Below are 57,671 nucleotides of genomic sequence, written 5' to 3'. Positions count from 1 at the left end.
GGTAGCTAACATCGGTCAGAAATTACAAGGGAAATTTGCTGGCGTTCAAATCGCAAACAACTCTGGAGCTCCTGGTGCAAATATGTCATTTAGAATCAGAGGAGCTGCTTCGATCAATGCAGGAAATAATCCACTAATTGTAATCGACGGATTTCCATCTACCAGTGGACTTGAAACAATAAGTCCGGACGAAATAGCAAGTATTACAGTATTAAAGGACGCTTCTGCCTCTTCTTTATATGGATCAAGAGCTTCAAATGGGGTAATTCTTGTCACAACAAAACAAGCCAAAAGTGGACAAAAAAGTATCGAACTTAGTTCATATGCAGGGTTGGTAAGGGTATCGGACAGAGGGAAACCTGATTTGATGAATGCACCTGAGTTTGCTCAATTTAAAAAAGAATATTATGAAGATGCAGCTCGTTATGAGGGCTATACCGGCGGAGTACCAGAGGGGTATCAGAACCCGCAACAATATGGGGCAAATTCAGGTACCAATTGGTACGATGTTTTACTGAGAGATGCAATAACTCAWGATTATAACTTATCCTTATCATCAGGTGGAACAGATCTGAAATCAACCATTAATCTTAACTACAATAAGCAGGAAGGGGTAATCTTAAATACTTTTGCAAATAGAATAAGTGGCAGAACTAATAACATTTACACTGCTACAGATAAACTAACGATTGGATTTAATCTATCAGGTACTTACCGACGTAATCAGGTTACTCCTGGTCTTGATAACGGACGTGCCATTATTCAGCAGGCGTTTTTAATGGATCCAACGTTAAACTATAAAAATCCGGATGGTAGTTATCCTATTAGCTTTTCACAACCTGGTATGTTTGCGAATCCCAATTTTTACCTGGTTTTAACTCAAAGGGTTAATCCTTCGGAGCAAACAACGGTTTTAGCCAATACATTTGCCTCTTATAAGATTATTCCCGGATTAGAATATAAAATTAGTTTGAATGGAAATACCGAGAGTGCAATTAACAGATCGTTTACGCCGTCCACAGCTCAGGGTGGTTTGGGTGGGGCACCACCTCAGCCACCTACAGGAAGTTACGGTACCAATAGATTCTTAAATTTACTGGCCGAAAACACCCTTACTTATCAGAAAACCTTCAGTGAAAAGCATAATCTGGACGCATTTGTAGGCTATACCTTTCAAAAATTCAGATCAGAGAACAGCAATATCCAGGCTTCTGAATTTCCAGACGATAATGTTCAATGGATAAATGCCGCAACTACCAGGATAGGGACGGCAGGTACCACAGAATCTTCGTTATTATCATATATAGGTCGTTTAAACTATAATTACGACAATAAATATTTGATTTCACTGGCTTTTAGAAGAGATGGTTCTTCAAGGTTTGGATCGGATAATAAATATGGAAATTTTCCTTCGGTATCAGTAGGTTGGGTGGCCTCGGATGAAAAGTTTATGAAACAACAGGATAAAATAAGTTTCTTAAAATTCAGAGCGAGTTATGGAAAAGTGGGGAATAACAATATTGGAGATTATACTTACCTGGCTGCTGTAAATTCTGATAATTATGTGTTCGGAAACCAGGTTACCCCAGGTAAGTCTCTTAACGGGATTGGCAATTCGTTTCTTACGTGGGAAACTACCTCTAGTTTTGATGCCGGTCTTGACCTTGGACTTTTTAATGACCGGTTAAGAATAACCTATGATTACTATTGGAAAAAAACAGATGGACTGCTTTATAATGTAGACATCCCAGTTCAATCTGGATTTAACAGCATTACATCAAATATTGGTCGTTTTGATTTCTGGGGACATGAGCTAAGTTTGGAGTCGAGAAATCTGGATGGTGAATTAAAATGGACCACAGGTTTTAACGTTTCCTTTGATCGAAATAAGGTAATTAAATTAGGTACAAACAACGCACCTATAGGAGGATATAGCCTTTATTGGGATGACAACAGAACCGCTGTAGGTAACCCAATCGGAATGTTTTATGGATATATCAATACCGGTGTATATATGACCCAGGAAGAATTTGATACCCAGCCTCATGGCGCAACTTCTATGGTGGGAACAGCAAGATTTAAAGACATTAGCGGGCCGGATGGCGTTCCTGATGGAATTATAGATGAAAATGACAGAACTTACATCGGTAACCCAAATCCAGATTTTACTTACGGATTAACGAATAGATTTAGTTATAAAAACCTAGATCTAAGTATTGTTATTGCAGGTTCTGTAGGAAATGAAATAGCTGATGATGCTTTTCAATCTACCGAAAATCTGGATGGTGTGTTTAATGTAAGAAAAGGCGTAGCTAATAGATGGCGCTCTATAGAAAATCCAGGAGATGGGATTTATCCGAGAACAAGAACCGGTACTACTGCCGATTTCCGTAATTTCACTTCGAGACAGGTATTTAGTGCTACCTATTTAGCTGTAAAAAACATAACATTGGGATATAAGCTGCCTTTTAAACCTAATGAGTATATCAAAAACGCCAGAGTATATTTCAGTACTCAAAACCCTTTAATTTTTACTAAATATCCAGGGATGAATCCTGAAGCAGGTATGTCCGGACTTAACGGCTTAAGTCAGGGCCGTGATTTTACTTCTTATCCAATTTCTCAGATTTTTACGCTGGGACTTAACGTAGGCTTTTAATCTAGAAAAATAATCATGAAAAATAAAATATTATACATCGTGGCAGTTTCTATTGGATTTCTTTCCTGTAAAAAGAGCGAGCTTGATCTTGTACCTAAGACAAGTATAAGTGCCCCAACTTTTTTTAAAAATGAAACTGAATTTCAGCAGGCCGTAGTGTCTGCGTACAGCAACCTTCGGGGAGTCGCTTTTACAGGTATTTATATGGACGAAATGCGTTCTGATAATACCTTCTTTAATTATTATTCGTCAGACAGGGGATCCGAAACCAGTATAGAAGCAATGGCGATTTTCCTCGACAATAGCTTATCAAGTGCTGAACCCAATAATGCGGGTAACAGATATGGAAATGATTACTCTGGAATTGCCAAGGCAAATACGGTACTCACCAGGCTTAAAGCAAACACGATTGGTCTTTCTCAGTCCTCTATGGACGATCTTTCGGGGCAGGCCTTATTTCTTCGTGCATACTACTACTTTGATCTTGTGACACATTATGGAGGCGTACCTTTGCAATTGGAGGAGATCATCTCAGAAACTGGTGCATTCTTGCCTAGAAACACCGTTGATGAGGTGTATGCACAAATTATTACAGATCTGAATGACGCTATAGCAAAGCTTCCTGTAGCAACTGCTTTCCCTCAAACCGGAAGAGTGAGTAAAGGTGCTGCTAAAATGTTGTTGGCTTATGCCTACATGTCTAAGCCTACGCGCGACTACGCTAAAGCGGAAACAGAGTTGTTAGATATTACCAAGATGAATTATACGCTGTTGCCAAATTATGCTGATGTGTTTTCGCCAACAAATAAAAACAATAGTGAATCAATTTTTGAAGTGCAGTATAAAGCAGGTAATGATGGTCAGCAAAGTGATTTTATATGGAGGTTTATTCCAAAAACTACCAATACAGAGGCCATTCTTGGATTGCATGGAACCAACCAGAGAGGTGGTATTACTAGTGGAGGATGGAATGTGCCTACTCAGGAAATGGTGAGTTCATATGAAAGTGGCGACAAAAGATTACCAGCTTCGATTGGTGTAGCAATTGGTACTCAAACTGGAGATTCCTTTACAATAAGCTCAGTTGTTAGTTCCGTTAATTTTACCCCACCCACCGGAAAAACATTTTACTATTTTATAAATAAATATGTGTATCCACCATATACTGTGGAGTGGAATACCGATCAGAACTGGCCGGTCTACCGTTATTCAGGCGCTTTGCTATTGCTCGCAGAATGTTTCGTAAAGCAGGGTAAAAATGCTGAAGCATTGCCTTACCTGAATCAGGTAAGAAAAAGAGCCGGCTTGCCAAACCTGGCTTCTGCTAATGAGGATAACGTAGCGAACGAAATGCGACATGAACTAGCTTTTGAAAATCATCGCTGGACTGATCTTGTTCGCAATGGAAAGGCAGTTGAAACTTTAAATGCAAAAGGGAAGCAGCTTAAAAGCCTTTATGGTTGGCTGTTACCAGCCTCATTTAATGTAACTAATAATAGATTGATCTATGCAATACCATCTAGAGAGGTGCAGATAAATAGTAACCTGGTTCAAAATCCAGGATATTAGGCTAACGCATCATGATAGATACGCAGTCATCTCGACGATAGGAGAGATGACTGCATTTTTTAACAAATAATTGAGAAATATGAATTATCTAAGATCTTTTTGCTTTATTATTGTCTTATTCATAAGTATTTCCTGTTTCTCTCAAACACAGCACTGGCAAGCAGAATGGATTGGAATTCCTCATGCAGAAAAAGACACTAACGTATGGACATCCTTCCGAAAGCAGATTTCTATTGATAAAATTCCAAATAAGATACTTACTAAAATTAGCACTGATTCTAAGTATTGGCTGTGGTTGAATGGGAAAATGATCGTATTTGAAGGTCAATTAAAAAGAGGGCCTAATCCACGTGACACCTATTATGATGAAATTGATCTGGCACCCTATCTTACCAAGGGAAAAAATACGATCTCTATATTAACCTGGTATTGGGGAAGAGATGGCTACGACCATAAAAATAGTGGTAAATCTGCTCTTTTGTACGAAATGACGATAGGAAACAAAGAAATAATATCAAATTCAACATGGAAAGTGATAAGGCATCCAGCTTTTGGCAATACCGGAGCGCCCTTTCCAAATTATCGTTTGCCCGAGTTTAATATTTATTTTGATGCTCAGAAAGATATGCCGCTTTGGATCCAGTCCGATTTTGATGATCATGCCTGGATAAATGCTACTTCCTATGGGAAGCCATCAGTTTCTCCATGGAATAATCTGGTGAAAAGACCCATCCCTTTTTGGAAAGATTCGGGACTTTTACATTATACTAATAACGCCAATCTGTCAAAGGTGAATGATGGCAATCCGATTGTTGCCAAATTGCCTAAAAATATATCTATTACACCATATTTAAAGATTGATGCTCCAGCTGGTTTGAAAATAGATATCCGGACAGACAATTATAAAGGGGGCAGTGAGTATAACGTTCGTACAGAATATATTACAAAAGAAGGGATACAGGAGTTTGAAACATTTGGATATTTAAATGGACATGAGGTTCACTATTCCATTCCTAAGGGTGTGAAAATTATTGACTTGAAATACAGAGAAACCAGGTATGATACGGAACTGGTAGGTAAGTTTAAATCTGATGACCATTTTTATAACCGCCTTTGGGAAAAATCATACAATACCCTAAATGTTAATTTGAGGGATGCAATTCAAGATCCGGATAGGGAAAGGGCGCAATGGTGGGGTGATGCGGTAATATTAATGGGTGAAATTTTGTATGCCTGCGACAGAAATGGAGAATTAGTTATTAATAAGGCAATTCATAACCTTGTTGACTGGCGAAAACCTGATGGGGTATTGTATTCGCCTGTTCCTTCGGGTAGTTGGCATGGCGAACTTCCTGCTCAAATGCTTGCCAGTGTGGGCAAATATGGTTTTTGGAATTACTATCGTTACACTGGAGACACTGCTTTGATTCGGCATGTTTATCCTACAGTGAAAAAATATTTACAATTGTGGCGTTTAGGGGACGATGGTTTGGTAATACATCGTCCCGGAGGATGGGACTGGATGGATTGGGGGGATGATATTGATACCCCATTACTCGAGAATGCATGGTACTATATGGCCGTTGAAACCGCAGTAAAAATGGCAGAGCTAACAGGAAATCAATCTGATATAAAAGACTACCAGGAGTTATTGAAATCTATAAAGTTAAATTTCAATAGAAAATTTTGGAATGGCAGTGCGTATAAAAGCCCAACAAATAAGGGAGTTGTTGACGATAGGGGAAATGGATTAGCTGTAGTAGTGGGCCTTGCTGATGATGGAAAATACGAAGCCATTAAAAATGTATTAAAGATTGAATTCCATGCCAGTCCTTATATGGAAAAGTATATAATGGAGTCTTTCTTTATTATGCATGACGCTAAAGGCGGGTTGGAAAGAATGAAAAAGAGATATGCTAATATGGTTGAAAGCCACCTCACCACACTGTGGGAAGGCTGGGGGATAGGATCCGAAGGCTATGGCGGAGGATCGTATAATCATGGTTGGTCTGGTGGCCCATTAACACTTTTAAGTCAGTATGTTGCCGGAATTGCTCCGGAAGAGACCGCTTATAAAACGATTAGTATAATGCCTCAACCTGGAAACTTACGTGAAATCTACTGTGTTGCACCTACCGTAAAAGGAAACATTACAGTGGATCTGAAAAGGAGAGATAACAAACTCACCTTGTTTGTTGATATACCACCCAATACCCTGGCTAAAATAGGTTTGCCCAAAATGGAATCTGGTTTGTCCAATATATCATTAAATGGGAAAGTGTTAGTAAGGCATGCTAAAAGTGTTAAAAACCATCCCTGGGCTACATTTAAAGGAGAGGATGGGAATTATTTCCTGTTTGATGTTAAACCCGGTAAGTGGTCATTTGTATTGTATTAGAAACTCGGGAGTATATGATTAATTCATTATCCCCGAGTTTGTTTCTGCTAGGGTAAAGCCGGGTTTTTAGAATAGATTAATGGATTTTGTTCGTCATCTTGTAACAGGTCACCTACTTTCAGCTTAGCTACCTGCTCATCAGACAGGATGTTCTGTATTCCATTGAATACAGCACCATCAGGCATAAAAGCACAGGTCATAGCCCTGCGGAAACCTTTGGTCATGTTAGCACCTGCCCCATGTATTGTTAAGCCATTGTGAAAAGAACAGCTTCCCGCTTTCATAGGAACAGCTTTGGAGTCAGAAGAAGATAGTTGAGGATAAAACTTAAATACCTCATCCATATTCTTACCGATACCCGGGTTTTCAAAAGAAGTAGCATGGTAAGATCCGGGAAGAAAATATAAACATCCATTCTCTAATGTGGCATCATCAAGAGCAACCCATATGGATAAAGCACGACGATCGGAAAAGGACCAAAAAGGAGTGTCTAAGTGCCACGAAGTAGGGTTGGCCCATGGACGTTTTATTAAGGCCTGATCATGCCATACCCGTATTCCATCACAGCCAGATAAATTAGCAACCATTTTACCTAGATTTTCATCGAGTATTAACTGTTTTACTTTTTCATTGGTTTGCCATAGGTTGAGCATTTGATCGAATACCTTTCCAAAATAGTCGGCATTTTTATTAATTCCATCCTCTTCACCGGTTTTAGTGTCTTTTCCGGGAAGTTTTCTGCCATCGCGTTGAACGAGTGCCTCGGTAACCGCTTCGCGCCAGATTTCTAATTCATCCTTATCTAAAAAATCTTCAATAAGCAAAAAACCATTCTTTCTGTAATCCTCAATTTGTTGTTGTGTGATTTGTGTCTTCATGTGTTTTTACAAAAGGTTATTGATACGAATTTACCGTGTTGGTTTGAAAAATATACTGCCATTAATCTGTTATTATTTGCACTTTCTGATATTGTAAAGCCCCTTCATATTATCTTGAATTCAATTTAAAATCGTTAAATTCAATATACTTTTGCAGTTAGCTTTACTAAATTTATATTAGGATGAAAAAAATCACAATAATGGCCTTTTTAATCTGTACTGTACTTATTTATTACAATGCAGGAGCGCAGGAAGTAAATAAAAATTACGATGAAAAATTAGCTAAAGAACTTAAAGCTGATGAGTACGGAATGAAGAAATACGTTTTGGTGATTTTAAAAACAGGTTCTGCTAAAGATTTGCCTAAAACTACATTAGATAGTATTTTTAAAGGACATATGGGTAATATAGGCAGACTAGTTAACGAAGGAAAACTGATTGTTGCCGGGCCACTTGGTAAAAATGACAATGCTTATCGCGGCATTTTCATTTTCGATGTAGAAAGTACTGATGAAGCACAAAAGTTGGTAGAAACAGATCCCGTTATTATAAGTAAAGTAATGACCGCAGAATATTATCCATGGTATGGGTCAGCGGCATTAAAGGAAACGGTAAAAATCCACAGCAAAATAGAAAAGAAAAGTCACTAGGTTAAATTGCTATTTTCTTTTGAGGGAACTGCTCCGTATGAGACAATATCATGTGAAGTATATAATCATTAGAAGGATAAGGCTGTAGGGCTGATTTTAGCTCCTCAGGTGCGTTAATATCTGCATGGTGTGAAATGTACCCCATGCCATAGAATTTTCCTTCCTCTACAAGCAAACAGCTTTGTTCGTCCTCAGTTCTTCCTTTATCAATAACAGCAAAAGTCGGTAACATCTTTTTCAAATCTTCGATTGCATATTTAACCCTTACGTTATAGGCGGCAGCAGATTCTTTACCTACGCAAGCACCGGTACATCTACCTTCTTCATGAGCTGTACAAGCTTGTCTGTTTCTCTGAATAAAGCAAAGCTTTTCGCAAAGCAAATGTTCTTTAATTAATACCTTTAAAAGGTTATGTCCCTCTAATATCGTATTAAAACTATACAGGGCCGGTGTATTTTTTTTGAATTTATCTATGCCCAATCTTATATAGCCTTTTTGATCTTCGAAAGCATATAAGCTATATTTCTGCTCAAAACGCTTTAAAGCCCGGTTGTTTGCCGGCCATAGTTTTTTGATCTCTGTAGCTTCTAAAATAAAAGCCATAAGTTCTGTACCGCATATTTCAAAATCCACACTATAGATGTTCTTAAGGAAATCCTGTCGCTGTTTAGCTGTACTATTCCCTGTAAAATGAGAACAAACCCGCTTTTTCAGGCTTTTGGCTTTGCCAATGTAAATCACCTTACCTTTTTGGTCTTTGAAATAATATACACCAGGGTTTAAAGGTAATTTTTCTATCTCTGATTTTGGCAAATTAGGGGGTAAAGCCTGCTCTTTTGAAGTTTTTCTTAAGGATTGATTGATAATTCCTTCAGTATCTGCCTGTAAAAGCATACCTAATAGAATTGCCGTAGCGGCAGAATCTCCTCCCGCACGGTGTCTGTTGTTTATCTCTATCCCTAAAGTATTACAAAGCTTGCCCAGGCTGTAGGAACGATGTCCAGGTAGTATTTTACGACTAAGCCTTACGGTACAAAGTTTATTGCATTGAAGCTGATAACCCGCTAAAGATAACTGATGTTTAACAAATGAAAAATCGAAATTTACATTGTGTGCAACAAAAGTTTTATCCTGTAACAGTTCATATACTTTTGGGGCTATATCATTAAATAACGGGGCATTTATAACCATTTCATTACTTATGCCAGTTAATGCCTGTATGTATTCAGGTATCTCCTGAGCAGGATTAATTAGCGTTTCAAAAGTATCTATTACAGAAGCACCATCATGAATGAGAATTGAAATCTCTGTGATTCCATTTCCTGAAGCAAAGCCACCTGTTGTTTCTATATCTACTACCGCGTAAAGCATGTTTTTTTAAAAGCCTTTATGAATTGTAAATATGCTAATAATTTTAGTAATAAATCAAATTATTGGGATTTAGTAAATTTTTTGTTCCTACAAATAATCTTTAACAAAAATTGTCCCATATCACTTTTATAGTATTTAATTAAGAATAATGAAAAGTGTGGCATATAAATAGCTTATAATTAACTCAAAAGAGTTAGTGAAATGTCCAGAAAAATATTAGCAGTTGACGACGATAGTGATATAGTTGATATTATTAAAATTGTATTGGAGGGTGAGGGTTTCGAGGTGTCTACTTTAACCAGTGGAAGAAATGTATTAAATGTTATATCATCGTTAAGGCCAGATTTGGTATTGTTAGATGTAATGCTTGGTGGAATTGACGGCAGAGACATTTGCAAAGCAATAAAAGCACACTCTTTGTTTAAGAATATTCCCGTTGTTATGATCTCTGCGAGTCATAATTTACAAAGCCTTTTAAAATTACCAGGCTCCCCTAATGACTTCCTTTCAAAGCCATTTGATATTGATAGTCTTGTTAAAACAGTAAAAGCCCAATTTGCTACCTAATTAGTTACCAACTGTACTAATTAATGTATAGATAGTACTAAATTGTAGATAGTAAAATGCGGTTATCATTTGGTCTCAATTCTTATCGGATTACATAATATTCTATGAATTGGACATTTGTCTGCTATTTGCATTAAGCGCGCACGTTCCTCTTCTGTTAATGTGCCAATCAGTTCAATTTTTCGTGTGATGGTGGTTTCCTTACTCATTTCCTTTTCATCACAAATTGCCAACTCTATTTTAATTGCATCCAGGTTATACTGTTTACGATCTGCATACATCCTGACAGTAATTGCTGTACAACTTCCCAAACTAGCAAGCAGCAATGCTCCAGGTGTCATACCTTCGTCTGTTCCTCCAATGCTTTCCGGTTCATCAGAATAAATAAAATGGCCTCCTGCGTAAACTTTTGTTTTATAATGAGACCTGTCTAGTTCTGTAATTGCTGTAATTTGATTATCTGCCATGTTTTAATGTTATGCAGATAAAGCTACAATTAAATTTAAGCATTCGCATTCATAAAATCATCATCCAGATTTAACAATAATATAGCAAGCATTTAAAATAGGCTAAACATATTATAGCTTAATTTGTTATAGAAATAACTAACCAGATATCAGTATGTTAAGTAGCTATTTAAATTTCAGATTTGATGTTCAGGGCAAGCCCATAAACGGATTCTGTATGCGCATACAGGATGATTTTCACGAAACCTATGCGGTAATAGTGGATGGCTACCATTCTTTTTGTGTGTGGTTGGATTCGACCTCAACATGGAGGTCTTCTAAGCATACCAGTTTAGAACCCACTGCGCTGGAACAGATTATCAGCAGAATAATATCAACAGAATCTAAATAATTCTGTAACTCAGATTTCCTATCCTCGCTATCCAAAAAATAAATAAGCGAGACCTATTGCTGTACAAACCCCAACAAGATCGGCGAGTAGCATTGCGCCAATTGCATAACGGGTATTTTTAATACTTACAGAGCCAAAGTAAACTGCAACTACGTAAAAAGTAGTATCAGAGGCACCCTGGAAAATTCCAGAAAGCCGGCTTGCAAATGAATCTGGGCCATAGGTTTCCATAGTACTCACCATCATTCCTCTTGCAGCACCACCACTCAATGGTCTTATTAAAGCCGTAGGTAAGCCTTCTACGAATCTGGTATCAGCTCCTAAAAATGAGAAGAAATCTTTTATTCCTCCAATTATTACATCAAAGGTTCCACTGGTGCGAAGCATACTTATTGCTACCAGCATCCCAACAAGATAAGGGATAATTTTAACAGCCGTTTCAAATCCATTTTTTGCACCTTCAACAAATGCATCAAAAACATCAATCTTTTTATATAATGCCCCGAGTATAATCAGTAGAAAAACCAATAGTATAAGTCCGTTGCTTAAAATTCCTGAAAATGATTTTATTCCATCGGCATTAAGCGAAGTGATGTATAAAACCAATAATGCAATGATGAAAGAAAGGCTCAATATCCAGACAATTACTACAGGTTGCAGCAGTTTAATCTTCTGTTTGAAAGAAACAATAAGCATTGCTGCCATGGTGCCCACAAAAGTAACGATCAGACAAGGAATGAAAATATCAGTTGGATTAGAAGCATTTTGAGAAGCCCTGATTGCAATAACACTAACGGGAATTAAGTTTAAACCAGCTGCGTGAAGGCAAAGGAACATGATTTGGGCATTTGATGCGGTATCTTTACTTGGGTTTAACTCTTGCAAACTTTCCATAGCCTTTAAGCCAAAAGGAGTGGCTGCGTTATCTAAACCCAATAGATTAGCAGAAAAGTTCATTATCATGTGCCCCATAGATGGGTGGCCTTTTGGTATATCCGGAAATAATTTAGAAAAGAAGGGGCCAACTATACGAGACAATAAACGAATGCCTCCGGCTTTTTCGGCAATGCTCATCAACCCAATAAATAGTGCCAAAATACCGATTAGTTTAAGGCATAACTCTACCGAGACCCAGCAGGTCTCAATAATACCATCTAGTTTTAATGGATTTGCAGGGTCACTGGCTTTGCCAATGACCATCCAGTTAAATATATCAGATTGTCCAAAAAAGAAACACTTTATAGTGGCTACAACAATTGCAACAATGATAAAGGCCGACCAGATTCTACTTAATGCCATTTGGGATAGTTAGTTTTACGATGTTAATGTAGGGATTTAAAACAATATATCCCTAAGGCTTCTCATCAGTAAGCTCAAAACCCCATGTTTTACCTTTTTCTATTGCCGGTATACCCTGCGTCATCCATAAAGGGGCTTTAGCTCCTTTTAAATAGTAGTCAAAGAATTGTTGTTCACGTATTTGGATGTCTTTTCTGTTCTGACGTTTTATCAGGTTATGTGCCTCATTATTGTAATTTAGCATCCATACGGGTTTGCCCAATCTTCTTAAACCTGTAAACATTTCAATTCCCTGATACCATGGCACTGCTCCATCGGCATCGTTGGCCATAATTACTACCGGTGTACTTACTTTAGGTAAGGCAAATAATGGAGAGTTTTCAATGTATAATTCTGGCTTTTCCCATAAAGTAGCACCAATTCTGCTCTGTGTTTTTTCATATTGAAACTGTCTGTTCATTCCACTTTCCCAACGCATACCACCATAAGCAGAAGTCATGTTTACTACCGGAGCACCTGCCCATGCAGCAGCATACATATTTGTTCTTGTAATTAAATGAGCTACCTGATAACCACCCCAGCTTTGTCCCTGGATGCCGATTTTACTACCATCAACCCATGAGTTTTTCTTTAAAAATTCTACTCCGGAATTAATGAATTCCTCAGCAGATTTGCCAGGGTAGCCACTTTCATAGCTAATGTCCGGTGCAAAAACTAAATACCCATTGCTTACAAAATAAGAGATGTTTAATCTAGAAGGAGTGGGAGCTGGTGGCTGATAGGTATATAATCCATTTGATAACTTCTCGTAGAAATACACAATCATAGGATATTTCTTAGCCGGGTCAAAATCTTCAGGCTTGTAAAGAATGCCATCCGCTTTAAAGCCTTTAGGTGTACTCCAGTTGACCAGTTCAGCTGTTCCCCAATTGTAATTTTGTTGCTGAGGGTTGGTATTACTTAATTTAACCTCGGTTTTCATATCTGTTGATGCGAATACATTAGGTGAATTGCTATAGTTTGCTTTGTCGTAGATATAACGATCGGCATCTCTGGCTTTACCTAAATTTGAATACTTAAACTTAGCCATAATAACAAGCTCCGGGCTTTTGTTGTCGCCGATATTCTTTCTATAATATCCGTTTTCTTTAGTTGTATTGTTAAAAGCGTCAAGCAGTACCGTCTCTTTTTTACCCAAAAAGCGAACGGTGGTGTCTAGTGGTTGATAGCGGAAAGTAATGTTGTTCTGTCTGCCAAAACCATTGGTGATGTTTTGCGGAGCATTTTTTCCGTCTGGAGAGAATTCCCAGATGTCGTACCTGTCATATAATAGAACAGTTTTATCATCCTCAGTCCATGCCGCTAGCCCGTAAGCATCTGGCTGATCAGGTACATCATTTTCTTCGTCTACAAGCTTAACATTTAATCCGTTATTTAGGTGTGTAATCTTACCTGTTGCAATAGTATAAGTGTACCAGTTAGCTGTTTTTTTGTCGAAGTAAAGTACAAATTTTCCAGATGGTGATGGCATTGCAGTTCCCACAAGCCCTTCAATGATCTTTTTTCTCGATCCGGTCTTTGTATCAACCAAATAATAATCTTTAATGGAATTTGCAGACCACTGTGATTGGATTCTGTTGCCGAAATCTGATGATGCAAGTACATAGTTCGAGTTACCTTCATCAATTAGTTTAGCTTCAGGCAGTTTAACATCTGTTAAAGGCACTACTTTTACATCACTATTAAATATTTCGATAGAAGTTAAAAAAGTTCTTTTCGATTCCCTTTCAGCATTCTTTAGCTGCATTGGCTGCAGGTAGTCGTCTTTATAACTCCATACATCCAGCTGTGCATGCTCAAAATCGATAAGGGTAGTATCTTTTGGTTTTTTAATTGGAGCGATACCAAAAAATAGCCTTGTGGCTTCTTTGTTGAAGTTTAATTTTCCGTCGCCACTAACTGCCCATTTAGCAGGGAAGCCGGGGATATCATTGTCTACCAAAACTTGGGCAGTATCTAACGAAGGTGAGTTATAGTATACAAAGTAATCTTTAATTTCGGCTTTTTCCGGGCTTCTTTCTCCTAGAAATGCAAGTGATTCACTTTCATCGTCAAACACAAAGTTTTTGAAACTTCCTTTTCCGTTAACCAATGTTTTAAGCGTGCCTTTTTCCGTGTTTAAAAGAAAAACCCCTGTTTGAGCTGTCTTATCTTTTTTGGAACCTGTACAAGCAAGCGCCAGCTGCTTACCGTCTTTACTAAAAACATATTCGTTTACGTATTTAAAATTACGTTCAATACCTGTTGTAAGGTTTCTGAAAATCAAATCAGAACCTTCCTTGTCATCTTTTTTTGCGGTGTCTCCCTGGACTTTTTTTGATGTATCTATAGGTTTTTCTAATTGATAGGCAAGTAATGCCAAACCATTCGCTGGCAGTTTAAAAGATTTTACACGTGCAACCTTTGCTATGGCAAGATTGGTTAAGTTGGCTATGCCCAAAGAGTCCTTTGGCATCTCGTCTATCTTTTTCTTTTTAATTTTCGCTTGTCGTATAGCCGAATAAAAAGGTTTAATGGCAAACACGGCAAATTTAGAATCGGCACTAAACTGAGCACTTTCGGCTCGGTTTATTTTAGTTTTTGCGTTGGTAAGCAGATTAGTTAAATACAAATTTGCATCTCCTTCTTGCGCAGCGATACCATATGCCGCCCAATTTCCATTATTGGATAAGTTTCTGGAAGCAACAGATTCCCATGCATCATACACCGTGTGATCAAGCGGTTTCTTTTGCGCAAATCCGATAGTTGTAAAAAATAGGAGAGAGAGAAGTAGATATTTCTGCATAATTAAAATGGTTGTTTTTATCCCGGTTTAGTTCTAGAAGTCTAAAAATTAGAAAATTTTAAGACATATCCGTATTGTATATCAAATTTTACAATAAAAGGGCATACTAGAACTTGTTTCTTCACTTATCGTTTACATTGGGGATACACTAAATCCACCGGAAAGTATCTTTTTGTGGGCAAAAAGTGAAAGTAGGGTGAACCATGTGAAGCGTTGCTATAAGAACTAGATTGGTTAAAGTAAGTTGATAAAAAAGGGGCGTATGAGAGTGCACTGAAAAAGTCCCTTACAAAAATGGGGTAGTTCATAAATCATGAATTACCCCATTTTCTTTAAGTTGTAAGAAGTTTTTCTAGCTGAAATCCCTATGGCTAATTCTAAGGACGGCAAATAAAGTTAATAAATAACTTTATTTATCTCATATATTTTCGAGCAACCTTTTCAGTACCCACTATCATGATACACCCCTTTTTAGTGACCGTTTGCACAGCCTCTTAAGGAAATAGACTTATTTATTCTTTTTTTGTTGAATCTGTGCTTGTTGCTGTTGACGCATATAGTCTTCTAGCTTAGCACTGAATCTTGATTTCTTTTTCTCTACAACAGGTTTGGTTTTGTTATCCTGAAGTGTTTTGTGGATTTTTTCGTCATCTACCATAGATTTGATTAAAAACTGCTGAGCAAATGTTAACATGTTCGCCAAGAAGTAGTAATAGTTCAAACCTGAAGGATAACTATTTAACACACCTAAAAATACAATTGGCATAATGTAACCAATGTATTTCATTTGACCGGTTGCACCAGAGATCTGATTATTAAAGTAAGTGTAGATCAATGTTGAAATCGTCATCAGTATACACATTAAACTTAAGTGATTACCTAGAATAGGAATATTTACACCAAACTTGATAAAATCATCATAGGTAGAAAGATCCTTCATCCATAAAAAGCTTTCGCCTCTTAGCTCAAATAAGTTAGGGAAGAAGAAGAAGAAAGCCATTACAAATGGTAATTGCAGCAACATTGGTAAACAGCCCCCCAATGGATTTACGCCCACTTGCTTGTATAGCTTTAAATATTCTTGTTGTAACAATGTTGGGTTGTCATCTCCTACCTTGGCTTTAATTTCATCCATTTCAGGTTTCAAGATTCTCATCTTAGCCATTGAAAGATATGATTTGTAGGTTAATGGCGACATGGCCAGCTTTAGCATAATGGTAAGGACCAGGATAATTAATCCATATCCCCATCCAAAACCTTCAAGGAAGTTAAATACAGGCAATACAATAAATCTGTTGATGTATTTTAATGGCCAGTATCCCATGTCTACTTGTTTCTCCAATTCATGTCCCTGAGCTTTTAAAGTAGAGAATTTGTTGGTTCCAAAGTAAAACTCCATAGCGTAGTTTTGAGCAGCCAATTGGTTAAATGTAAGTTGCATATTTGCACCATACCATTTAATCTGCCCTGGCTCAGTAGTTACTTTAACTTCAAGTTCACCTTTATCAAAAGGCACTGTTGGTATTAGTACCGCCGAGAAGAAGTGTTGTTTGAATGAGAACCATTCGATCTTTCCTTCCTTTAGTTCTTCTTTCTCGTCTTTAGCAACACTTAGATGGTTGGGGTTTTCGCCTGCATATTTGTAATATGGAGCTGAATGTTCCTGCTCTTTTTTACCCGATTTTTCTTGTTCAAGTAAAGTAGCTTCCCAGTTTAAGGTGATTGTATTGTTCTGAATAACCTGGTTTAAACCATTCAGGTTAATGTTAAAACCAACCTTACTGCTATTTGGTTTTACATCGTAAACAAATTCAATGTATTTATCTCCGGAATAATTGGCACGCATGCTTACGCTGTTTGGACCAATTTTAGAAGCAGTAAAATACAAATCGTTAGTACTTACAATTTTGCCGCCTATATTTAAGTTTAACCCAAATTTGTTCTGGTTACCATCAAACAATATTACCGGTTTACCATCATAAGTAGTTTGTCCTTTAACCTGCGCAGAAAGGATTTTACCACCTTTGTTCGTGAAAGTTAATTTTAAATTTTCGTTTTCTAAAACGCTTGTTTGCTCTGTACCAGAAATATTGCCACCAAAAGGACCTTTTAATGCAGTCGAATCAACAGCTGGCAATGTAGCTACTGCTGCTGTAGCCGGAGTTGCAGTACTATTTGCTGTTGCTTTCTTTATAGAATCAGCAGCAATTCTTTCATTTTCTTTTTTAATTTCAGCCTCACTTGGCTTGAAAAAGTAAAAAGAACCTGCCAGAACAATCATGATCAGGAATAATCCTGTAAACGTATTTCTATCCATTATTGTTAATTAAACGCGTATTATTTTATTTTCTTCTTCGCAAACTCCATCGCTGCGGCGACAAATTTAACAAAAAGTGGGTGAGGATTAGCAACTGTTGATTTTAATTCAGGGTGAAACTGTCCGCCAACAAAGAAAGGGTGGTTTTTAAGCTCCACAATTTCTACCAGATTACTCTCGGGGTTGATACCTGAGGCAATCATTCCTGCTTCTTCAAATTGACTTAAGTAAGCGTTATTGAATTCATAACGATGTCTGTGACGCTCTGTAATATGTTGTTTTCCGTAAGCAGTAAAAGCCTTGGTACCTTTTTTAAGGTCGCATGGATAAGAACCTAAACGCATGGTGCCGCCTTTATTGGTAATTGTTTTCTGATCTTCCATCATATTAATTACCGGATGCTCAGTGTTTTCGTCAATCTCGGTAGTATTTGCATTTTGTAGTCCAAGTACATTTCTTCCATACTCGATAACTGAACATTGCATACCTAAACAAATTCCAAAGAACGGAACGTTGTTTTCTCTTACATATTTAATTGCATCAATTTTTCCTTCAATACCTCTGCTACCAAAACCAGGAGCAACAAGTAAACCATCTAAATGACCAAGTTTTTCTTTCGCATTATCAGGATAAACTCCTTCTGAATGAATGTATTGAACACGTACTTTGCATTCGTTCTTTGCGCCGGCATGAACAAATGACTCAGTTATAGATTTATAAGCATCAGGCAATTCCACATATTTACCTACAACACCTATAGTTACTTCTGATGTAGGATTTTTTAAACGACCAAGGAAATCTTTCCAGCTTTCCATATCAGGTTCGTTTTTATGAGCCAGTTTTAATTTGGTTAAGACCGTTTTATCCAACTGCTCTTTCATCATTAACAATGGAACTGAATAAATTGATGATGCATCAATCGATTCGATTACCGCATTAACGTTCACATTACAGAACAAGGCAATCTTTTTACGGATGTCCTGGGAGATATGATGCTCGGTACGGCAAACCAAAATATCCGGTTGTATACCATACTCCAATAAAGCTTTAACAGAGTGTTGCGTAGGTTTGGTTTTTAGTTCGCCGGCTGCTGCAAGGAAAGGGATTAGTGTCAAGTGAATAACTATGGCATTATTAGCGCCTTCTTCCCATTTAAACTGACGTACTGCCTCTATAAATGGAAGTGATTCGATATCACCAACAGTACCGCCCAGTTCCGTAATAACGATATCATATTTGCCGCTATCGCCTAAAATGCGCATGTTTCTTTTGATTTCATCGGTAATATGAGGTACAACCTGCACCGTTTTACCAAGGTATTCGCCTTGTCTTTCTTTGTTGATTACATTCTGATAAATACGACCAGTAGTAATGTTGTTAGCCTGTGTGGTTGGAACATTTAAGAAACGCTCATAGTGTCCAAGATCAAGGTCTGTTTCTGCACCATCTTCAGTAACATAGCATTCGCCATGTTCGTAAGGATTTAGCGTTCCCGGATCGATGTTGATATACGGGTCAAACTTTTGAATGGTTACACTGTAGCCGCGTGCTTGTAATAGTTTGGCTAATGAAGCGGAGATGATGCCCTTACCCAAAGAGGAAGTAACACCGCCCGTAACAAAAATATACTTAGTCATGTTTGTGAATTTCTGATATAAAGGCAGTTTTTAATGCTGTCCTTATTGTTTTTGTACGGGATACAAAGTTAGCAAATAAACCGAAGCTTTAAGGCTCTTTTTTTAAATATTCGTAAAGGAAAAAATGTTTTAATGAAATTCTTTATATGATTTGCTTTCTAGCGGCTGACTAGCAATTATATAAAGAAGCTCTTTTAGAGTACGAATCCATATATAGCTTTGCGTATTTCTTCTGGTTTCTCATTTTTATTTCCGTTGTAACGTGTAAATAATTCAATTAATTTTTTCAATTCTCTGTCAGTTTCTGTTTTTTTGCCCTTGTTAGGTGGTTGAATTTCGTTATTAAAATTAGTAAAAGCCTCAACTTTGGTGGCAAACCAGGTCGTGTTTAATCTGGGGATGGCAAGCCCTAATATCATACCAGGTAAACCGCTGAACCCTTCAGGACCTCCGCGCAGTAAAATTTCATCTGTATAAAAAGCAACCACATAAACCGTGTCGTTAATGCGTCCTATTGCTTTCCTGCATTCATAGCCTGAAATTATACGGATGTCGTGCATAATTTTCCAGTTTACACGTGGTATAGTGTCTTTTAGCAGGTAATCGTCGCCCATAATGTTTTTCCTTAATACGCGGTTTCTGTTTGCGTAATCGGCATAAAGTTCGTTGGTCGATTCACCAGGTGTAATAAAGTACGTTAAATCCTCATCATTGTCGTCTTTTTTTTGAGCTTTATAAATAGACCTTGTACGGTCAAAATAAAGGTCCCAATTACTGATTTTGTACTTTTTCATGGCCCCTTTAATTTCATCAGAAAGTCCAAAATCCGCCATTGTACGCACCATATTTATCCTTTTTTCGAACGTAATTTTCCCATTCGGAATAAAAAGCTGCTGGGCTAGCAATTTAAACGGCATTGCACAGAAAAGAAGAAAAAATACCGACCTGCTCATTTATTAGCTATTTAACGCTGGAATTTTTAATAAAATTACCACTTAAATTCCAGTTTATCCCAAATAATACATATCTGGGAATATAGCTAAACGTACTTTCACTTTTAATATTTCCACCAACATATCTGTTGTACCCAATTTTTTGATTAAGGATATCCGTTATGGAAAGTTTAATTTCAAGCGCTTCGTTTTTTAATACCTTGGTTGACAGGTAACCATTCCATATGATCACGTCCAGATCTTTATCAAAAGATGAGTTTGCAGGACGGAATGAAAGGGACATGGTTGAATTAAATTCGAATTTGTAAGGTAGTTGTACTGTTGCAGATAACTCATGGTCGTGAATTAAGCTTCTGCCGTCATTAATGCTACCAATAGATGATTTACCATACATAAAGCTGGCCGATGGGGTGTAGCTTAAATCAAGTTTATGCGTATAGTAATTAAAAGATGTTCTTAAATTAAATTGAGTATTTCTTGTTCTGTTTCTCGTAAAATTTAATATCGTTTGATTGTTAGAGGTATTAAATCCGAGGTCTATACCAAAGCGGAAGTTTAACTTCGGAAAACCTTTAGAGTAATATACGTTTCCTGCTATTGAATTGTTTCCATTCAGGTTGGTATAGCTGGAGATTCTTTTGTTAAATTCATCAACTATTTCTGTGTCGACAATTGCGTTATTCGTAAAACCGTAGCTAAAATAACCAGAGATATACTGGTCGGTTGAGAACTGAAAACTATTGTAAGAAAGACCGAAGTTATTTGTAAACGAAGGCCTTAAAGATGGGTTTCCAATAACCTGAAATAGGGGGTTGTTTAACTGCCTTACCGGTTGTATCTGATTAATGCTTGGCTGTTGCATGTAACCATTGTAGTTCACAGATAAGTTGCTGTTGTTGTTTATTTTATAGAAAAGATTGGTGCTTGGAGATAGGTTTAAATAGTTGCGGTCAAAGTCGCTTTGCTGATCTAGATCTTTAAGCACAAAATTTGTTTGTGTGGCTTCCAATCCGGTAGAGATAGAGAAGTTCTTAACCTTATATTGCGTAATTATTTTTCCAACATTTGAGAAGTTGATGAATTTAAAATTATTACTTAAAGAGTCTATTTTATTGGTGCTATTATCTGAAACTAATCTGTAGCTGCTTGATGCTATTGTTTTGAAGCTATATCCTGCTTCTATAGCCCACCGTTTTGATAAGGGTTCTGTATAACTGATCCTGGTGCCTATTGATTTTTGATCGTTTACGTTGTCTTTATTCAGGTTCGTGTTTTCTACCCGGTTTTCATGGCCATTGTCATCATAGTACTTTGTCTGATTTATACTTTTTTCAATGTTTTTACTGGAAAGATTCTCGGGCTGGATGTCTATTGATAGTGTTCTTCCTTTTTTATTAAATCTTTTTGACCAGTTGATATTTCCGTTAAATGCTTCACTATGACCAGAGCCGGTATTGGTTTGGGTATTGTTACTGATAAATAAGCCTCGCTGATCTCTTGTAAAGTCGTCACTCGTAGAGTTTAGCTGATTTCTGTTTTGCTTTGCTCCAAAGGCTATTTTTAATGTAGTAAGTGAATCTATATTGTAACTGTAGCCACCTCTTAGGCTTTCACCAGTGTTTTTTGACCTGTCTTCTTTCCTTCCGGAGCTTGAAAATAACGATCCATTGGGTAGAAGTTCCTCGGATTTAGAAGTTCTTATATTCTTGTTTTTGTAGTCGAAACCTTTAAAATTAAGCTTTACCCCCATAGTATTGTTTTCGAACCTGTCGGCAAAGYRAMMSMSNAWATYARMNTWAWYKSKNCRAGYSRCKRSTWKRSRAGMKRTMAKCRWSRNTYATYAKCYMMNAYCRGAAGARNNCRTCRYSKAGSTGCCATCATCACCCACCTCAATCACATCATACTCTTCCCCTTTAAGCTTGCGCATAGATCGGTTGATTTTAGAATCATTGGTGAGGGTGGAGTAAGTTCCATAAACTGCAGCTTTGAGCTTGCTCTTAAAAACCCCAACCATTGCACCGTAATCTCGGAACTTGTCGTTTCCTTGGTTTGCATCTAAAGATGCGAGGTATCCATTTTTGGCATTTTCCTTTAATTTAATATTAATGGTCTTGTTCTTTACACCATCATCTATTCCGGTAAGCTCGGCTGTTTTACTTTTTTTATCGAAAACCTGAACTTCTTCTACAGCATTTGCCTTTAAATATTTTGTCGCCAAAAGCGGGTCATCGCCAAAAAACTCGTCTCCATCAACTAAAACGGTCTTAACATCTTTGCCTTGTGCTTTTATATTTCCGTTTTTATCAACAGCAACACCTGGTAGTCTCTTTAGTAATTCTTGTACATTGGCATTGGTACGCACAGCAAAGCTATCGGCCTGAAATACTAAAGTATCGCCTTTCATCCGGACCGCGCTTTTTGCCTGTATAACTACTTCGCTTAAGAGTTTCGATTTAAGCTCCATTTTAATGTCGCCAAGCCTAATGTTAGCGGTATCCGAAATCCTTAAGTTTGTGATATAGTCGGCCATTTTAGGAAATGTTACCAACAGCTTGTAATCGCCTTTGGTAACGTTTCTAAATTCAAACTTTCCTTCTGCATTTGCTCGGGTAGTTTTTACCATTATAGAGTCAACGGATCTTAGCAATAAAACTGAACTGTGTTCCAGATTCCTTCTTCCCAATGTATCGACAACCCTACCTGTAACACTTGCTTTTTGCGCAGTTACGGTAAGAAAGGATAGTGTAAGGAAAATGAAAATGGATAACCTCTTCAGCATAAATTACCGTATAACATTTATTAAGAAAGCTAAAATAATGTTTTTTGACAACTTAAGGTTTTTATGCGGGGGGACAAAAAAAAGGCCCGAAATATTTCGGGCACTTTCTTTAAAGTATATTTGGTTAGAATATTCTAGGTTGTTTATTTATAAGTTATTACGTAGTTGTTTTTGTTTCGTTATATAAACATAGTGTTAAATTTGAAATTATCATAATATTTTTTTTAATTATTTTAAACAATTTTAATGGAATGCTCAAAAACGCATCAAATAAGCATTTATTGTGTTGATATGGTTTTTATTAAAATGTAAGATTTTACTTGGTACAGCAAGTATAGTAAGTTTTAACCTTACCTTCTTTATCAGACCAGGCTACATAATTTTTACTCTCTTTTCCCAGTCGATATATGAATCCATTCAATTTGGTTTTTTTGAGCTCGTCGAAAAATGCTCTATCGGGTACGTTTGCATCAGGCACGTCTGCTTCATCAACAGCAGGCTCCATGAAGTTCTCGTCGTCAAAGAAACGGTTAACTTCTTCCTGTAGAAATTTGATCTGGTTTTTCTTCTTGGAAAGATCTATGGTAGCAATATAGTTCTTAAACAAATCGGTAGCTTTAATGTCTACATCGTAAATCTGTTTACCATCAAAAGAGCTGATAGAGAATGCAAGATGCATGTTGTCGGGTTTGTCGCCCAGTATTTGTACTTTAAAGGTATCAGCCTTTAAAGAATCAGTAAATGGCTTTGTTACAATCTTTACAAAATCTTTTCCAGCGGCATCGTCCTTGTCAACACTGTTACATGCAACTAAAAAAATGCTGCAGAGAAAAAAACAGGTTATTAATTGTTTCATACGCCATCGTTTATTTTAATCAGATCCTCAGGGGTATCAATTGCAATAGTTTCAATCTCGGTTACCTTGGTTTTGATCTTATACCCATTTTCTATCCATCTTAATTGTTCTAAACTTTCTGCAATTTCTAAAGAAGATAAAGAGAGCTTCGTAATTTCTAACAGAACAGGGTAGATATAGCCATAAATCCCGATATGTTTATAAAAATGATGCGTTTTTAACCAATTCTCCTTTTCCTGATTTCTGATATATGGAATTGTTTGTCGGCTAAAATAGATGGCTTCTCCCTTTGCATTGACAACAACTTTAGGGATATTAATATTGAAAAGCTCGGTTTCTGTATGTATTTCCTTGATTAAAGTGGCTAACTGAACATCCTTTTCGTTAAAGCACGAGGCTAAAAGATCAATCTGCTCAGGGTCTATATAAGGTTCATCACCTTGTATGTTTATGATTGCATCGTAACCAGAAATAGATGTTGCTACTTCCGCACAGCGATCTGTGCCGCTTAAATGATTGCTTCCGGTAATGATGAACTTACCTCCAAACCTTTTAACCTCAGCGGCAATACGTTCATCGTCAGTTGCCACAATTACATCGGATAAGCTTTTGGCTTTACTGGCTTGCTCATAAACCCTTTGAATCATACTCTTACCTTTAATTTGAACTAAAGGTTTACCCGGAAAGCGGGTTGAGGCATATCTTGCAGGTATGATTCCGAGAATCTTCATTTAAAATAATCCGTTTATTTCGGCTTCTATGGCTTGTATTATTGTTCCCAAATCTTCAGGGTTATTCGTAAAGTCTAATTTATCCTTATCCAGGATAAGCAGATTACCCAGTTTATAATCTTTAATCCAGGCCTCATACTTTTCATTTAATTTCGATAAGTAATCTATGCGGATGCTGGCTTCATATTCTCTGCCTCTGCGCTGGATATTGTTTACAAGAGTGGGTACAGAAGCACGAAGGTAAACAAGCAAGTCAGGAGGTTTAATAAATGAAGTAACGTTAGCAAAAATTGCTTTATAGTTTTGATGATCTCTAGTAGTCATCAAGCCCATATCATGTAAGTTATCCGCAAATATATGAGCATCCTCATATATGGTCCTATCCTGTATTACGTTTCTGTTGAAGTTTTGTATATCTACGATTTGTTGGAAACGGCTGTTAAGAAAGTAAATTTGAAGATTGAAGCTCCATCTCTTCATGTCGCTGTAAAAATCTTCGAGATATGGGTTATTGTCAACAGCTTCGTATAAAGCTTCCCATCCATAATTCTTAGCAAGTAAACCCGTTAGCGTGGTTTTTCCTGCTCCTATATTTCCTACTATCGCTATGTGCATAAACTTTTATTGAAGATCAGTAAGGTAGTTATTTTAGCCAATAAGTTAAAATGATTTGAAACCAATTAATTGTCTAACTTCTCTTATTGTTTTTTGTGCGCTTTCTCTGGCTTTTAAAGCACCATGAATAGCTACCTGACGTAAATATGAGCTGTCTTTAGAAAGATCTTCAATGCGCTCACGAATTGGCGTGTTGAAAACGATCATGTCTTCGGCCAGTTGTTTTTTGAAGTCGCCATACCGAATCTCCATTTTATTATACAAGTCATCGAAATGTTTCAGTGTATCAGCAGGTGAAACAATTTTCATTAAATCAAATAGATTCTGGATTGCTTCAGGTTTTTTTTGGTTCTCCTCTGAGGGACCACTATCTGTTACTGCGCGCGATACTTTTTTGCGGATGATTTCGGGGCTGTCTGATAAATAGATGCAGCTACCTTCTCCGTTTGATTTGCTCATTTTTCCATTTCCATCTAAACCAGGTACCTTAACCAGGTTTTTTGAATAATTAAAAGCAAATGCTTCCGGGAAATATTCTGAATTATATAGTCTGTTAAATCGGTTACCAAAAGTACGTGTAAATTCCAGGTGTTGTTCCTGATCTTTTCCAACTGGAACCTTAGTAGCCTTGTGGATCAAAATATCGGCAGCCATTAAGGTAGGGTAGGTTAGCAGACCTGCATTTACGTTATCTGGCTGAGACCTTACTTTGTCTTTAAACGACGTGCTTCTTTCCAGTTCACCCATATATGCATTCATATTTAGATATAAATACAGTTCGGCAACCTCGGGAACATCAGACTGAATATAGATTGTTGTTTCTTCGGGGTCTATTCCGCATGCAAGATATTCTACCAGTACATGTCTAACGTAACCATGTAAATCCTGAGGAGTAGGATGAGTTGTTAAAGAATGAAGATCAGCGATGAAAAAAAAGCAGTTATAATCGTACTGCATTTTTACAAAGTTGGTGACCGCACCAAAATAATTTCCTAAGTGTAATTTTCCTGTCGGACGTATGCCACTAACTACCGTTTCTTTCATAGGGCCGAAATTAATAAAAAACCACAACTCGATTCGCTTATAATTTCTTTTTTTATTCTTATTTGTTCAATTGGTTAATTTATTTCTCAACTCTAATACTTTAATGGTTTGAATTCTAAAAATTTGTATGTTTGAATTCAATGGTTAAACTTCTAAGGCATCTGCACCGCATTTATTCTTTATTTGTTCTTTTGGTTTTCTCGGCCTTATTTTACCCGTTTTATTATCTGGCTTCAAGAAACCCAAGGTATTACGATCTGATGAACAAACTGCGCAAATGGAATAGCTTCATTTGTAGTTTCTTTATAGGGTTGGCTTATCGTATTAAATTTGAACAAGAGCTGACAACTGATCAGACGTATATCTATTGTGCTAATCATACCTCTAATTTTGATATCATGATACTTTGCGTAATTGCAAAGGGCCGCTTTCATTTTATGGGTAAAGAAGAACTGTTGGCTAATCCTGTTTTAAAATTGTTTTTTAATACTATTGATGTTCCGGTAAAACGTGAGAGTAAGATTTCGGCTTTCAGAGCGTTTAAAAAGGCAGGTGATAATCTGGAAAAGGGGATGAGCCTGATTATTTTTCCAGAAGGAAGGATAGAAGATCAATATCCACCTAAAACGATACCTTTTAAAAATGGGCCTTTCAGGCTGGCAATTGAAAAAAATATACCCATTGTTCCTGTCAGTATGATTAATATTTGGAAAAGAATGTGGGATGATGGTTCAAAATATGGAACAAGTCCGGGAATTTGCGATATTTACATCCACAAACCAGTTGGGACTCAGGATTTGGGTGTTGATGACGCAGATCTATTGAAGGACCGCGTTTTTGATTTAATAAACAGTAAACTTGCTCATAAATGATTATAGATAAGCAAACCATAAATAAAGTTGCTGATTTAGCCAGAATAGCTATTGAAGATAAAGAAGTTGATACATTGATTGCCGACATGAATAAGATACTTACTTTTATGGAGAAGTTGAATGAGTTGGATACTACCGGTGTAAAGCCACTGGTTTACATGAACCAGGAAGAAAACATCTGGAGAGAAGATGTAGTGAAGCAGGAAATTACAGTACAAGATGGGTTAAAGAATGCAGCTAAGCACAACGAAAGCTTCTTCTTTGTTCCTAAGATCATAGAAAAATAAGCTGAAGTGTAACATTGGAGTATTAAAGATCGTCTAAAAAGAAAAAAGTGATGGAAAAAGCATTAATACAAATTACAGAGATAGGCCGTAAATACGTTATAGGTTCAGAAGTTATTCATGCTTTAAAATCCGTTACTCTTGATATCCATAAAGGCGAGTTCGTTGCTTTAATGGGACCTTCAGGTTCTGGTAAATCAACCTTAATGAACATTCTTGGCTGTTTAGATACCCCTAGTAAGGGCACATATATTCTTAATGGAATTAATGTGAGTCATATGACTGATAACGAACTTGCTGAGGTAAGAAATAAAGAGATAGGGTTTGTTTTTCAAACTTTTAATCTTTTACCACGTTCAACCTCTTTAGATAATGTTGCTTTACCGTTAATTTATGCCGGTGCTTCTAAAAAAGAGCGCGATGAGCGTGCTCAAAAGGCTTTAGAAAACGTTGGCCTTGGTAACAGGGTTACACACAAGCCTAACGAGCTTTCAGGTGGGCAGCGTCAGCGTGTAGCTGTTGCCAGAGCTTTAATAAATAATCCTTCAATTATATTGGCCGATGAGCCAACAGGTAACCTTGATACTAAAACCTCAATAGAAATTATGGGTTTGCTCGAAGAAATTCATAGTAAGGGAAATACCATTATCCTGGTTACACATGAGGAAGATATTGCGCAGCATGCTCATCGTATTGTGCGTATGCGCGATGGTTTAGTTGAGAAGGATTATAAGAATGAGGATATTAAAACTGTATCGCCACGCCTTAGCAATCTGGAGAAAATAGGCAGTGATTTTGAGAAAATAGTATAACATTTCTTAATGAAGATATATACCAAAACCGGTGATAAGGGATTAACCTCATTAATTGGAGGTACCCGAGTTCCGAAATTTCATTTGCGTATTGAATGTTATGGAACTGTTGATGAGCTTAATTCCTACATAGGATTAATCATGTGCCAGGAAATCGATAGCCATCATCAAAAAATACTTAAAGAGATTCAGGATAGATTATTCACAGTAGGAGCATCGTTAGCTGCTGATCCTGAAAAGTCAAAAATGAAGATACCCGACCTTCATGAAAGCGACATTGCATTGTTAGAACTGGAAATGGATAGCATGAACGAAATACTGCCGGAGTTAAAACATTTTGTATTGCCAGGTGGAAATACGGTGGTTTCTTACTGCCATGTTGCAAGATGCATTTGCCGCCGTGCAGAGCGTTTAGCGGTACATTTGGCTGCTGAAAGCTTTGTTGACGAAAAAATGACCATTTATTTGAACCGTTTAAGCGATTATTTATTTGTTTTGGCACGAAAACTGAATTTAGATGCTGGAACGGAAGAAAATATCTGGCTTCCGAGGCTTTAAAAAAAGTGGAAAAAAAAGTTTGTTTTGCTCAGGTTTTTTAATATACTTTTGCGAATAAATTTAGAATAACTTAATAGTAAAGAAATATGTATTGGACTTTAGAACTCGCATCGCATTTGGAAGACGCTCCATGGCCTGCAACAAAAGATGAATTGATAGATTATGGTATACGATCTGGAGCACCTGTAGAGGTGATAGAAAATTTACAAGCTTTGGAAGATGATGGGGAACCATATGAAACCATCGAAGAAATTTGGCCAGATTACCCTACTAAGGATGATTTCTTCTTTAACGAAGACGAATATTAACCATAACTAATAAAAAAGAAAGGCTCCGATTGTCGGGGCCTTTCTTTTTTTGGAACGATGATTGTTTATGTATTGTCATGGAAGTGTTTAACACAACCTGAAATCTGTCTAAAACATACACCTAAAATTAAACGTTATGGGAAATCTACTTTATCTAGTTGCCGTAGTATTAGTAATACTGTGGATCATTGGCTTCTTCTTTAATGGCTTTGGCCCAAATGTTGGTGGCTTAATCCACATTTTATTAGTTATTGCGGTTATAGCAATTATTCTAAAAGTTATCAATAGGGCAGCATAATAGCACTCCTGTTAATCGGTCGTTATGCCGGTAAAAATCGGCATAACGATCTTACAAAGCCTTTTTTCTTTTGTTAAGAAAGATCGATGCAATTTCAAGGTCCTCAGGGTACGTAATTTTAATATTCTCTCTTTCTCCTTCAATCATATTGATCTCAAATCCCGAATATTCGGCAACTGAGGCATCGTCTGTAAACTCATTTCTGAATGGTTTTTCATAAGACTTTTTTAATACATCCAAATTGAAAGTTTGAGGGGTTTGTATCAAAACGACCTCGTTTCTATTCAGCGATTCACTTTTCTGGCTGCCAATCATTCTTCGGATGGAATCTGTTGGGGTAATGCCTACGATGCAGTTGCCTTTTTCTTCTGCTACCTGAAATGACTTAGAGATAAGGCCTGCAGAAATCAGCGGCCTTACTGCATCATGTACCGCTACAATCCCTTTGCCCTTAATGGCTTTTAGACCGTTTTTTACGGAATGAAATCTTTGTACGCCACCTTTTACTACCTGATGTGGAATTGAGCAGCTGTAGGTGTCGCATAGCTCTTCCCAGTATTCATGCTGATGGATATTTAGTACTAAAAGTATTTCAGGATTTAGAGGGCATTGATGAAAAGCCTCGAGGGTGTGCATTAATACCGGTTTACCATCTAATAATAGAAACTGTTTGGCTATAGCATTTTGCATTCTGCTGCCAGAACCACCTGCAACTAAAATGGCGTAGTATTTCATTGTATTTTGGCTTTTAAACAAAAATAGGAGATTTAAATCAGTTCTGATTCAAGCCTCCTATTACAACTCTAATATTTTGATTAGATGATCAACATAGCATCACCATAGCTATAGAAACGGTATTTTTCTTTTAAAGCCACTTCATAAGCATGTCTAACGTAATCGTAACCACCAAATGCACTTACCATCATTAATAACGTTGATTCGGGAGTGTGGAAGTTAGTGATCATTGAGTTAGCAATGCTGAAATCATAAGGAGGGAAGATGAACTTACTTGTCCAGTCGTTAGCTGCCTTAAGTGTTCTGTTTGAAGAAACAGCTGATTCTATTGCACGCATAGAAGTAGTTCCAACAGCACAGATCTTCCTTTTTTCTTCAATCGCTTTATTTACAATGTCTGCATCTTTTTGCTCAATAATGTACTGTTCTGAGTCCATTTTGTGTTTAGTTAAATCTTCAACCTCTACAGATCTGAAAGTACCTAAACCAACATGTAAAGTAACTTCTGCAAAATTAATACCTTTTAATTCCAGGCGTTTCATTAACTCTCTGCTAAAGTGTAAACCAGCGGTAGGGGCAGCAACTGCACCTTCATGTTTTGCGAAAATAGTTTGATAACGTTCTTTATCCTGAGCAGTAGCTTTACGCTTGATGTATTTTGGAAGTGGAGTTTCACCAAGAATTTCGATGTTTTTTCTGAATTCTTCGTCAGTTCCATCAAATAAGAAACGAATGGTTCGTCCACGTGAAGTAGTGTTATCGACAACTTCGGCAACTAACAGATCGTCATCACCAAAGTATAATTTGTTTCCAACACGGATTTTACGGGCCGGATCAACCAAAACATCCCATAAACGTAATTCTTTGTTCAGTTCACGCAATAAGAAGACTTCAATTGTTGCACCTGTTTTTTCCTTATTTCCGTATAAACGTGCTGGGAAAACTTTAGTGTTGTTCAATATCATTACATCCTTATCATCAAAATAACCTAAAATATCCTTAAATATTTTATGTTCAATTTTGCCACTATCCTTGTGTAGAACCATTAAACGGGCTTCGTCCCTTTGTTCTGAAGGATTATTGGCAACTAATGATTCAGGTAGATTAAACTTAAATTGAGATAACTTCATATTTTTCGATGTGATAATTAAGGGCGCAAATTTACAAAATATAATCTTCTTTTTTGCAATTAACTTACGTCCTGATAAACAAGATATGTTTTATTCATAAACATAAATGTATTTTTTATATTATATAATGTTTTTCTGTAACCTTTTTGGTTAGTTTTGGTCTAAACATTAATTATGATCATTCTCAAACTAATAGGCGAAAGTTTTCGATTTGCATTTGATGCTCTCCGCCAAAATAAGCTTCGCACCATGCTTTCCTTATTAGGGATCACCATTGGTATTTTTGCAATCATATTCGTGTTTTCCGCTGCTGATACTTTTAGAAGTAAACTGCAGGCAAGTATAGATAAACTAGGCTCTAAAACAATATTTGTTCAGAAATGGCCATGGGGTGGTTTCGGAGATTACCCGTGGTGGAAATACATGAACAGGCCAGTGCCGTCACTAAGAGATTATGAGTTGCTGAGAGATCGTCTGGAACATGCAGAAGGGTTGTCTTACGAAATCTGGGCAAATGAGAGAACTATTAAATATAGAAGTAATTCGGTAGAAGGTGTGGGGGTAAGAGCTGCTTCTCAGGATTTTAATAAAACATGGACCCTGGATTTTCAAGAAGGAAGATATTTTACTGAGAATGAAGGAAGGGCGGGTTCTCCTGTTGTTCTTATTGGTGCTCTTGTGGCCGAAGGCTTATTTAATGGAGAACCTGCAATTGGCAAATCTATAATAGTGATGGGCCGTAAATTAAATGTAGTTGGTGTTTTTAAGAAAGAAGGAGAAGATATTCTGGGTATGTCGCAGGATAAGAATATTATAATGCCTTTAAATTTTGCTAAAGGTATTATGGATATTGAAAGTGACAGGTATGACCCATCAATTACGGTAAGGGGCTTTGAACACATTGCACTTGACGAGATTGAAAGTGAAATACAAGGAACCATGCGTTCCATCAGAAGGTTAAGGCCAGGTGTTGAGGATGATTTCTCTTTAAATAAGAGTACTATTGCATCTAATCAGTTAGATACCATGTTCGGAATGGTTGATATAGCCGGTTGGGTAATAGGTGGCTTTTCTATTCTAGTTGGGGGGTTTGGTATTGCCAATATTATGTTTGTTTCGGTAAAAGAACGTACCAATATTATAGGTATCCAAAAATCGCTGGGTGCTAAAAATTATTTTATCATGCTTCAGTTTCTATTTGAAGCGATAGCATTGTGCTTGCTGGGAGGGCTGTTAGGCTTGCTTCTTGTTTATCTGGCAACGTTAGCTGCCAGTGCTGTCGGTTTTGAGATGATCTTATTCATGAAAAATATTATGCTTGGGATAGGTGTGTCTGTTATTATTGGTACAATTTCGGGATTTTGGCCGGCTTATGCAGCATCTAGGTTGGATCCTGTTGAAGCGATTCGCTCGTAATATGGCTTAGCTCTTTGCTTAAGAACTGAGCATTAATACTCAAAGGCTGGAATCTTTTGCCCTGAAAAAGGACAAAATTTTCTATGTCTTTTCCCATAACACTCAGTTTCTAAATATGGCACCTCAGCGTAAAGTCGCTAGTCCAACATGCATGGAGTAATGGGGAGAAACATAAAGAAATAAAAAGGCCTGTTTCATTTGGAACAGGCCCTTTGTTATGTTTTGAGCTCTATCGTTATGTTTTGAGCTCAATGTCTAAGTACTAATATCTAAATACTAAACTTACCTCAATTTAGCTAAAGCAGCTTTTATCCTTGAAACTGCATCTCTAAGTTTATCTTCAGCAGCAGCGTAAGAAATTCTGATACAATCACTGTTTCCGAATGCTTCGCCTGTAACAGTAGATACGTGAGCTTCGTTTAATAAAAATAAGCTTAGGTCTTCTGCGCTGTTGATGGTTTGAGTACCATCGGTTTTACCAAAGTAAGATTTTATTTCAGGGAAGAAATAAAAAGCCCCGTCCGGAAGATTTACCTTAACACCCGGGATTTCTGTTAATAGGGCATGAACGATGTCTCTACGTTTTTTAAATTCAGCGACCATTTGGTTTACAGTATCTAAACCTCCCTGATAAGCGGCTAAAGCTGCGCGCTGAGCGATAGAAGATGTTCCTGAGGTGATTTGACCTTGTAGTTTATCGCAAGCATTTGCAATTTCTTTATTCGCTGCCATGTAACCAACTCTCCAGCCAGTCATAGCGTAAGATTTAGAGAAACCATTGATCAGGATTACCCTGTCTTTAATTGAATCAAATTCTGCAATCGAAGCATGTTTACCAACAAAGTTGATGTGTTCATAAATCTCATCAGAGATGATATAGATGTTCGGGTGTTTTTCAAAAACAGCTACTAAATCAGCTAATTCTTCTTTGCTGTAAACAGATCCGGTTGGATTGCAGGGCGAAGAGAACATGAATAATTTGGTTTTAGGAGTAATTGCTGCTTCTAATTGTGCTCCCGTAATTTTAAAGTTGTTTTCAACTGTTGCGTTGATGAATACCGTTTCACCTTCACCAAGTTTAATCATTTCTGAATAAGATACCCAGTATGGAGTTGGAACGATAACCTCGTCTCCTGGATCAACTAAACACATTACTGCGTTTGCAAGTGATTGTTTAGCTCCTGTGGAAACTACAATCTGATCGAAACCATAGGTTAATCCATTTTCTCTCAATAACTTTTCTGCAACTGCCTTACGTAGTTCAGGGTAACCAGAAACCGGAGTATAGTAAGAGTAATTCTCATCTACAGCGGTCTTTGCAGCCTCCTTAACAAACTCAGGTGTAAAGAAGTCTGGCTCACCAAAGCTTAGGTTAATAACGTCTATTCCTTTTGCGGATAGCTCTCTGCCTAACTTAGCCATTTTAATTGTCTGTGACTCAGATAGGTTATTGATTCTTTTGGATAAAAATGTCATAATAATTTGTGCGTGGGCAAATTTAATTTTGTGCAGTGACAAATATATGAACCTCACTGAATTATAAACTAAAAAAAATACTTTTTAATGTAATTCGATAGTGAAACTGTATTTTTGGTGGCTAATCTCTATAAAGTGCAACCTAAAAAAAAGGCGATACTTCTTTCTTTATGCGTCGGGATAGTGCTTATGCTGGCAAAATTTGTTGCCTATTTCATCACTCAGTCCAATGCAATTTTAACTGATGCTTTAGAGAGTATTGTGAATGTACTAGCCAGCAGCTTTGCATTTTATAGCATCTATCTGGCCACCATCCCTAAAGATAAAAATCATCCTTATGGTCATGGTAAAGTGGAGTTTTTCTCAGCTTTTCTGGAAGGCACTCTTATAACCATTGCCGGATTGATCATTATCTTTAAATCTACCTATGATTTAATCTATCCTAAGCCAATTTATCAGCTTTTTGAAGGAGCTATTATTATTGGGGCGACCGGAATTGTAAACTTAATTATAGGTTTTTATCTGATAAATACCGGAAAAAAACACAATTCAATTACGTTGGAGGCTGATGGGAAACACTTGCTTACCGATGCCATAACCAGTGCAGGACTGGTGGTTGGTGTAATTTTAATACAGCTTACGAAGATCTATTGGCTGGATAGTGTGATCTCGATTTTATTAGGATTATACATCATTTACAACGGATATAAGCTTACGCGAAGATCTATAGGTGGATTGATGGACGAAAGTAATATTGATCTTGTAAAAGACATTATTGAAATTTTGCAGAAAAACCGTAAGGAACCCTGGATAGATGTACACAACCTGCGGGCGCAACAGTATGGCGCCGATCTGCACATAGATTGCCACTTCACGCTTCCTTATTACTTCGATCTCAATCGTGTTCATCAGGAAATATCTAGTATTGATGAACTTATAAATGGCAATGCACATCGGAAAACGGAACTGTTTATTCATGCAGATCCTTGCCTACCTGCTTGCTGCAACTATTGTAAAATGAATGATTGTCCGGTAAGGCAAGAAGCCTTTAGAAGTGAAATTAAATGGACAATCGAGAATGCAACTAAAAATCAAAAACACTTCGATCAATGAGTTATTTTAATGTAAGAGTATACGGCTTACTAATTAATGCTGAAAACCAGGTACTGATTAGCGACGAACAATCTGGGGGCCGGACATTCAGTAAATTCCCCGGTGGCGGATTAGAATTGGGCGAAGGTCTGATAGATGCCCTTAAACGTGAGTTTATGGAAGAATGCAATGCTGAAATTGAAGTGCTCAATCATCTTTATACTACCGACTTCTATGAGCAGTCTTCTTTTAACGATAGTCAGATTTTAAGTATTTATTATACCGTAAAAGCGTTACATCCCTTAGCGTTGAATTTTAAGACTGATGTATTTGATTTTGATGAAAATACCTTACAGTCGTTTAGATGGGTTAGCTTAAATGACCTTAAAACTGACGACGTGACTTTTAAAACCGACAAAACTGTAATAGAACTATTAATTAAAGAAAGAAACCAATGAGTTTAGCCGAAAGGGATAAAAAAGTAATATGGCATCCTTACACACAAATGAAAAATGCCGCACCTCATGTTCCAATTGTAAGAGGAGAGGGTGTTTACTTATTTGATGAAGATGGCAAGAAATATATTGATGCTGTTTCCAGCTGGTGGGTAACCATTCATGGGCATGCTCATCCTCATATTGCGGCTAAAGTTGCTGAGCAATTAAAGACTTTGGAACACGTAATATTTGCAGGATTTACCCATGAACCGGCTGTACAGCTGGCAGAACGTTTGCTTCCATTATTACCTGGCAGACAGGAAAAGGTATTTTATAGTGATAATGGATCTACAGCAGTAGAGGTAGCCATTAAAATGTGCTTACAGTATTGGGTTAATACTACCAAGCAGCCCCGGACTAAAATTATTGCATTTAGGGAGGCTTATCATGGCGATACTTTTGGTGCCATGTCGGTGAGTGGGCGGAGTATTTTTACTGATCCCTTTGCTTCTCTTTTGTTTGATGTTGAATTTATTGATCTTCCCAATGAGCGGAATATTGAGCAGCTTAAATCTAAGATCAATTATCTTTCTAATGAGGTTGCCTGCTTTATATTTGAACCGATGGTTTTAGGTGCAGGCGGAATGTTGATGTATGAACCTCAGTATCTAGATCAGTTACTTGAAACTTGTCAGAAACACGGAATACTGACAATAGCAGATGAAGTGATGACTGGTTTTGGGCGCACTGGTAAGTATTTCTCTTGCGAGGCACTAAATACTAGTCCTGATATTTTTTGTTTGTCTAAGGGGCTTACAGGTGGCACTATGCCAATGGGGATTACTACATGTAACCAAAAAATATTTGATGCCTTTTTAAGTGATGATAAACTTAAAACTTTATACCATGGACATTCATTTACGGCTAATCCGGTAACTTGCGCAGCCTCATTGGCTAGTCTGGATATTTTGCTAAAGCCGGAGACACTTGCAAACATTCATAGAGTAGTGGCAAAACATGAAGCTTTTGCTTCACAGATAAAAGGTCATCCGAAGCTTAAAGATGTAAGGCAGGCAGGAACAATATTGGTAATGGAGTGGGAAACTGGTACCGATACCTCTTATTTAAACGGATTGAGAAATCAACTTTATAACTACTTTCTGGATAAGGGGATTATACTCAGGCCGCTGGGGAATATCATTTATATTTTAGCACCTTATATAATCAGTAACGAAGACCTTGATTATATTTACCAAACTATTAATGAAGCACTAAACGATATATAAATTCAGGATGACCAGGTGTGTATAGCATGACGAATTTACAAGGATGAATAATAAAGCAATATTATAATAAAAACAGTAATGAACATTAAACCGATTTTAGAGAACATAGTAAGCGATAATGTTTTACATGCCAAATGGTTAAATACCTTGTCGTATATGGAAAATGCAGGTGCAAAGAAAATCTCTGCATCGGAGCATAAAGAAAAGGTGAACCTTATAATTCTTAAACATGCAGCAGAGGAACACCGTCATGCTTATTATCTAAAGAAGCAGCTCGACAAACTTGATGGAGATCTATGCAAAACTTATACTAGTGATGAGCTATTGGCTCCTAACGATACCAAATTTTATTTAAACGCTTTGGATGTGGCTGTATGCCGTTATTTGAAACAGCATTTTAATTTAAGCGGATATGAACTAAAGTTTGCAGCTTATCTTTTTGTCACCTATGCAATTGAAGTACGTGCAGATGAGCTATACCCTGTTTATCAGGATGTTTTAACTGCTGCAAGCAGCAAAGTAACCGTTAAATCGATCATTCTTGAAGAAGAAGGACACTTGGAAGAAATGTTAAACCAACTTAGAAGCTTTGATGCGGATTGGGAAAAACATGCTGAACTGGTAATAAAGATTGAGCAGGATATGTTTAATTCCTGGATGCAAAATTTGAATAAACAAATTGCTTAAACCCTTACAACCTTAGCAGGTGTGATGGCATAAAAGCAATCGCCCTGCTCTGCATCTAATATTTTTTGCCCGGTAAAAACACTAAAAGCGGGTAATATGGCGTAATGTTTTCCAAAGTAAAAGCAAGGGAACTTCAATTGCTGCTTAGCCTTTCCATAAATAATTACACCGGGGTGTATGTGGCCCGAGATGCTATAATAATCATCAACTTCACCAGGTTTATCATGTATAAATCTAAAAGGTGCCAGCAACAATTCCTTTTGATGTACTTCTATGCCTAAAGCCTCATAATCTTCATTCTTTAAATTGTCGTGATTTCCTTTTATCAATATAACTTTAAGGTTGGCATAGCTATTTCGCCAGTGCATAAAAGCATTGGCATCGCTGTTAATGTTATTGTGGAACATATCTCCGGTAACCAGCAGAGTTTCAGGACTAAATTCCGACATCAGAGTGCTTAATCTTTGCAGATCTGTATGGTTTATTGCATCAGGCACCTGTATGCCTGATTTTCTGAAATAAGCAGACTTTCCGATATGCAGGTCACTAATGATAAGCATTTTTCTAGCTGGCCAGCATATTGCTCTTTCATTACTTAATATGAGCTGCTCACCTTTACAATCAATGGTCATTTTTTTGCTTTTTTCTTTTTACTGGTACTCTTTTTTCCGATTCTGAAGTCATTCTTTCAATCCGCTGACTCAATTCCTCGCTACTCATGTTATCCCTTAAACTATCTACTTTGATCGGGAAACACAGTGGGGTATAGCTGTCAGCCTTTATAACGATAACCTTGCTGGTTTGTATGCGATGCAGGGCTGCGGCTAATCGGGGTTCTTCAATCTGCTGATAAAATGCTTCGTCATATGACTGACGCAATAATAAGTTATGTTTATCATAATCGCTAAAAACATTAAAAAATAGGGAAGAGGATGACTGTAAGTGCTTGTTAGCAACATATTTCCCTGGGTATCCCTGAAAAACAAGTCCCGAAATGCAGGCAATGTCTCTGAACTTACGTCGGGCCATTTCTGTTGCATTAATACTGGCTACAATATCGTCGGTCAGGTTAACGGGGCTAAATAGCTCTTTTATCGTATTTTCCTCCAGAGGAATGGGCTGTTCACTGAGCAACTCAAATCCATAGTCGTTCATAGCAATAGAGAAGCTTATAGGTTGTACGCGACCAAGTCTAAAGGCTATTAATGCCGCCATGATCTCATGTACCTGTCTGCCTTCAAAAGGATAGGCAAAGAAATGATATCCATCTTTGGTATTGATCAGTTCAATTAAAAACTCGTCACTTTTAGGAACATGAGAAACCTTGGCCTGACGTTCAAATAGTGGCAGTATAAAATCGAGCTCTTCATCTCCATGCTGTTTATCGAGTGTCTCATTGTATTTCTTCCTCAGTATACTTCCAAGGTTTGCGGTTAACGACATACGGCCACCCATCCAACTTGGACTGATGGCTTGTTTAAGTTTACTTTTCCTAACCAATACCATCATCTCCTTGACCATTATAAATTCAAGTACTCTGCCGGCAAGGGTAAAGCTACTTCCTGGTTTCATCCGTGATATGAATGATTCTTCAATCATACCAATATAGCCACCTGTCAGGTATTTTACTTTAAGCATGGCATCACTAACTATCGTTCCAATGTGTAACCGGTGGCGCATGGCAATTTGTCGGCTTTCCACTTTCCAAAGTCCATCGGTACTTTTTGTTACTTTACTAAATTCATTATAAGCTGTTAAGCTATCTCCACCTGTAGTAATGAATTGCATAATCCAGCTCCATTCCTGAGGTAGGAGTTCCCTGAATGCATGAGTTTGCTTAATCTCGAAAAAAATCTTTTCATCATCAAACCCATCGCCAACGGCCAAGGTAACCAGGTATTGGATCAACGTATCAAATGACATTACAATAGGCTCCCTGCTTTCGATATCTTGTGTTTTTGCCGCTTCTTTTATTGCCGCAGCCTCTACAAGTTCTAATGCATGAGTAGGCAGAAAATAAATCTTAGAGGTTTCATTTGGAGAGTGGCCACTGCGCCCGGCACGCTGTAAGAACCTGGCAACACCTTTTGGAGAGCCAATCTGAACTACAGTATCAACAGGTTTAAAATCCACACCTAAATCCAAAGACGACGTGCATACAACAGCCTTAAGCACTCCTGAATGTAATGCGTCTTCAATCCAGTTCCTCAATTCATAATCTATGGAGCCATGATGGATAGCAAGTAAGCCGGCAAGGTTTTCGTCCTGGGCAAGCAAGGTCTGGTACCAGAGTTCGGCCTGCCCTCGGGTATTGGTAAATATTAAGGTGGTTTTACTTTTATTAATGATAGGGATGAGTTTATTAGCCAATTTATGACCTAAATGACCAGCCCAGGGCAGCATATCTATATGGTCCGGCAATATTGATTTGATAACGATCTTCTTCTTAATGTCGGATTTTATTATGGTTTTGAGCAAATCGGTGTAAGGAACAAGTACGTCCATCGCCTGCTCCATATTGCCAATAGTTGCCGAGATTCCCCATATCCTTAGGAGTCTTTCGGGGTGCTGCGCTGTAAGCAACCCTTTTATTCTTGAAATCGCCAATTCCGCCATCACACCACGTTTGCTACCCAGCAGTTCATGCCATTCATCAGCAACTATACATTGTAATTGATCAAAGTAATTAAAAGTGCTTTTTTGGGCAAGCAGCAAGTGCATACTTTCAGGTGTGATGATGAGCACCTCTGGCATTTGTTTTTTCTGTTTTAACTTTTCACTTTGGGGAGTATCTCCATTTCTTACGCCTATCATCCAATCCAGTTTGAGTTCATCACAAACCTCGCGCATGGCACGTGCCAAATCCTTAGCAAGGGACCGAAGTGGTGTTATCCAAATCAATTTTAATCCGGTCTTAGTTTTACTTTTAAGTGCTGTGGTTTTCAGCTCAGCTCTTTTATTCAGCTCATCAATTACCACAGCTAAAAATATAGAATAGGTTTTACCAAATCCGGTAGGAGCGTTCACCAGACCACTATAGCCTTCGGCATAATATTGCCATGCATCAGTTTGAAACTTAAAAGGTCTTTTTTTACTAAGTTTTAGCCAACTTATTACCTGCTTGTATCCCTTGCTATTTTCCAGTTTCATAAGGTAGATTGTAATAATTGCCTAAGGTCATCAAGCGTATTGATCTCATCGGCCTTTTTATCTTTTCTCCACCTGGCAATTCGTGGAAACCTTAATGCCAGCCCGGCTTTGTGTCTTTTACTTTCGGCTATTCCTTCAAAAGCTATTTCGAATACCAGTTCAGGCTTTACCGTGCGTACGGGGCCAAATTTCTCTACAGCATTTTTCTTTACAAAACGATCTACCTCCTTAATTTCAGCATCCGTTAAACCGGAATAAGCCTTTGCTATAGTGATTAACTGATCTCCATCACGAACAGCAAAAGTATAATCCGTATAGAAGTTAGCCCTGCGACCGCTTCCTTTTTGTGCATAAATCATTACTGTGTCAACAGTATAAGGGTTTATCTTCCATTTCCACCAATCTCCGCGCTTTCTGCCTGAATGGTACAATGAATCTATTTTTTTGAGCATAATACCCTCACTGTTCAGTTCTCTTGCACCTTCTTTAAGTTTTGCTAGTGATATCCAGTCGCTAAAAATAACTATTGGGGAGAGTGCAACAATATCTTGCGTTTGGAGTTGCTGAATCGTTTGCTCAAGTAGTTTTCTACGGGTAGCTAATGGATCTTCTCTTAAATCCCTTCCTTTATGCTCAAGAAGGTCGTAGGTGTAAAAACCTATTGGAGCATCATTAAGCTGTGCTTTATTGATGGTTTTTCTATTTAATCTTTGTTGCAGTATGCTAAAAGCCTGAACCTTGCCGTCCTTTATGGATAGTATTTCTCCATCCAGTACGGTGCCATCTGGTAACTCGTTTGCCAGGAAATGGAGCTCAGGAAATTGATCTGTTACTAGTTCTTCGCCGCGCGACCAAATGAACAATTCTCCATTACGCTTAATGATTTGTCCACGAATGCCATCCCATTTCCATTCAGCTTGCCATTCTTTTGGCTCACCCAAGCTTGCTGGTTCAGATTCAAGAGCATAAGCCAGGCAAAAAGGATATGGCCAGGAATTGTCGGTATTTACATGAACACCTGCAATAAGGTCATTATAGGTGATATCTGAAGGTTCCCATTTGCCCATAATGCTGTGCATGATTTTGCTGCTTTCGGTTGTACTTTGTTTTGCCAGTGCATTTACAAGCATCTTGTTGGAAACACCTATTCTGAAATTTCCTGATATGAGCTTATTAAATATAAAGCGTTCCCTGGTTTCTAAACTATTCCAGGCGTTAACAATAAAGTTTTTTTTACGGATGTCGTCTTGCCGGTTTAATAAAGCCAGGTCCTTTATCCACTCATGTAACTTACGATCGGAAGCCTGAGCAGGAGGAGGCAGTATAAGCGCTATGGTTTCACTTAAGTCGCCCACATTGTGATAACTTTCTGTAAATAACCATTCAGGGATTTCACTTAGCTCTATTGCCCACAGCTTAATTAAAGCAGTACTTACAGGGCGTTTTGGACGCTTGCCTGTAAACATGGCTATTACGTAAGGTTTATCCAAATCATCAGCTTCATTGAAATAATCTACAAGGGCGGCAATTTTATCGTTTGTCTTATTGCTTGTTTCAAGTTGTTGTATAAGTTCTGCAAAGCGTTTCACGATTTTTCCTCCTCTTCTTCCTCATTCCCGTATTGAGTTTTTACTTCTTCAGATTCAATGCCTATTTCATTTAAGTATTTAGAGAAGGTAGCTGTAAAGCCATGTGTTATAAAAACCTTTTCTGCCTCGGTAGCTTCTATGGCCGATAATAGTCCGGGCCAATCGGCATGATCGCTTAATGCGAAACCTGCATCAGCGCTTTGCCATCTTCTGCCGGCCCTAACTTGCATCCAGCCGGAACATACTGCGGTAGCTGGATTTGTTAAAGTTTTAATCCATTTACCATCAGAAAGTGCAGGAGGCACAATAACAATTCCTTTTTGCAGTTCTTCTTTTTTCATTTCAGGAGTGATCCTGATGGTTTCGGGCAAATTTATACCGGCATGCATAAACCCTTCGTTTAAATTTGCAATAGAGCTATGAACATATATGTCACCATAACCATCCAGACCTTTTATAAGTCTTTGGGCTTTACCTAAGCTGTAAGCAGTGAGTACTGAGGTTTTGTTCTTATCCCGATTGTTAGATACCCAATCTTTTATTTGTCCAAATACCTCTTGTTGCGGCTGCCATTTATAGATAGGCAATCCGAAAGTACTTTCAGAAACAAAAGTATGGCACTTTACCGGTTCAAATGGAGTGCTTATTCCATCGTATTCTACTTTATAGTCGCCGGATATTACACAGACCTCGCCTTTATATTCCAGTCTTATCTGTGCAGATCCTATAACATGGCCTGCAGGGAAAAGACTTAACTTAACGCCATTAATGGTAATCTGTTTATGGTAGGGTAAGGTTTGTATGTTTAGATCTGGGCCTAATCTGTGATTAAGAATTGATTTAGTGAGGTCATGACATAAATAGGCTTTATTGCCCGATTTTACGTGATCTGAATGCCCATGAGTGGTTACCGCGTAGTTAACGGGTTTCCATGGGTCAATGTAAAAATCACCTTGTGCACAATAAATACCCTTGCTTGTAAATTTGATTAATGCCATCTGGTAATAAACAAAATCAAGATAGGTAAAGTTTTGGAGCATTTTAAGTGCCTGTTGATAATGACCAACGAGCACACTGGAATCAAAGTGATTACCCGGCCCATCCAGGCCAGGCATCACATCAAAATAGACCCATATACCTATGTATACGGGGGATCTTTAATGCTGTTTAGTATCTATTCTTTTATAAATGTAATAGCTGGTTTCATGCAATAAAATGTATCCTAAAGTACAAAACCAAAGGATACAGCAAGGGAATAATAGACGAACTCAGGGAATGCGTCGACGGTTCTGCCTTTACAAGCGATGGGCATGATATTGATCTTTTAGAACGATGGAATTCGTTCCCGCCTAAAAAAACGGGGTGTGCATTGCATTTGTCTTTTAAAGAATATATTGAAATTTGCAGGATATTCAAAACCAAGGCAGTATGCAATTTGGCCAACATTCCATTCGGTATGACTTAGCAGCGCAACGGCTTCGGTGGCAATTCTTTTCAAAATATGCTCCGAAGTAGTCCGGCCCGTTACCTCTTTTACAGCATGATTGAGGTGATTTACATGCACAGAGAGTCGCTCAGCGAAATCATGTGGTGTTCTTAATTCAAGTATATGATCAGTGGAGCCTATCGGAAATTGCCTTTCAAGCAATTCTATAAACATAGATGTTAATCTGACGGCTGCATTGTTTTCCCTAACGTAAGTATCTGGTGGTTGAACCTTTAATGCCTCGTGAACAATTAATTGAATGTAATTGCGGATCATGTCATATTTATGAACATACATACTTTCCATTTCAGTCATCATCTTGGCAAATAGCTCCATGAAAATCTCTTCCTGATGCTGGTTAATGGAAATGATAGGGCAACCTTGAAGCTGCCATAACAATGACTCTCTGAGACTTTCGTTTCTGTTATGTATAAAGTTCTCGGTAAACAGACAGAAAAATCCAGCCTGGGTTTCTGAGGTTGCTTCCCAGGCATACGGAATATTAGGGTTGGTAAAAAGCAAGCCTCGTTCTTTCACAATAATTCGCTGATTTGGATAATGGAGTATTCCAGATCCCAGGATCAGCGAAATCTTATAATAATCCCTACGATTATATGGAGAGGGCTGGGCCGAACAATGCGTAGATCTTTTGAACACGCCAAAGTGCCCGACATTAGTAACAGTTTCAACACTGGGGATCGTAACATCGGGATTACGAATCTTTAGACGTTCATAAAAATCCTGAAGGCTTTCAATTTTATTCACAACATAAAGTTCTTCATTTTTATTCAGCATTGGCTATAACCTCCGTGTAAAATTATGGTTGTATGACTTGTCCAGACTGCATTTCTTCAGAAGGATTTGTTACCAGTTCATCGTCTGCTTTAAGATCTCCGAAAATTTCTATTCTATCATCTGCTTCCCGGCCTTTTTTTACTTCGATCTTTTCTATCTTATTGTTGTTGTTTTTTAGCACAAAGATACCTTCAGCTGTTTCCAGCAATGTTTTTTTAGGGACTACGAATGTGCTTGCATTGGCAGGAAGTRKAAKNTGAACTTCAGCTACCATGCCAGGTAATAATCTTTTTGAAGTGTTTGGAACATCCATTTCTATTTTTTCTGAACGAAGACGTAGGTCTAAAGCACCGGATAATCGTTTTACTTTGGCGGTAAAAACCTGATCTGGCATTGACTTTACTGTGAAGCTAATTTGATTCCCCTCCTTTAAATATCCTGTATATACTTCAGGAATAGAAATGGCTAAACGAAGATTTTTCTGTTCCTGCAGAGTAAGTAATGGAAATTCTGATCCCTTGCCAGATGGACCCACATAAGCACCTAAATTCACATTTCTGGCAGTAATAATGCCACTGAATGGCGCGCGGATTTCCAGATAATCTCTAATCGCGGCCACTTCTTTGTAGGCAGCTTTAGCTGCTTCAAATTGTGCCTGATCTGAATTTCTGCGCGCTACGGCCTGATCCAGGTCATTTTTTGAAATGGTGCCGGGGGTTTTACTGGTTTCATACAATCGCTCGTAATTCGCTTTGCTTGCAGTGTATAAAGCTTCCTGAGATTTGAGTCTCGATTGTGCGGCAGCCAGCTGAGAATTGGTTTCCGGTGCTTCCAGGGTCATTAGCAATTGACCTTTACTCACCTGCGAGCCGATATCTACCTTTAATGTTTTAATAAAGCTGCTTATTTTTGCGTACAGGTCAACTTGCTGGTAAGCACTTAGTTCTCCCGGTAGCTGCAGTGTGGTGGCTAGCTTATCTTTTTTAAGTTTAAAGGTAGCAATAGTAACTGCCTTTTCTTTTTTGTCTGCTTCTTTTTCTGCTTTGGCCGTACATCCGTTCATTATAGCCAATATGGCAATTCCTCCTGCCAGGGCTATTGTGTTTAGAAATAGGTTTGTTTTCATTTGTGAGTTAGTTTAAATGCCTTTATGTTATTMTKWCAANSCWWWRWTRTAATGKYTACNNKMTYYWTYYWYCGGNNSMAKTGAKWTASAKTGNNTGKRRWTKMMKWGMYYKGYWYYMWTGNCAWWTRCCAGNGGNNAWATTRTNNGWWYMGMAAYAGKTKNKGYKWTCANNWRYSWMMAMWWACYKMTYTSYMWASMSRMKARMCCTGGYMRSMKSMMTYGCCATGGCCAATGGCCATCGGTAGCATCCCGGCAACCATAGCCACACTGGTCATAATGATGGGTCTGATCCTCAGCGCTGCTGCTTCTTTTGCCGCGCTTACTGCATTTCCGCTGTGTTTACGTAAATGCTCCGCGTTTGTTATCAGAAGTACAGCATTAGCGATCGAAACCCCTACAGACATAATAATGCCCATGTAAGATTGAAGATTTAAAGTAGAACCGGTTATACTCAACAACAGCAAAGCTCCGAGTATAACAGCAGGTACTGCAGTTAAAATTACCAGTGGTACTTTAAAAGACTGGAAATTCGCCGATAACATCAGGAATATAACCACAATGGCTACAAGAAGTCCGGATTGTAAACTGCTTAAGGTCTCTGCAAGCACATTGATCATACCAACGGGTTTTACAATCAAACCCCTTGGCAGTTCACCCAAATCTTTAATCGCCTTATTTACATCTTTACTTGCGGAGCCCAGATCCATTTTGTTTAGGTTTGCGGTAACGGAAAGGTAGGGCATAGCACCAACGTTGTCATTTTCGCCATAAGTGGTATCTGTAGTAATGGTAGCTACATCGCTTAGTATGGGTCTGATGCTGTTTCTAAGCAAGGGGATTTCTCCAATATTTTCTTTAGTGTTCATCTGGTTAAAAGGAACCTGTACCTGAACGTTATAGGTTAAACCAATTTTCTCATCTACCCAGACATTTTTATCTGTATAACGGGAGGAAGAGGTTGAGGCTATCAACGATCTGGACACATCGCTCATGTCTACACCTAATTGAGCAGCTTTAATCCTGTCAATATTTACATTTAATGCAGGGTATTTGATAGACTGTGCAATTTGCACGTCACGCAAATAAGGAATCTCTTTCAGTTCAGCGAGTACCTTTCTTGCGTAAGTTTCATTTATCTTTTTATTCTTACCTGCTATGCGCACTTCAACAGGAGTGGGAGAACCCTGACTTAACACCTTATCTGTTAATTCTATTGGCTCAAAAGATAAACTGATATCGGGTTCAAGTCTTTTTACGTTCTTCCTTAATTCGTCTTTAAATTCTTCCATATCTGCATGATAATCTTTCAGTCCCACCTGAAAAACGGCTTCATGTGGCCCTGCCATGAATAAATAGATTGGGTTTACCGAGAATAAAGATGGATGCTGCCCTACGTATACTGAACTAATGGATAAATGGTCTTCTCCAACCATCCTTTTAATTTCCTTAAGGATCACCTGTACTTTTGCTTCAGTACGTTCCAGTCTGGTTCCTTCGGGAGCTTTCATTCTTAACTGAAACTGGCTGGAGTTTACTTTAGGTAAAACATCTCTTCCAATATTTGTGAGCAACAAGGCTGCCGCCACAATAACTACCAGCAAATAAACCAGCACTACAGGTTTACGATAACCCATAAGTCGATCCAAAAAACGCATAAAACGATTCCTAAATCTTTCAAAGAGGGAAATCTTGCCATCTTTGCTAAAATCTTCGCGCTCTACAAGGATTTTCTTTTGATTTAGCGTATCTTTTTCTGATTCCAGTCCTAGCCCGGTTTCGTTAAAAATAGCCTCATCATCTGTAATCTTTTTACTATGCTTCGGTGTTTTTTTAGGGTGTGCCACCATTAACCAATTGGCCATAATGGGTACAAAGGTTTGTGATAAAAAGAAGGAAACAATCATAGAGAAGCCAATTGCAAGTGCCAGTGGTAGGAACAGTGCTCCGGGAATGCCAGTCATAGTGAAAGCCGGTGCAAATACAGCAAGGATACACAACAGGATCAGTAATTTTGGAAAGGCGATTTCCTTACAGGCATCCCAAATGGCCAGAGCCTTGGGTTTACCCATATCAAAATGCTGGTGTATATTTTCTATCGTTACTGTTGATTCGTCGACCAGAATACCAATAGCTAACGCTAAACCACTTAAGGACATGATATTGATGGTTTGATCGAACAACTTCAGAAACAAAACACCCGCAATGATCGAAGTTGGTATGGTTAGAATTACAATCAGGGCCGCTCTTCTGTCGCCTAAAAATAGTAATACCATTAATCCGGTAAGAATTGCACCGATTGCACCTTCACTGATCAGACTTTTTACCGCATTGATTACATATACCGATTGGTCAAATTCATAAGACAGTTTTACATCCTCAGGCAGCGTGTTCTGAATCTGGGGCAAATTCTTTTTTAAGTTGCTAACCACATCCCATGTAGAGGCGTCGCCTGATTTGGCGATGCTTAAGTATACCGATCGTTTGCCATTAATTAAGGCGTAGCCCGCTGTAGCATCTGCTCCATCCTTCACTACAGCAACATCCCGCAGGTAAAGATTTTGTACACCTCCCTTAAATAATGGAATGTTCTCAAAATCTTTAACATTTTTGATGGTATAATTGGTTGGGGTCAGATAATTCTTGTCTCCTATACGAACATTCCCGGGAGGCGCCGTTTGGTTATTTACTTTAATGGCTTCAACTACCTGATCTACGGTTAAATTATGTGAACGCATTAATACCGGATCCACATTTATTTCAATTGTTCTTGGACTCCCACCAAAAGGCGCAGGTGCTAACAAGCCTGGGATAGAAGTAAATGAAGCACGAACATAGGTGTTGGCAATATCCTGCAATTCGTTGTTTGTTCTAATGGGACTGCTTAGCACAAGCTGACCTATTGGAAGGGATGAAGCATCAAAACGGATAATGAAGGGAGGCTGAGATCCCGGAGGAAAAATAGCCTGGGCACGATTGGATAGGGCACTGAGCTCGGAAGCTGCCTGTGCCATATTGGTTCCTTCGTAATAAGTGAGCTTCATTAACATCAGACCCTGAATATTTTTGGTTTCAATGGTTTTAATACCATTGGCARACAANMGRATNTKSASGNTATTGCYWRCMMMWRTRWKCKTSCWTCTGGGTTGGGGTGTAACCGCCAAAAGGGTGGGCAATATAGATCACCGGCAGGTTCATTTTAGGTAAAATATCTACCTTAATGGTGTTTACTGCACTAATGCCAAAAAAGAACAGCCCGGCAACCAATACTAATATTGAGATAGGTTTTCTAAGCGCAAAGCGGATTAAATTCATGAATATCGTTAATTAAAATTCGTTGATGAAAAGGTTAAAATCTCCAAGTGCAGCAGATTTTAGCAATAATGCCTGCCACACATTGTTGTAGGCAATATCTCTGTCAGTTTCTGCGCGGTTAAGGGTATACAATGCCTGGGTAAGGTCTACTATTGTAGTTAATCCATTTTTATATAAAGTGCTTTTCTGAAGATAGGCGTCTGATGCAGCTTTAACCTGTATCGGTGCTTCGTTATAGTTGTCGATGGCATTTTTGAGTTTGGCATTAGCTAATGATAATTGAGCTTGTAATTGCTGGCCGACAAGTTCATATTCGTCTTGTAGTCCTTTACTTTGGAACTGTTGTGCCCTTACCTGAGGGCTGGTACGCAGTATGCTTGTTAAATTCCAAACTACACCAACACCCAAAAGATAGTTTCCTCTAGTTGGGTTTACTCCATCAAAATAACTTCCTGTAAAGGCTGTTTGGTTTTGAGCATATGTAGCGCTAAATCCGGTTCCTCTTCCCTGCATTACGCCAAAAAGAGAAAAGGTAGGAAAGTAGGATTTTCGGAAAAGGTTTACCTGCTCATTGCTCACATCCACCCTGTTTTTATAGAATCGCATCAGCGGATGATTTTTTTCATTCAACAAACTATCTGCATACATCTGTTGAGGAATCCTTGAAATAGAGGCCGTATCCAGTTCCATTTCTGTTGAGGTTACACCCATCAGTACACCTAAACGATTGGCCTGTTCCTGTTCCAGGTCTCTTGCCTTAGTGAGAGAGATTTTTGCACTGGAAACTTCCGCCTTAGCAAGTGAAGAATCTACACCGGCAATTAGCCCGTTGTGTGCCCTGATCACTGCTGTATTTTTAAAGGTGACTGCTCTTTCGAGATTTTTCTCCTGGGATTTAGCCAATCGTTGAGCAGCAAGTAGATTCAGGTAGGCTGCGGAGACTTTGATTTGCTGCTGAAACTTTTCCTGCGCCAGGTCGTTCTGGTCTCTTTGCAAGATCGTATTGGCTACTTTAACCCTTTCTTTGATCCTGCCAAAGGTGAAAAAATCCCAATTTATATTGGCAAGGTACAAGCCTCCGAAGGCCGCATTCCAGTTTTGTTTTTCAAATGCCGGTCCGCTTGACGCCACGCCTAGACCGCCCAGGCCATAAGATGGACCATTTTGTCCGTTAATGGTGCCATAGTCTTGTTGGGCCGATAAGCTTAGGTTTGGAAGGAAATCAGTTTTAGCTTGCTGGACGGAAGCTTGTGAGGCATTAACATAATGCTGTTTAGCTTTAATAGTCCCATAATTGGTTAAAGCGGTATTTACAGCATCTTTCAATTTTAGTGTTTGCGCTGATGATGTTTGGGAGCCAATAATTATAAAACTTAAGAAAAACAGAAAGTAAGGTAGGACTTTAGTCATAGTGTATTTATTACACGACAAATTTATTTTTCTACCCTGAGCTCAAAGTATGCGCGTCAAACGATTTATTATGAAATTCAAATAATTGCCCTTTTTTTCAATTAATGACTTTACCATTACATTGAGCATCTGGTTGGATTTAATGCAAAGTTTGAGGTATGATTCTTAAGAGCGACTCGCTGTTAAGGGGCTCTCGTCTTTCCTAGTCATCTTGCAGGATAGATCTCTTGTTTGAGCTTTTAAATTACAAGGTGTGGTCTCATGTTGTGAAAAACTATAAGAACACATGGAGCATTTTTTTCTTCAAATCATTCTTCTGAGTCATCTGTTTCGTATTGTCTGGCGGACTGAATAAGTCTTTTTTTAATTCTGGAAGCCAGGTTTCGAGGTGCCAGTACTTTCATGCATTCACCAAAGCCAAGAATTTCCCTTTCCAGCTCAAAGTTTAATACAACATCAATTCTAAAGATCAGACCGTCAGGATCCTCTTTCAAGACTTGCTGGCTATGATGCAATGGCTTAGTTAGTATATAGGGCGCATTTTGTTTATTTATTTTTAAGATGACCTTGTGCGGCCGATCCTTTTGAGATTTGGTTACCCCAAGCAGGTCTTCAAAATAACGATCAAAATCTACACCTTTATATTCAACATAGGGTTCATTTGGAAGTTCCTGAAATTCGATGATCCGATCAAGAGCGAGCGTCAACAATTGCGTTCCCTTTTTTGCCTTGACAATAATAAACCACCTATTTCTGTATTCTTTTAAAAGGTAGGGGAAATAAATAGTCTGACTGGCTTGTAATGCTTTAAAAGACCGGTAAACAATCAGTAATGATTTTTGCTGAAGAATAGCCTGATAAAGCGGGTTGATATATTCTAATCCACGCAGCTGCTTATTACTTTCAAACTGAATGTAGTTTTTACTGGGATTGGTGGATTTGTAAAGGTTGTTTTCCAGCTTGGCAATCATGTCGCTCATCTCATCAAAGTAATTAAAGCCATTAAACTGCTTAAGCACACCAACAATTTCTTTCATTTTATCTACGTCACCATCATTGATTGGAACCTTCGTAATGCTATAATCTAAAGCGCTATAACTGTAGAATTTCCTATCTGAAACCACGATGGGAGCGTTGTATCCCAACTTGTCACTACGCATCAATTGAATGTCAGCTTGAATAGTACGCTTGCTTACCCCAGAGGTAATCCCTTCGTAGTCGTATAGTCTGGAAGCTACTTTTTCAATGATATCATCCAGCGTCCATTTTCTAAACCTGTTTTTAAGGCATTCATCAATGGTTTTATATCGAATTAAGGCAAGTTTATTTACTGACATAACGCATTTAAGGGATTAATAAATCAAAATCGGTATTAGATAAAGATATGAAATGAAATTTACTACGCAATAGAATTGCGCAATTGAAATAGAAAAGCCGTAAAAATAAGAAAAGTATAAATTAATTGCACTGATTTACAGTGATATATGAATAATTAAAGATTTATTTTTTATTACGCAAATCTGCTGCGCAGTGCCTGATGCATCTTTGTAATGTCAACAATAAGACAGGTTCTTTGAAAAAGTAAACGTACGAAAGTACTTTAAGATATTCCCGGAAGGGAATGGTAATCGAAAGGATAAACATCCACAGTTGCGAGTCTCTAATGGCTCCATAGTATTGTGCTGTTCAGCAGCAATATTCTGATGTTTAAAATGGATGATTGTCCAATTTGTGTGTCGCAGGTTCGAATCCTGATCCTGGTCAGACAGGATAACTCAGGGGTAGAGTAACAAATCAATTGCAGGTTCGAATCCTGCCTCCAGAGTATGGAGTAGCAAAATGGTAATGCACCGGATTTAGGTCCAAAGTAGAACACTTTTCAAATGTTCCATTGTAAAAAGCACCAGGAAAGACATTCCGCTTTATGGAAATAACGCTCCATACCGTAAAGCAGTTTGATTTATGCTTTGCAGGTACAATATAGAAAGGCAGATTTTGCTGCAGCTATCGTTTCTTAAAAAGATCAAGATGCTCTCAACGTGCTCAGCACGTTCAACGAAATCTTTAAAGAATAGAATAACTGCTTTAAAAAGAAACCGAGTATCATTTGTACCTCCGTATAAAACAGATGAATGTCTTTTGAACGTGCTAATTAAAAAAAAATAACAGCAACGCAGGAAGGAGCAGATCAATAAAGCGGATATCTCTCCTTCCATGAGTCAGGAATAATTATAGCAACCCAAAAAAATAAAAAATATGAAAAGAGTAATGATTAATACCAATTTTGTGGGGTTGGTTTACAGAAGAAATGAATTTAAACGTGTATTGACTGCCGGAAACCATTGGTTGGGTTTTGGAGAATCGGTAATCACTTACGATATGGCAAAAACATTCATTGCCACAACAGAACTAAATATTCTGTTATTGAACAAAGATTTTGAAGCATTGGTAACTACCGTAGAGGTGGCAGACAATGAATTGGTACTGGTTTATCAAAATAAGAATTTCAAACAGGTATTGACTGCAGGAAAATATGCATTCTGGAAAGGTTTGAACAACTATTCGTTTGTTACCGTCAATTTGGACAATTACGAAATTGCAGCAGACATCGATAAAAATACGATAGAAAAGCCCCAGTTGGCAGGTTATATCAGAGTTTTCAAAGTAGAAAATTATGAGAAAGGCTTGCTGATGGTTGATGGGAATTTTGAAAAAGTGATGGAACCAGGTAATTACATATTCTGGAAGAACAGAACAGTAATCCAGGTTTTAAAGACAGATATGCGTCAATTGAACATGGAAATCATCGGACAGGAAATCCTGACCAAAGATAAAGCACAGATGCGTATCAATTTCAGCATGCAATACAAGGTTACTGAGTTGATGAAAGCTTTGTTGGAAAATAAAGAGTTTGACAAGCAATTGTATGTGAGCATTCAATTGGGTTTAAGGGAAATCGTTGGAAAAATGACTTTTGATGAACTCATGGAAAATAAAGAAAGGATCTCTGAAAGCATCTTGAACATTTGTGCAAATAAAGCTGAAGGTTTAGGGGTGAAATTGGTAGACTGTGGGGTAAAAGACATCGTATTACCAGGTGACATCAAGGAAATAATGAATCAGGTTTTAGTTGCCGAGAAAAGGGCACAAGCCAATTTAATCACACGCAGAGAGGAAACTGCGTCGACCAGAAGTTTGTTAAACACGGCAAAGTTAATGGAAGAAAATGCGATGCTCTACAAGTTGAAAGAAATGGAATATGTAGAAAAGATCGCAGAAAAGATCAACACGATCAGTTTGTCCGGAAGCGGGCAGATCGTTGATCAGTTGAAGCAAATATTTGTAAAATAGGTAAGGCCTTAGCCTTACCTTTAAAAGGACGAAAATGAAAAAAAAGATACTTAATCAATTGCAGGAAATAGAAAAAACACATCAGCTAAGGATACTTTATGCCTGTGAATCTGGAAGTAGGGGCTGGCAATTCCCATCTCCAGACAGTGATTTTGATGTGCGGTTTATGTATGTAAGGTCGGCGGATTTCTATTTATCTGTCGCAGAAAAACAAGATCACCTTGGATTTCCAATAAATGAGGAGCTTGACATCTATGGCTGGGACCTAAAAAAGGTTTTACAATTGACTGGAAAATCAAATACTACGCCTTTTGAATGGCTTCAATCTCCTACCGTTTATCAGGAGGTAGAAGGTTTTAGATCCGAACTATGGGCATTGAGTCAACATTTCTTTTCTCAGCGAATAAATGCTCATCACTACCTTGGCATAGGAAAAGCTGCGATGAGCACCATGGCCAACAACAACGAAATCAGCATAAAGAAATTATTTTACGTGCTACGTCCACTGCTTGCAGCAAAATGGTGCCTCGAGAAAAAAGGGATCGCACCAATGACGATAGATCCTTTGCTGGAATTAATGCCCCAAAACTTGCAAGATATCGTTAAGGATCTGGTTATATTTAAGACGAGAGCAGTTGAAGCTTTGGCGGTAAAAATCGACGAAGACTTGAAGAATTGGATCGAGAGGGAGTTGGAACTTTGCAGTAAGACAGTTAAAACGATAGAAAAAGCAAAATTCGATTTCGCTCTACTAGATACATTCTTTTTAAAAATGATCAAAGCTTATGACAATTAAAGAAATAAAGGATAAAGGATTACTAMYWKNTTGNGKGTATCAGTGGAAGTCGTGCTTATGGCCTTGCTGCTTCAAAATCAGATACTGATTTAAAGGGAGTGTTTTATTTGCCGCGCTCGGAATTTTATGGACTCAGCTATGTTCCTCAAGTTAGCAATGAAAGCAATGATGAGGTATATTATGAGCTAGGCAGATTTATGGATTTATTGATCAAGAGCAATCCTAACATCCTCGAAATGCTAGCTAGTCCGGTAGACTGCATACTGTACAAGCACCCCTTAATGGATAGGCTAAACATCAATATGTTTCTGTCAAAAACCTGTAAAGAGACCTTTGCTGGTTATGCAATAACACAAGTAAGAAAAGCAAAAGGCTTAAAAAAGAAAATCGTAAATCCGATGCCTCAAAAAAGAGATTCTGTATTAGATTTCTGTTATATGTTGGAAGGCTATACTTCGGTAGGCCTCAAATTCTGGCTAGAGAAAAGAAACTATAGACAGGAGCGATGTGGACTCGTGAGTATTCCCCATGCAAAGGGATTTTTTGCTCTATTTTATGATGCTGAAAGTAAATTTCATTATAAAGGGATAGCCGTAAACGAGGCTGCAAATGAAGTCTCGCTATCGTCTGTGCCAAGGGGAGAGCAGGAAATTGGCTACTTATCTTTCAATGCAGAAAGCTATTCGATGTACTGCAAAGAATTTAAGGAATATTGGGATTGGGTGGATAAGCGAAACGAAGATCGACATATGGACAACAAAGAGCATGGCAAAGACTATGATGCAAAAAACATGATGCATGCGATCAGGCTTCTTCAGGTTACGGAAGAGCTTCTGAAAACGGGAGAATTGCGTGTAAAACGACCAAACCGGGAAGAATTACTAGCTATCCGATCAGGAAAATTCGAATATAGTGCCTTGCTTGCTGAGTCTGAAGCGCTTATACAAAGAATAGATTTAGCCTACGAACAGACTATACTTCCTGAAACCATTGATCAACAGAAATTAGAAAACATCCTTATTGAAATGAGGAATGAACTTTATTAAAGAAATAATGACAACAAAAATAAACGGAAATGATCTGCTAGAAGCTGGTTATACGCCAGGAAAAATACTTGGTATTGCTTTAGCAACTGCAGCGCATTTACCAGAACTATCAATTAAAGAGGTTAAAGCTTTACTTAAAACAGTAAAAGACAATCCAGAGGACTTCCTAAATGATCAAATCATGAAAACCCTGGCAACAGAAATTATAGAAGAAAACAAGATTGAACCTGGGATCTCTTTAATGGAAGACGCTCTGCCTTATACTTTATATGGAGCTGAGCATATTGAGGAAGGTGCAAGGAAACAAATGAACATTGCGATGCGTCTACCGGTAACTGCTGCAGGTGCATTAATGCCCGATGCTCATCAAGGTTATGGCTTGCCAATCGGTGGTGTTTTAGCGACGCGTAATGCAATTATTCCATATGGTGTGGGCGTTGACATCGGTTGCCGAATGGCGCTCTCTATATTTGACATCTCGGCGGCTCACTTCCATGAAAATGAAGCGAAATTTAAAAGGGAACTTATTGCCCATACCAAGTTTGGTGCAGGACATGGATTTCACGGACGATACAAATCTGATCATGAAGTCTTAAGTAGGGATGAATTTAATTTAACACCTTTTATCAAGAACCTCCATGATAAAGCTTACTCACAATTGGGAAGCTCCGGAGGTGGAAACCATTTCGCGGAATGGGGGATTATTGAGTTTGAAAAAAGAGATGAGGTCTTGAATATTGATAAAGGTAGCTATCTGGCGCTGTTAACCCACTCCGGATCACGTGGATTCGGTGCAACACTAGCCGGCTATTACACCAAACTTGCTAAAGAAAACTGCAAATTACCTGTTGAAGCTGCTAATCTGGCTTACCTGGATTTAAATTCGGAAGCTGGTCAGGAATATTGGTTAGCGATGAATCTCGCTGGGGATTATGCTTCCGCCTGTCATGAAATCATCCATAACAAACTTAGCAAGGCAGTAGGTGCCGAAGTATTGGCCAAGGTTGAAAACCACCATAACTTTGCCTGGAAGGAAACCTGGAACGGCGAGGAAGTTATTGTTCATAGAAAAGGTGCTACACCAGCGGGCAAAGGTGTGATGGGAATTATTCCGGGCTCGATGACAGCCCCGGGCTTCCTGGTCAGAGGTAAAGGTATTTCTGATGCGATTAACTCAGCTTCACATGGTGCTGGTAGAAAAATGAGTCGTTCAAAGGCCATTAAAAGTATCACTAAAGATGAAATGAGGACTGTATTGAAAGATTATAACGTAACCTTAATCGGTGCAGGCTTAGATGAGGCTCCAATGGCTTACAAAGACATTAACTTGGTGATGGAAGCTCAAAAAGACCTGATTGATGTCCTCGCTAAATTCACGCCTAAAATGGTAAGAATGGCCGATGATGGTAGTCATGAGGATTAATAGAATGTTAATAGAAGTCGGATTGCTACATATAAGCCATGGAATCTTCAGTGGCTTATATAGTTTTAAACATGTTATAGAAGGAAGATTTATTCATCGTTATGACTATGTGGTGACCTGCACGCGACTGACCTATCCTTATATTTGGTTTTAAATCATCCAATCAATGAAGAAAATAGGATTTTTATCATTCGGACATTGGTCTGACCATCCCTCGTATCAAACTCGTAACGCCGGCGACACATTACTTCAATCCATAGACCTTGCTGTTGCCGCAGAAAAAATTGGTTTAGACGGTGCCTATTTTAGGGTGCATCATTTTGCACGGCAGCTGGCATCACCATTTCCGTTGCTTTCGGCCATTGGGGCAAAAACCAATAAGATAGAGATCGGGACGGGCGTGATAGATATGCGCTATGAAAACCCGCTGTATATGGTAGAAGATGCCGGTGCTGCGGATCTGATTTCGGGTGGTCGCTTGCAACTTGGTATTAGTAGGGGTTCGCCCGAGCAGGTCATCGAAGGCTGGCGTTACTTCGGTTATCAACCTGAACAGGGAGAAACCGATGCAGATATGGGCCGTAAAAAAGCCCTTGAGTTTTTGGATCGCTTAAAGGGTGACGGATTTGCTCAGCCAAATCCCAATCCTATGTTCCCGAACCCGCCGGGTCTGTTACGCCTGGAGCCACATTCCGAGGGTCTGCGGGAACGTATCTGGTGGGGAGCTGCCTCTAATGCAACTGCAGTTTGGGCTGCCGAGAATGGCATG

At 38.2% G+C, this 57,671-nt stretch carries 46 protein-coding genes and 2 pseudogenes (1 of these 48 running past the window's edge); 22 read left to right on the top strand and 26 right to left on the bottom strand.

Annotation, left to right across the window (positions count from 1 at the left end):
* The 3 genes from N824_RS16180 to N824_RS16170 form a co-directional block, all read left to right on the top strand.
* Positions 1-2,659, top strand: partial view of a TonB-dependent receptor gene (locus N824_RS16180; protein WP_048906188.1) — the 3' portion only. 467 nt of this gene lie to the left of the window's left edge; 2,659 of the gene's 3,126 nt are visible here — the last part of the coding sequence; the start codon falls outside the window, past its left edge; the stop codon is at positions 2,657-2,659.
* A gap of 15 nt (positions 2,660-2,674) precedes the next feature.
* Positions 2,675-4,228, top strand: a complete 1,554-nt coding sequence (locus tag N824_RS16175; protein ID WP_048906187.1) for a RagB/SusD family nutrient uptake outer membrane protein — start codon at positions 2,675-2,677, stop codon at positions 4,226-4,228.
* A 79-nt stretch (positions 4,229-4,307) separates the two neighbouring features.
* Entirely contained in the window at positions 4,308-6,626 is a 2,319-nt protein-coding gene (locus N824_RS16170; protein WP_048906186.1) for an alpha-L-rhamnosidase C-terminal domain-containing protein, read from the top strand.
* Positions 6,627-6,673: 47 nt separating this feature from the next.
* On the opposite strand, the gene N824_RS16165 is transcribed toward N824_RS16170, so the two are convergent.
* Entirely contained in the window at positions 6,674-7,504 is an 831-nt protein-coding gene (locus N824_RS16165; protein WP_048906185.1) for a phytanoyl-CoA dioxygenase family protein, read from the bottom strand.
* A gap of 182 nt (positions 7,505-7,686) precedes the next feature.
* Between N824_RS16165 and N824_RS16160 the strand changes: the two genes are divergently transcribed.
* The gene (locus tag N824_RS16160) at positions 7,687-8,154 is read left to right on the top strand and encodes a YciI family protein (RefSeq protein WP_052334164.1); all 468 of its coding nucleotides are present in this window, start codon (positions 7,687-7,689) and stop codon (positions 8,152-8,154) included.
* Position 8,155: 1 nt separating this feature from the next.
* Here N824_RS16160 and N824_RS16155 read toward each other — a convergent pair whose 3' ends face one another.
* Positions 8,156-9,526 (bottom strand): exonuclease domain-containing protein, encoded by a 1,371-nt coding sequence (locus N824_RS16155; RefSeq protein ID WP_048906184.1) that lies wholly within the window; start codon positions 9,524-9,526, stop codon positions 8,156-8,158.
* 201 nt (positions 9,527-9,727) lie between these two features.
* Between N824_RS16155 and N824_RS16150 the strand changes: the two genes are divergently transcribed.
* Positions 9,728-10,093, top strand: coding sequence for a PleD family two-component system response regulator (locus N824_RS16150; RefSeq protein WP_048906183.1), 366 nt, complete (start codon positions 9,728-9,730; stop codon positions 10,091-10,093).
* A 65-nt stretch (positions 10,094-10,158) separates the two neighbouring features.
* On the opposite strand, the gene N824_RS16145 is transcribed toward N824_RS16150, so the two are convergent.
* Positions 10,159-10,560, bottom strand: a complete 402-nt coding sequence (locus N824_RS16145; protein WP_048906182.1) for an OsmC family protein — start codon at positions 10,558-10,560, stop codon at positions 10,159-10,161.
* A gap of 154 nt (positions 10,561-10,714) precedes the next feature.
* On the opposite strand from N824_RS16145, the gene N824_RS16140 reads away from it, so the two are divergent.
* Positions 10,715-10,951, top strand: coding sequence for a hypothetical protein (locus N824_RS16140; protein WP_048906181.1), 237 nt, complete (start codon positions 10,715-10,717; stop codon positions 10,949-10,951).
* 27 nt (positions 10,952-10,978) lie between these two features.
* On the opposite strand, the gene N824_RS16135 is transcribed toward N824_RS16140, so the two are convergent.
* The 11 genes and pseudogenes from N824_RS16135 to trpS form a co-directional block, all read right to left on the bottom strand.
* The gene (locus N824_RS16135) at positions 10,979-12,250 is read right to left on the bottom strand and encodes a nucleoside recognition domain-containing protein (protein WP_048906180.1); all 1,272 of its coding nucleotides are present in this window, start codon (positions 12,248-12,250) and stop codon (positions 10,979-10,981) included.
* Between the two features lie 52 nt (positions 12,251-12,302).
* Positions 12,303-15,095 carry a S9 family peptidase gene (locus tag N824_RS16130; RefSeq protein ID WP_048906179.1) on the bottom strand — a complete coding sequence of 931 codons (2,793 nt, stop codon included), beginning with the start codon at positions 15,093-15,095 and terminating at the stop codon, positions 12,303-12,305.
* Between the two features lie 508 nt (positions 15,096-15,603).
* Positions 15,604-17,412 (bottom strand): membrane protein insertase YidC, encoded by a 1,809-nt coding sequence (gene yidC / locus N824_RS16125; protein ID WP_048906178.1) that lies wholly within the window; start codon positions 17,410-17,412, stop codon positions 15,604-15,606.
* A gap of 20 nt (positions 17,413-17,432) precedes the next feature.
* Complete coding sequence (locus tag N824_RS16120) at positions 17,433-19,049, bottom strand: CTP synthase (RefSeq protein ID WP_048906177.1); 1,617 nt, start codon at positions 19,047-19,049, stop codon at positions 17,433-17,435.
* Between the two features lie 194 nt (positions 19,050-19,243).
* Entirely contained in the window at positions 19,244-20,002 is a 759-nt protein-coding gene (locus N824_RS16115; RefSeq protein ID WP_048906176.1) for a GLPGLI family protein, read from the bottom strand.
* 7 nt (positions 20,003-20,009) lie between these two features.
* Positions 20,010-21,752, bottom strand: a complete 1,743-nt coding sequence (locus N824_RS34350; RefSeq protein WP_235207151.1) for an outer membrane beta-barrel protein — start codon at positions 21,750-21,752, stop codon at positions 20,010-20,012.
* Between the two features lie 90 nt (positions 21,753-21,842).
* Positions 21,843-22,781 (bottom strand): annotated as a pseudogene (locus tag N824_RS34345) (carboxypeptidase regulatory-like domain-containing protein).
* 316 nt (positions 22,782-23,097) lie between these two features.
* A complete protein-coding gene (locus tag N824_RS16105; protein ID WP_052334162.1) occupies positions 23,098-23,637 on the bottom strand; it encodes a hypothetical protein in 540 nt (179 codons plus the stop codon).
* Positions 23,634-24,368, bottom strand: a complete 735-nt coding sequence (gene kdsB / locus N824_RS16100) for a 3-deoxy-manno-octulosonate cytidylyltransferase (RefSeq protein WP_048906175.1) — start codon at positions 24,366-24,368, stop codon at positions 23,634-23,636. The genes N824_RS16105 and kdsB overlap by 4 nt, the downstream gene beginning before the upstream one ends.
* Positions 24,369-24,983, bottom strand: coding sequence for a deoxynucleoside kinase (locus N824_RS16095; protein ID WP_048906174.1), 615 nt, complete (start codon positions 24,981-24,983; stop codon positions 24,369-24,371). It abuts the gene before it with no gap.
* A gap of 45 nt (positions 24,984-25,028) precedes the next feature.
* On the bottom strand, positions 25,029-26,027 hold the full coding sequence (gene trpS, locus N824_RS16090; RefSeq protein WP_048906173.1) for a tryptophan--tRNA ligase: 999 nt from the start codon (positions 26,025-26,027) through the stop codon (positions 25,029-25,031).
* Between the two features lie 140 nt (positions 26,028-26,167).
* Here trpS and N824_RS16085 point away from each other — a divergent pair, with 140 nt between their 5' ends.
* The 6 genes from N824_RS16085 to N824_RS30315 all read left to right on the top strand — a co-directional run bounded on the left by N824_RS16085 (position 26,168) and on the right by N824_RS30315 (position 29,159).
* Positions 26,168-26,899, top strand: coding sequence for a 1-acyl-sn-glycerol-3-phosphate acyltransferase (locus N824_RS16085; RefSeq protein WP_048906172.1), 732 nt, complete (start codon positions 26,168-26,170; stop codon positions 26,897-26,899).
* Positions 26,896-27,186: an Asp-tRNA(Asn)/Glu-tRNA(Gln) amidotransferase subunit GatC gene (gene gatC, locus N824_RS16080; RefSeq protein ID WP_048906171.1), complete on the top strand. Its 291-nt coding sequence runs from the start codon at positions 26,896-26,898 to the stop codon at positions 27,184-27,186. The genes N824_RS16085 and gatC overlap by 4 nt, the downstream gene beginning before the upstream one ends.
* A gap of 50 nt (positions 27,187-27,236) precedes the next feature.
* Complete coding sequence (locus N824_RS16075) at positions 27,237-27,995, top strand: ABC transporter ATP-binding protein (RefSeq protein ID WP_172659157.1); 759 nt, start codon at positions 27,237-27,239, stop codon at positions 27,993-27,995.
* 9 nt (positions 27,996-28,004) lie between these two features.
* Positions 28,005-28,553, top strand: coding sequence for a cob(I)yrinic acid a,c-diamide adenosyltransferase (locus tag N824_RS16070; protein WP_048906169.1), 549 nt, complete (start codon positions 28,005-28,007; stop codon positions 28,551-28,553).
* 86 nt (positions 28,554-28,639) lie between these two features.
* Complete coding sequence (locus N824_RS16065) at positions 28,640-28,861, top strand: DUF2795 domain-containing protein (protein WP_008240955.1); 222 nt, start codon at positions 28,640-28,642, stop codon at positions 28,859-28,861.
* Positions 28,862-28,997: 136 nt separating this feature from the next.
* Entirely contained in the window at positions 28,998-29,159 is a 162-nt protein-coding gene (locus N824_RS30315; RefSeq protein ID WP_152542334.1) for a lmo0937 family membrane protein, read from the top strand.
* A 51-nt stretch (positions 29,160-29,210) separates the two neighbouring features.
* Here the strand turns inward: N824_RS30315 and N824_RS16060 are convergent, their stop codons facing one another.
* Together N824_RS16060 and queA are read right to left on the bottom strand one after the other, a co-directional pair.
* Positions 29,211-29,894: a 2-C-methyl-D-erythritol 4-phosphate cytidylyltransferase gene (locus N824_RS16060; protein ID WP_048906168.1), complete on the bottom strand. Its 684-nt coding sequence runs from the start codon at positions 29,892-29,894 to the stop codon at positions 29,211-29,213.
* Positions 29,895-29,974: 80 nt separating this feature from the next.
* A complete protein-coding gene (gene queA / locus N824_RS16055) occupies positions 29,975-31,024 on the bottom strand; it encodes a tRNA preQ1(34) S-adenosylmethionine ribosyltransferase-isomerase QueA (protein ID WP_048906167.1) in 1,050 nt (349 codons plus the stop codon).
* A 174-nt stretch (positions 31,025-31,198) separates the two neighbouring features.
* On the opposite strand from queA, the gene N824_RS16050 reads away from it, so the two are divergent.
* On the top strand, positions 31,199-32,440 hold the full coding sequence (locus tag N824_RS16050; RefSeq protein ID WP_048906166.1) for an ABC transporter permease: 1,242 nt from the start codon (positions 31,199-31,201) through the stop codon (positions 32,438-32,440).
* 282 nt (positions 32,441-32,722) lie between these two features.
* Here the strand turns inward: N824_RS16050 and N824_RS16045 are convergent, their stop codons facing one another.
* A complete protein-coding gene (locus N824_RS16045) occupies positions 32,723-33,916 on the bottom strand; it encodes a pyridoxal phosphate-dependent aminotransferase (RefSeq protein ID WP_200869897.1) in 1,194 nt (397 codons plus the stop codon).
* A gap of 135 nt (positions 33,917-34,051) precedes the next feature.
* On the opposite strand from N824_RS16045, the gene N824_RS16040 reads away from it, so the two are divergent.
* The 4 genes from N824_RS16040 (at position 34,052) to N824_RS16025 (ending at position 37,418) form a co-directional block, all read left to right on the top strand.
* Positions 34,052-35,029 (top strand): cation diffusion facilitator family transporter, encoded by a 978-nt coding sequence (locus tag N824_RS16040; protein ID WP_152542333.1) that lies wholly within the window; start codon positions 34,052-34,054, stop codon positions 35,027-35,029.
* Complete coding sequence (locus N824_RS16035) at positions 35,026-35,466, top strand: NUDIX domain-containing protein (RefSeq protein ID WP_048906164.1); 441 nt, start codon at positions 35,026-35,028, stop codon at positions 35,464-35,466. The genes N824_RS16040 and N824_RS16035 overlap by 4 nt, the downstream gene beginning before the upstream one ends.
* Positions 35,463-36,731 (top strand): adenosylmethionine--8-amino-7-oxononanoate transaminase, encoded by a 1,269-nt coding sequence (gene bioA / locus N824_RS16030; protein WP_048906163.1) that lies wholly within the window; start codon positions 35,463-35,465, stop codon positions 36,729-36,731. Before N824_RS16035 ends, bioA begins: the two co-directional genes overlap by 4 nt.
* A 78-nt stretch (positions 36,732-36,809) precedes the next feature.
* Entirely contained in the window at positions 36,810-37,418 is a 609-nt protein-coding gene (locus N824_RS16025) for a hypothetical protein (RefSeq protein ID WP_084498358.1), read from the top strand.
* Here the strand turns inward: N824_RS16025 and pdeM are convergent.
* From pdeM to N824_RS15980, 9 genes and pseudogenes are all read right to left on the bottom strand, one after another.
* Positions 37,415-38,050, bottom strand: a complete 636-nt coding sequence (pdeM, locus tag N824_RS16020; protein WP_048906162.1) for a ligase-associated DNA damage response endonuclease PdeM — start codon at positions 38,048-38,050, stop codon at positions 37,415-37,417. The genes N824_RS16025 and pdeM overlap by 4 nt on opposite strands.
* Positions 38,040-40,568 carry a ligase-associated DNA damage response DEXH box helicase gene (locus N824_RS16015; protein WP_048906161.1) on the bottom strand — a complete coding sequence of 843 codons (2,529 nt, stop codon included), beginning with the start codon at positions 40,566-40,568 and terminating at the stop codon, positions 38,040-38,042. Before N824_RS16015 ends, pdeM begins: the two co-directional genes overlap by 11 nt.
* On the bottom strand, positions 40,565-42,157 hold the full coding sequence (locus N824_RS16010) for an ATP-dependent DNA ligase (protein ID WP_048906160.1): 1,593 nt from the start codon (positions 42,155-42,157) through the stop codon (positions 40,565-40,567). Before N824_RS16010 ends, N824_RS16015 begins: the two co-directional genes overlap by 4 nt.
* Positions 42,154-43,272, bottom strand: coding sequence for a ligase-associated DNA damage response exonuclease (locus tag N824_RS16005; protein WP_306413902.1), 1,119 nt, complete (start codon positions 43,270-43,272; stop codon positions 42,154-42,156). Before N824_RS16005 ends, N824_RS16010 begins: the two co-directional genes overlap by 4 nt.
* A 209-nt stretch (positions 43,273-43,481) precedes the next feature.
* Positions 43,482-44,438 carry an AraC family transcriptional regulator gene (locus N824_RS16000; RefSeq protein WP_200869896.1) on the bottom strand — a complete coding sequence of 319 codons (957 nt, stop codon included), beginning with the start codon at positions 44,436-44,438 and terminating at the stop codon, positions 43,482-43,484.
* 22 nt (positions 44,439-44,460) lie between these two features.
* A complete protein-coding gene (locus N824_RS15995; protein WP_048906159.1) occupies positions 44,461-45,564 on the bottom strand; it encodes an efflux RND transporter periplasmic adaptor subunit in 1,104 nt (367 codons plus the stop codon).
* Between the two features lie 167 nt (positions 45,565-45,731).
* Positions 45,732-48,611: pseudogene (locus N824_RS15990) on the bottom strand (efflux RND transporter permease subunit).
* A gap of 277 nt (positions 48,612-48,888) precedes the next feature.
* A complete protein-coding gene (locus N824_RS15985) occupies positions 48,889-50,286 on the bottom strand; it encodes a TolC family protein (protein ID WP_152542331.1) in 1,398 nt (465 codons plus the stop codon).
* Between the two features lie 308 nt (positions 50,287-50,594).
* Positions 50,595-51,623, bottom strand: a complete 1,029-nt coding sequence (locus N824_RS15980) for a YafY family protein (RefSeq protein ID WP_048906158.1) — start codon at positions 51,621-51,623, stop codon at positions 50,595-50,597.
* 919 nt (positions 51,624-52,542) lie between these two features.
* On the opposite strand from N824_RS15980, the gene N824_RS34340 reads away from it, so the two are divergent.
* From N824_RS34340 to N824_RS34335, 5 genes are all read left to right on the top strand, one after another.
* The gene (locus N824_RS34340) at positions 52,543-53,637 is read left to right on the top strand and encodes a slipin family protein (protein ID WP_048906157.1); all 1,095 of its coding nucleotides are present in this window, start codon (positions 52,543-52,545) and stop codon (positions 53,635-53,637) included.
* 34 nt (positions 53,638-53,671) lie between these two features.
* Positions 53,672-54,433, top strand: a complete 762-nt coding sequence (locus N824_RS15970; RefSeq protein ID WP_048906156.1) for a nucleotidyltransferase domain-containing protein — start codon at positions 53,672-53,674, stop codon at positions 54,431-54,433.
* Between the two features lie 98 nt (positions 54,434-54,531).
* Positions 54,532-55,479 (top strand): DNA polymerase beta superfamily protein, encoded by a 948-nt coding sequence (locus N824_RS15965; protein WP_235207148.1) that lies wholly within the window; start codon positions 54,532-54,534, stop codon positions 55,477-55,479.
* 7 nt (positions 55,480-55,486) lie between these two features.
* Positions 55,487-56,902, top strand: coding sequence for an RtcB family protein (locus N824_RS15960; RefSeq protein ID WP_084498360.1), 1,416 nt, complete (start codon positions 55,487-55,489; stop codon positions 56,900-56,902).
* Positions 56,903-57,068: 166 nt separating this feature from the next.
* On the top strand, positions 57,069-57,671 hold a 603-nt coding region (locus tag N824_RS34335; protein ID WP_048906207.1), incomplete at its 3' end, for an LLM class flavin-dependent oxidoreductase.

The organism is Pedobacter sp. V48, assembly GCF_000523515.1.
GTDB lineage: Bacteria > Bacteroidota > Bacteroidia > Sphingobacteriales > Sphingobacteriaceae > Pedobacter.
This window is presented reverse-complemented; position numbering and strand designations above follow the sequence as displayed.

Excerpts from the sequence above, each read along its gene's own strand:
- N824_RS16155 (WP_048906184.1), bottom strand. The coding sequence starts at position 9,526 with ATGCTTTACGCGGTAGTAGATATAGAAACAACAGGTGGCTTTGCTTCA.
- N824_RS15980 (WP_048906158.1), bottom strand. The coding sequence starts at position 51,623 with ATGTCAGTAAATAAACTTGCCTTAATTCGATATAAAACCATTGATGAA.
- N824_RS16050 (WP_048906166.1), top strand. The coding sequence starts at position 31,199 with ATGATCATTCTCAAACTAATAGGCGAAAGTTTTCGATTTGCATTTGAT.
- N824_RS16120 (WP_048906177.1), bottom strand. The coding sequence starts at position 19,049 with ATGACTAAGTATATTTTTGTTACGGGCGGTGTTACTTCCTCTTTGGGT.
- N824_RS15985 (WP_152542331.1), bottom strand. The coding sequence starts at position 50,286 with ATGACTAAAGTCCTACCTTACTTTCTGTTTTTCTTAAGTTTTATAATT.
- N824_RS16115 (WP_048906176.1), bottom strand. The coding sequence starts at position 20,002 with ATGAGCAGGTCGGTATTTTTTCTTCTTTTCTGTGCAATGCCGTTTAAA.
- N824_RS16095 (WP_048906174.1), bottom strand. The coding sequence starts at position 24,983 with ATGCACATAGCGATAGTAGGAAATATAGGAGCAGGAAAAACCACGCTA.
- N824_RS16145 (WP_048906182.1), bottom strand. The coding sequence starts at position 10,560 with ATGGCAGATAATCAAATTACAGCAATTACAGAACTAGACAGGTCTCAT.
- N824_RS16135 (WP_048906180.1), bottom strand. The coding sequence starts at position 12,250 with ATGGCATTAAGTAGAATCTGGTCGGCCTTTATCATTGTTGCAATTGTT.
- N824_RS16045 (WP_200869897.1), bottom strand. The coding sequence starts at position 33,916 with ATGACATTTTTATCCAAAAGAATCAATAACCTATCTGAGTCACAGACA.
- N824_RS16075 (WP_172659157.1), top strand. The coding sequence starts at position 27,237 with ATGGAAAAAGCATTAATACAAATTACAGAGATAGGCCGTAAATACGTT.
- yidC (WP_048906178.1), bottom strand. The coding sequence starts at position 17,412 with ATGGATAGAAATACGTTTACAGGATTATTCCTGATCATGATTGTTCTG.
- N824_RS16065 (WP_008240955.1), top strand. The coding sequence starts at position 28,640 with ATGTATTGGACTTTAGAACTCGCATCGCATTTGGAAGACGCTCCATGG.
- bioA (WP_048906163.1), top strand. The coding sequence starts at position 35,463 with ATGAGTTTAGCCGAAAGGGATAAAAAAGTAATATGGCATCCTTACACA.
- N824_RS34340 (WP_048906157.1), top strand. The coding sequence starts at position 52,543 with ATGAAAAGAGTAATGATTAATACCAATTTTGTGGGGTTGGTTTACAGA.
- N824_RS34350 (WP_235207151.1), bottom strand. The coding sequence starts at position 21,752 with ATGGGGGTAAAGCTTAATTTTAAAGGTTTCGACTACAAAAACAAGAAT.
- N824_RS16170 (WP_048906186.1), top strand. The coding sequence starts at position 4,308 with ATGAATTATCTAAGATCTTTTTGCTTTATTATTGTCTTATTCATAAGT.
- N824_RS16175 (WP_048906187.1), top strand. The coding sequence starts at position 2,675 with ATGAAAAATAAAATATTATACATCGTGGCAGTTTCTATTGGATTTCTT.
- N824_RS15970 (WP_048906156.1), top strand. The coding sequence starts at position 53,672 with ATGAAAAAAAAGATACTTAATCAATTGCAGGAAATAGAAAAAACACAT.
- N824_RS15960 (WP_084498360.1), top strand. The coding sequence starts at position 55,487 with ATGACAACAAAAATAAACGGAAATGATCTGCTAGAAGCTGGTTATACG.
- N824_RS16140 (WP_048906181.1), top strand. The coding sequence starts at position 10,715 with ATGTTAAGTAGCTATTTAAATTTCAGATTTGATGTTCAGGGCAAGCCC.
- trpS (WP_048906173.1), bottom strand. The coding sequence starts at position 26,027 with ATGAAAGAAACGGTAGTTAGTGGCATACGTCCGACAGGAAAATTACAC.
- N824_RS30315 (WP_152542334.1), top strand. The coding sequence starts at position 28,998 with ATGGGAAATCTACTTTATCTAGTTGCCGTAGTATTAGTAATACTGTGG.
- gatC (WP_048906171.1), top strand. The coding sequence starts at position 26,896 with ATGATTATAGATAAGCAAACCATAAATAAAGTTGCTGATTTAGCCAGA.
- N824_RS16150 (WP_048906183.1), top strand. The coding sequence starts at position 9,728 with ATGTCCAGAAAAATATTAGCAGTTGACGACGATAGTGATATAGTTGAT.
- N824_RS16000 (WP_200869896.1), bottom strand. The coding sequence starts at position 44,438 with ATGCTGAATAAAAATGAAGAACTTTATGTTGTGAATAAAATTGAAAGC.
- N824_RS16165 (WP_048906185.1), bottom strand. The coding sequence starts at position 7,504 with ATGAAGACACAAATCACACAACAACAAATTGAGGATTACAGAAAGAAT.
- N824_RS16085 (WP_048906172.1), top strand. The coding sequence starts at position 26,168 with ATGGTTAAACTTCTAAGGCATCTGCACCGCATTTATTCTTTATTTGTT.
- N824_RS16160 (WP_052334164.1), top strand. The coding sequence starts at position 7,687 with ATGAAAAAAATCACAATAATGGCCTTTTTAATCTGTACTGTACTTATT.
- N824_RS16025 (WP_084498358.1), top strand. The coding sequence starts at position 36,810 with ATGAACATTAAACCGATTTTAGAGAACATAGTAAGCGATAATGTTTTA.
- pdeM (WP_048906162.1), bottom strand. The coding sequence starts at position 38,050 with ATGACCATTGATTGTAAAGGTGAGCAGCTCATATTAAGTAATGAAAGA.
- N824_RS16130 (WP_048906179.1), bottom strand. The coding sequence starts at position 15,095 with ATGCAGAAATATCTACTTCTCTCTCTCCTATTTTTTACAACTATCGGA.
- N824_RS16060 (WP_048906168.1), bottom strand. The coding sequence starts at position 29,894 with ATGAAATACTACGCCATTTTAGTTGCAGGTGGTTCTGGCAGCAGAATG.
- N824_RS16005 (WP_306413902.1), bottom strand. The coding sequence starts at position 43,272 with ATGCCTGGCCTGGATGGGCCGGGTAATCACTTTGATTCCAGTGTGCTC.
- N824_RS16035 (WP_048906164.1), top strand. The coding sequence starts at position 35,026 with ATGAGTTATTTTAATGTAAGAGTATACGGCTTACTAATTAATGCTGAA.
- kdsB (WP_048906175.1), bottom strand. The coding sequence starts at position 24,368 with ATGAAGATTCTCGGAATCATACCTGCAAGATATGCCTCAACCCGCTTT.
- N824_RS16105 (WP_052334162.1), bottom strand. The coding sequence starts at position 23,637 with ATGAAACAATTAATAACCTGTTTTTTTCTCTGCAGCATTTTTTTAGTT.
- queA (WP_048906167.1), bottom strand. The coding sequence starts at position 31,024 with ATGAAGTTATCTCAATTTAAGTTTAATCTACCTGAATCATTAGTTGCC.
- N824_RS16070 (WP_048906169.1), top strand. The coding sequence starts at position 28,005 with ATGAAGATATATACCAAAACCGGTGATAAGGGATTAACCTCATTAATT.
- N824_RS16015 (WP_048906161.1), bottom strand. The coding sequence starts at position 40,568 with ATGAAACTGGAAAATAGCAAGGGATACAAGCAGGTAATAAGTTGGCTA.